The sequence below is a fragment of the Anaerovorax sp. IOR16 genome (genome assembly GCF_017168145.1).
Lineage (GTDB): Bacteria > Bacillota > Clostridia > Peptostreptococcales > Anaerovoracaceae > IOR16.
Map to the genome: position 1 here is coordinate 633,685 of NZ_JADQTL010000009.1, position 57,671 is coordinate 691,355.

62 protein-coding genes and 1 tRNA gene (2 of these 63 only partly in view) are annotated in these 57,671 nt (G+C 35.6%); 58 read left to right on the forward strand and 5 right to left on the reverse strand.

Annotated elements, in window-relative coordinates; all coding sequences use genetic code 11:
- The 30 genes from I2490_RS06730 to I2490_RS06875 form a co-directional block, all read left to right on the forward strand.
- A protein-coding gene (locus tag I2490_RS06730; RefSeq protein WP_206458978.1) for an energy-coupling factor ABC transporter ATP-binding protein crosses the window boundary here: on the forward strand, positions 1-453 show its 3' portion. It extends 291 nt beyond the left edge of the window; 453 of the gene's 744 nt are visible here — the last part of the coding sequence; its start codon lies off the left edge, out of view; its stop codon occupies positions 451-453.
- 106 nt (positions 454-559) lie between these two features.
- A complete protein-coding gene (locus tag I2490_RS06735) occupies positions 560-994 on the forward strand; it encodes a CGGC domain-containing protein (protein WP_330634588.1) in 435 nt (144 codons plus the stop codon).
- An 11-nt stretch (positions 995-1,005) separates the two neighbouring features.
- Entirely contained in the window at positions 1,006-2,430 is a 1,425-nt protein-coding gene (gene pdxR / locus I2490_RS06740) for a MocR-like pyridoxine biosynthesis transcription factor PdxR (RefSeq protein WP_206458979.1), read from the forward strand.
- 160 nt (positions 2,431-2,590) lie between these two features.
- Positions 2,591-2,935, forward strand: a complete 345-nt coding sequence (locus I2490_RS06745) for a hypothetical protein (protein ID WP_206458980.1) — start codon at positions 2,591-2,593, stop codon at positions 2,933-2,935.
- A gap of 11 nt (positions 2,936-2,946) precedes the next feature.
- The gene (locus tag I2490_RS06750) at positions 2,947-3,378 is read left to right on the forward strand and encodes a YaiI/YqxD family protein (protein ID WP_206458981.1); all 432 of its coding nucleotides are present in this window, start codon (positions 2,947-2,949) and stop codon (positions 3,376-3,378) included.
- On the forward strand, positions 3,375-4,325 hold the full coding sequence (locus I2490_RS06755; protein WP_206458982.1) for an alpha/beta hydrolase: 951 nt from the start codon (positions 3,375-3,377) through the stop codon (positions 4,323-4,325). Before I2490_RS06750 ends, I2490_RS06755 begins: the two co-directional genes overlap by 4 nt.
- Before the next feature lie 153 nt (positions 4,326-4,478).
- Positions 4,479-4,946, forward strand: a complete 468-nt coding sequence (locus I2490_RS06760) for a hypothetical protein (RefSeq protein WP_206458983.1) — start codon at positions 4,479-4,481, stop codon at positions 4,944-4,946.
- Between the two features lie 57 nt (positions 4,947-5,003).
- Positions 5,004-5,879 (forward strand): DMT family transporter, encoded by an 876-nt coding sequence (locus tag I2490_RS06765; RefSeq protein ID WP_206458984.1) that lies wholly within the window; start codon positions 5,004-5,006, stop codon positions 5,877-5,879.
- Positions 5,880-5,892: 13 nt separating this feature from the next.
- Positions 5,893-6,729, forward strand: a complete 837-nt coding sequence (locus I2490_RS06770) for a nitroreductase family protein (protein WP_206458985.1) — start codon at positions 5,893-5,895, stop codon at positions 6,727-6,729.
- 211 nt (positions 6,730-6,940) lie between these two features.
- Positions 6,941-7,993, forward strand: a complete 1,053-nt coding sequence (gene sppA, locus I2490_RS06775) for a signal peptide peptidase SppA (protein ID WP_206458986.1) — start codon at positions 6,941-6,943, stop codon at positions 7,991-7,993.
- Between the two features lie 10 nt (positions 7,994-8,003).
- Positions 8,004-9,479, forward strand: a complete 1,476-nt coding sequence (locus tag I2490_RS06780) for an aminotransferase class I/II-fold pyridoxal phosphate-dependent enzyme (protein ID WP_206458987.1) — start codon at positions 8,004-8,006, stop codon at positions 9,477-9,479.
- A gap of 150 nt (positions 9,480-9,629) precedes the next feature.
- Complete coding sequence (gene ylxM, locus I2490_RS06785) at positions 9,630-9,986, forward strand: YlxM family DNA-binding protein (RefSeq protein ID WP_206458988.1); 357 nt, start codon at positions 9,630-9,632, stop codon at positions 9,984-9,986.
- Between the two features lie 52 nt (positions 9,987-10,038).
- Entirely contained in the window at positions 10,039-11,370 is a 1,332-nt protein-coding gene (ffh, locus tag I2490_RS06790; RefSeq protein ID WP_206458989.1) for a signal recognition particle protein, read from the forward strand.
- 98 nt (positions 11,371-11,468) lie between these two features.
- Positions 11,469-11,714, forward strand: coding sequence for a 30S ribosomal protein S16 (gene rpsP, locus I2490_RS06795; RefSeq protein ID WP_206458990.1), 246 nt, complete (start codon positions 11,469-11,471; stop codon positions 11,712-11,714).
- Between the two features lie 17 nt (positions 11,715-11,731).
- On the forward strand, positions 11,732-11,962 hold the full coding sequence (locus I2490_RS06800; RefSeq protein ID WP_206458991.1) for a KH domain-containing protein: 231 nt from the start codon (positions 11,732-11,734) through the stop codon (positions 11,960-11,962).
- A 129-nt stretch (positions 11,963-12,091) separates the two neighbouring features.
- Positions 12,092-12,592 (forward strand): ribosome maturation factor RimM, encoded by a 501-nt coding sequence (rimM, locus tag I2490_RS06805; RefSeq protein WP_206458992.1) that lies wholly within the window; start codon positions 12,092-12,094, stop codon positions 12,590-12,592.
- A complete protein-coding gene (trmD, locus tag I2490_RS06810; RefSeq protein ID WP_206458993.1) occupies positions 12,589-13,335 on the forward strand; it encodes a tRNA (guanosine(37)-N1)-methyltransferase TrmD in 747 nt (248 codons plus the stop codon). Before rimM ends, trmD begins: the two co-directional genes overlap by 4 nt.
- A 72-nt stretch (positions 13,336-13,407) precedes the next feature.
- Complete coding sequence (locus I2490_RS06815) at positions 13,408-14,400, forward strand: HlyD family efflux transporter periplasmic adaptor subunit (RefSeq protein WP_206458994.1); 993 nt, start codon at positions 13,408-13,410, stop codon at positions 14,398-14,400.
- A 22-nt stretch (positions 14,401-14,422) separates the two neighbouring features.
- Entirely contained in the window at positions 14,423-15,127 is a 705-nt protein-coding gene (locus tag I2490_RS06820; protein WP_206458995.1) for a YggS family pyridoxal phosphate-dependent enzyme, read from the forward strand.
- 17 nt (positions 15,128-15,144) lie between these two features.
- Positions 15,145-15,642: a cell division protein SepF gene (locus I2490_RS06825; protein WP_206458996.1), complete on the forward strand. Its 498-nt coding sequence runs from the start codon at positions 15,145-15,147 to the stop codon at positions 15,640-15,642.
- 13 nt (positions 15,643-15,655) lie between these two features.
- Positions 15,656-15,934, forward strand: a complete 279-nt coding sequence (locus I2490_RS06830) for a YggT family protein (protein ID WP_206458997.1) — start codon at positions 15,656-15,658, stop codon at positions 15,932-15,934.
- A gap of 15 nt (positions 15,935-15,949) precedes the next feature.
- Positions 15,950-16,516, forward strand: coding sequence for a DivIVA domain-containing protein (locus tag I2490_RS06835; RefSeq protein ID WP_206458998.1), 567 nt, complete (start codon positions 15,950-15,952; stop codon positions 16,514-16,516).
- Positions 16,517-17,002, forward strand: coding sequence for a signal peptidase II (gene lspA, locus I2490_RS06840; RefSeq protein ID WP_206458999.1), 486 nt, complete (start codon positions 16,517-16,519; stop codon positions 17,000-17,002).
- On the forward strand, positions 16,999-17,934 hold the full coding sequence (locus I2490_RS06845; protein ID WP_206459000.1) for an RluA family pseudouridine synthase: 936 nt from the start codon (positions 16,999-17,001) through the stop codon (positions 17,932-17,934). Before lspA ends, I2490_RS06845 begins: the two co-directional genes overlap by 4 nt.
- A gap of 5 nt (positions 17,935-17,939) precedes the next feature.
- Positions 17,940-18,563, forward strand: coding sequence for a flavin reductase family protein (locus I2490_RS06850; protein ID WP_206459001.1), 624 nt, complete (start codon positions 17,940-17,942; stop codon positions 18,561-18,563).
- 62 nt (positions 18,564-18,625) lie between these two features.
- On the forward strand, positions 18,626-19,297 hold the full coding sequence (locus I2490_RS06855; protein ID WP_206459002.1) for a response regulator transcription factor: 672 nt from the start codon (positions 18,626-18,628) through the stop codon (positions 19,295-19,297).
- Complete coding sequence (locus tag I2490_RS06860; protein WP_206459003.1) at positions 19,294-20,310, forward strand: sensor histidine kinase; 1,017 nt, start codon at positions 19,294-19,296, stop codon at positions 20,308-20,310. Before I2490_RS06855 ends, I2490_RS06860 begins: the two co-directional genes overlap by 4 nt.
- A gap of 136 nt (positions 20,311-20,446) precedes the next feature.
- Positions 20,447-21,214 carry an ABC transporter ATP-binding protein gene (locus I2490_RS06865; RefSeq protein ID WP_206459004.1) on the forward strand — a complete coding sequence of 256 codons (768 nt, stop codon included), beginning with the start codon at positions 20,447-20,449 and terminating at the stop codon, positions 21,212-21,214.
- On the forward strand, positions 21,207-23,183 hold the full coding sequence (locus I2490_RS06870; protein WP_206459005.1) for an ABC transporter permease: 1,977 nt from the start codon (positions 21,207-21,209) through the stop codon (positions 23,181-23,183). The genes I2490_RS06865 and I2490_RS06870 overlap by 8 nt, the downstream gene beginning before the upstream one ends.
- Before the next feature lie 474 nt (positions 23,184-23,657).
- The gene (locus I2490_RS06875) at positions 23,658-25,478 is read left to right on the forward strand and encodes an LTA synthase family protein (RefSeq protein ID WP_206459006.1); all 1,821 of its coding nucleotides are present in this window, start codon (positions 23,658-23,660) and stop codon (positions 25,476-25,478) included.
- A gap of 63 nt (positions 25,479-25,541) precedes the next feature.
- Here the strand turns inward: I2490_RS06875 and I2490_RS06880 are convergent, their stop codons facing one another.
- The gene (locus I2490_RS06880) at positions 25,542-27,269 is read right to left on the reverse strand and encodes an Rqc2 family fibronectin-binding protein (protein ID WP_206459007.1); all 1,728 of its coding nucleotides are present in this window, start codon (positions 27,267-27,269) and stop codon (positions 25,542-25,544) included.
- Positions 27,270-27,408: 139 nt separating this feature from the next.
- Here I2490_RS06880 and I2490_RS06885 point away from each other — a divergent pair, with 139 nt between their 5' ends.
- From I2490_RS06885 to I2490_RS06940, 12 genes are all read left to right on the forward strand, one after another.
- Entirely contained in the window at positions 27,409-28,293 is an 885-nt protein-coding gene (locus I2490_RS06885; protein WP_206459008.1) for a YicC/YloC family endoribonuclease, read from the forward strand.
- A gap of 95 nt (positions 28,294-28,388) precedes the next feature.
- Positions 28,389-28,997 (forward strand): guanylate kinase, encoded by a 609-nt coding sequence (gene gmk / locus I2490_RS06890; protein ID WP_206459009.1) that lies wholly within the window; start codon positions 28,389-28,391, stop codon positions 28,995-28,997.
- Complete coding sequence (gene rpoZ / locus I2490_RS06895; RefSeq protein WP_206459010.1) at positions 28,998-29,198, forward strand: DNA-directed RNA polymerase subunit omega; 201 nt, start codon at positions 28,998-29,000, stop codon at positions 29,196-29,198.
- Positions 29,199-29,376: 178 nt separating this feature from the next.
- Positions 29,377-30,228: an amino acid ABC transporter substrate-binding protein gene (locus I2490_RS06900; RefSeq protein WP_206459011.1), complete on the forward strand. Its 852-nt coding sequence runs from the start codon at positions 29,377-29,379 to the stop codon at positions 30,226-30,228.
- 83 nt (positions 30,229-30,311) lie between these two features.
- Complete coding sequence (locus I2490_RS06905; RefSeq protein WP_330634589.1) at positions 30,312-30,959, forward strand: amino acid ABC transporter permease; 648 nt, start codon at positions 30,312-30,314, stop codon at positions 30,957-30,959.
- Positions 30,960-30,968: 9 nt separating this feature from the next.
- Positions 30,969-31,730: an amino acid ABC transporter ATP-binding protein gene (locus tag I2490_RS06910; RefSeq protein ID WP_206459012.1), complete on the forward strand. Its 762-nt coding sequence runs from the start codon at positions 30,969-30,971 to the stop codon at positions 31,728-31,730.
- 114 nt (positions 31,731-31,844) lie between these two features.
- Entirely contained in the window at positions 31,845-32,186 is a 342-nt protein-coding gene (locus I2490_RS06915; protein WP_206459013.1) for a LytR/AlgR family response regulator transcription factor, read from the forward strand.
- A 165-nt stretch (positions 32,187-32,351) separates the two neighbouring features.
- Positions 32,352-33,101: a 30S ribosomal protein S2 gene (rpsB, locus tag I2490_RS06920; RefSeq protein WP_206459014.1), complete on the forward strand. Its 750-nt coding sequence runs from the start codon at positions 32,352-32,354 to the stop codon at positions 33,099-33,101.
- 51 nt (positions 33,102-33,152) lie between these two features.
- Complete coding sequence (tsf, locus tag I2490_RS06925; protein ID WP_206459015.1) at positions 33,153-34,067, forward strand: translation elongation factor Ts; 915 nt, start codon at positions 33,153-33,155, stop codon at positions 34,065-34,067.
- Positions 34,068-34,356: 289 nt separating this feature from the next.
- Positions 34,357-34,554 (forward strand): hypothetical protein, encoded by a 198-nt coding sequence (locus I2490_RS06930; RefSeq protein ID WP_206459016.1) that lies wholly within the window; start codon positions 34,357-34,359, stop codon positions 34,552-34,554.
- A 48-nt stretch (positions 34,555-34,602) separates the two neighbouring features.
- Positions 34,603-35,859: an IS256 family transposase gene (locus tag I2490_RS06935; RefSeq protein ID WP_442859719.1), complete on the forward strand. Its 1,257-nt coding sequence runs from the start codon at positions 34,603-34,605 to the stop codon at positions 35,857-35,859.
- A 521-nt stretch (positions 35,860-36,380) separates the two neighbouring features.
- The gene (locus I2490_RS06940) at positions 36,381-38,183 is read left to right on the forward strand and encodes a putative bifunctional diguanylate cyclase/phosphodiesterase (RefSeq protein WP_206459017.1); all 1,803 of its coding nucleotides are present in this window, start codon (positions 36,381-36,383) and stop codon (positions 38,181-38,183) included.
- A gap of 41 nt (positions 38,184-38,224) precedes the next feature.
- Here the strand turns inward: I2490_RS06940 and I2490_RS06945 are convergent, their stop codons facing one another.
- Complete coding sequence (locus I2490_RS06945; RefSeq protein WP_206459018.1) at positions 38,225-38,812, reverse strand: hypothetical protein; 588 nt, start codon at positions 38,810-38,812, stop codon at positions 38,225-38,227.
- A gap of 182 nt (positions 38,813-38,994) precedes the next feature.
- Between I2490_RS06945 and I2490_RS06950 the strand changes: the two genes are divergently transcribed.
- From I2490_RS06950 to I2490_RS06975, 6 genes are all read left to right on the forward strand, one after another.
- Positions 38,995-40,131: an ABC transporter ATP-binding protein gene (locus tag I2490_RS06950; RefSeq protein WP_206459019.1), complete on the forward strand. Its 1,137-nt coding sequence runs from the start codon at positions 38,995-38,997 to the stop codon at positions 40,129-40,131.
- Positions 40,124-40,780: an ABC transporter permease gene (locus I2490_RS06955; protein WP_245157102.1), complete on the forward strand. Its 657-nt coding sequence runs from the start codon at positions 40,124-40,126 to the stop codon at positions 40,778-40,780. Before I2490_RS06950 ends, I2490_RS06955 begins: the two co-directional genes overlap by 8 nt.
- 13 nt (positions 40,781-40,793) lie before the next feature.
- On the forward strand, positions 40,794-41,705 hold the full coding sequence (locus I2490_RS06960) for a glycine betaine ABC transporter substrate-binding protein (RefSeq protein WP_206459021.1): 912 nt from the start codon (positions 40,794-40,796) through the stop codon (positions 41,703-41,705).
- A 174-nt stretch (positions 41,706-41,879) separates the two neighbouring features.
- Positions 41,880-41,954: transfer RNA gene (locus tag I2490_RS06965), tRNA-Gly, on the forward strand.
- Between the two features lie 181 nt (positions 41,955-42,135).
- Positions 42,136-43,953, forward strand: a complete 1,818-nt coding sequence (locus I2490_RS06970) for a methyl-accepting chemotaxis protein (protein WP_206459022.1) — start codon at positions 42,136-42,138, stop codon at positions 43,951-43,953.
- A 77-nt stretch (positions 43,954-44,030) separates the two neighbouring features.
- Positions 44,031-44,444: a C-GCAxxG-C-C family protein gene (locus tag I2490_RS06975; protein WP_206459023.1), complete on the forward strand. Its 414-nt coding sequence runs from the start codon at positions 44,031-44,033 to the stop codon at positions 44,442-44,444.
- Positions 44,445-44,499: 55 nt separating this feature from the next.
- Here I2490_RS06975 and deoD read toward each other — a convergent pair whose 3' ends face one another.
- Complete coding sequence (gene deoD / locus I2490_RS06980; protein ID WP_206459024.1) at positions 44,500-45,204, reverse strand: purine-nucleoside phosphorylase; 705 nt, start codon at positions 45,202-45,204, stop codon at positions 44,500-44,502.
- Positions 45,205-45,440: 236 nt separating this feature from the next.
- On the opposite strand from deoD, the gene I2490_RS06985 reads away from it, so the two are divergent.
- Positions 45,441-47,183, forward strand: a complete 1,743-nt coding sequence (locus I2490_RS06985; RefSeq protein ID WP_245157103.1) for an AMP-dependent synthetase/ligase — start codon at positions 45,441-45,443, stop codon at positions 47,181-47,183.
- On the opposite strand, the gene I2490_RS06990 is transcribed toward I2490_RS06985, so the two are convergent.
- Positions 47,168-48,115, reverse strand: coding sequence for a S66 peptidase family protein (locus tag I2490_RS06990; protein ID WP_206459025.1), 948 nt, complete (start codon positions 48,113-48,115; stop codon positions 47,168-47,170). The genes I2490_RS06985 and I2490_RS06990 overlap by 16 nt on opposite strands.
- A 147-nt stretch (positions 48,116-48,262) precedes the next feature.
- On the opposite strand from I2490_RS06990, the gene I2490_RS06995 reads away from it, so the two are divergent.
- Complete coding sequence (locus tag I2490_RS06995; protein WP_206459026.1) at positions 48,263-49,474, forward strand: M20 metallopeptidase family protein; 1,212 nt, start codon at positions 48,263-48,265, stop codon at positions 49,472-49,474.
- Positions 49,475-49,546: 72 nt separating this feature from the next.
- Here the strand turns inward: I2490_RS06995 and rpsT are convergent, their stop codons facing one another.
- Complete coding sequence (gene rpsT, locus I2490_RS07000) at positions 49,547-49,816, reverse strand: 30S ribosomal protein S20 (RefSeq protein WP_206459027.1); 270 nt, start codon at positions 49,814-49,816, stop codon at positions 49,547-49,549.
- A gap of 104 nt (positions 49,817-49,920) precedes the next feature.
- Here rpsT and gpr point away from each other — a divergent pair, with 104 nt between their 5' ends.
- From gpr to I2490_RS16605, 8 genes are all read left to right on the forward strand, one after another.
- Positions 49,921-50,808 carry a GPR endopeptidase gene (gene gpr / locus I2490_RS07005; RefSeq protein ID WP_206459028.1) on the forward strand — a complete coding sequence of 296 codons (888 nt, stop codon included), beginning with the start codon at positions 49,921-49,923 and terminating at the stop codon, positions 50,806-50,808.
- A gap of 56 nt (positions 50,809-50,864) precedes the next feature.
- The gene (spoIIP, locus tag I2490_RS07010) at positions 50,865-51,884 is read left to right on the forward strand and encodes a stage II sporulation protein P (protein WP_206459029.1); all 1,020 of its coding nucleotides are present in this window, start codon (positions 50,865-50,867) and stop codon (positions 51,882-51,884) included.
- Between the two features lie 4 nt (positions 51,885-51,888).
- Positions 51,889-52,275, forward strand: a complete 387-nt coding sequence (locus I2490_RS07015; RefSeq protein WP_206459030.1) for a hypothetical protein — start codon at positions 51,889-51,891, stop codon at positions 52,273-52,275.
- Between the two features lie 86 nt (positions 52,276-52,361).
- Positions 52,362-54,173 carry a translation elongation factor 4 gene (gene lepA / locus I2490_RS07020; RefSeq protein ID WP_206459031.1) on the forward strand — a complete coding sequence of 604 codons (1,812 nt, stop codon included), beginning with the start codon at positions 52,362-52,364 and terminating at the stop codon, positions 54,171-54,173.
- 75 nt (positions 54,174-54,248) lie between these two features.
- Positions 54,249-55,382, forward strand: coding sequence for a radical SAM family heme chaperone HemW (gene hemW / locus I2490_RS07025; RefSeq protein WP_206459032.1), 1,134 nt, complete (start codon positions 54,249-54,251; stop codon positions 55,380-55,382).
- 22 nt (positions 55,383-55,404) lie between these two features.
- Positions 55,405-56,901 (forward strand): glycerol kinase GlpK, encoded by a 1,497-nt coding sequence (gene glpK / locus I2490_RS07030; RefSeq protein ID WP_206459682.1) that lies wholly within the window; start codon positions 55,405-55,407, stop codon positions 56,899-56,901.
- A gap of 45 nt (positions 56,902-56,946) precedes the next feature.
- Positions 56,947-57,360, forward strand: coding sequence for a hypothetical protein (locus I2490_RS07035; RefSeq protein ID WP_206459033.1), 414 nt, complete (start codon positions 56,947-56,949; stop codon positions 57,358-57,360).
- A gap of 70 nt (positions 57,361-57,430) precedes the next feature.
- A protein-coding gene (locus I2490_RS16605) for a cation transporter (protein WP_245157104.1) crosses the window boundary here: on the forward strand, positions 57,431-57,671 show its 5' portion. Its footprint extends 311 nt past the window's final position; 241 of the gene's 552 nt are visible here — the first part of the coding sequence; the start codon lies at positions 57,431-57,433; its stop codon lies off the right edge, out of view.

The window sequence follows — 57,671 nt, forward strand, 5'->3', positions numbered from 1 at the left end:
GTATATGAGGATGTGGCATTTGGTCCACGTAATTACAAACTGGATGAGGAGGAAGTTTGCAATAGGGTTTGTGATGCATTGGAGATGGTAGGAATATCACATTTAAAAGAGCGTGCTTCTTTTAAATTATCCGACGGTGAAAAACGTTTAGCAGCCATTGCTTCGGTACTATCTATGCAGCCGGAAGCTTTGATTATGGATGAGCCTACATCGACACTTGACCCAAAAGCACGACGGCGTATCATTCAATTACTAAATAGCTTGCACCATACAAAAATCATAACCAGTCATGATTTGGATATGATACTTGATACCTGTGAACGTGTCATTGTAATAAAAGAAGGCAGGATTGCAGCAGATGGAAAAACAAAGGACCTTTTATCTGATGAAACATTACTGGATCATTGTGGTCTTGAAATGCCTCTTTCATTTCAAAAAAGGAGAAGTACATAAATTGGCACCAATAAAAATAGCAAAACTGGCTCTTTCCAATATGACAATTTCTCTTTATAATGAGGATTATCATTATAAGGAGTAATCGTTAGGAGGAGATAGTTTTATGGATACTAAAATGGATACTAAAATGGATACCAAATATGTTATGATCATTCAGTGCGATATTGCAAGACAGCGATGCAGTGGTTTTGCATGTACAAATGGGTTTTATAATCGAGATGATGTATTTAAAGATTATGATAATAATGTAAGATATCTTTCTTTGACCTGCGGGGGATGCTGCGGTACAAGCCTTGCATCTAAGCTAGAGCATTTTTCTAACAAGTTAAAAAAGGAAACGGATGCTACGAAAAACGATGTTGCAGTACATTTATCTTCTTGTATGGTAACGGATAATTATCATCATGATCGCTGTCCTCATGTAGATTATATTAAGGCACTTATTAAAAAGAAAGGGTATCAAAGGATTATCGAAGGAACCTATATCAGTAAGGCGGCAGAAAAGAGAAGAGAAAAAGGAGAGTATAAACGGTATTAGGAAGTGATGGTGTGATTGTATTAGATAAGAATGAAAATGAACCCAAATATTTGCAAATTTATAAGTATTACAAGTCTCAAATTGTAACAGGACAACTGGTAGAGGGAAATAGACTGCCTTCTACCAGAAGCTTAGCAAATTCAATGGGCATCAGCAGAAATACGGTGGAAGCTGCTTATCAGCAGCTTTGTACAGAAGGTTATCTTACAGGAAAAGCATGCAGTGGTTATGTCGTATTACCGTTTGATGTATACCTTTATAATGATTTGCTTGATAATCAGACTCAAAAGAATGCCGGCATCATGGAGGTATTGCAAGATTCCAGTGGACAGGATATTAAGCAGAACATTAAATATAACTTTCAGTATGAGGAGTTGAATATTAAAGATTTTCCGATTCGTACATGGAAAAGAGCGATAAATGAAATACTTAATTCATATGAAATTGATTGCTTAAGTTCCTATAATGACAGATGTGGTGAGAGCGGACTTCGAAAGGAAATTATGAAATATTTATATTTCTCTAGAGGTGTCAGATGCAAACCGGAACAAATTATACTAACTTCCGGTACTCTGTCAGCGATTAGTCTTATTTGTCAACTATTCATGGATGATTATAGCGAAGTTGCCTTAGAGGAACCTTGTTATGACAGCGCAAGAAAAGCATTCAAAAATCATCAAATGAAAACAATACCGATTCCGATTGAGGAAGATGGTATCAGTATCCCTATTTTAAATGCTTCCAATGCAAAGTTGGTGTATACAACTCCTTCCCATCAATTTCCGACAGGTAAGGTTATGGGAATCAATAAAAGACTTAATTTAATTAAATGGGCAGAAGAAAAGAATGCATTTCTTATTGAAGACGATTATGACAGTGAATTAAGATATAACAGCAGACCAATACCTTCTTTGCAATCTTTAGATTATAAGGGGCGAGTTATCTATATCAATACTTTTTCTAAGTCATTTACTCCTAGCTTAAGAATGAGTTTTATTGTATTGCCGTATTCTTTACTAAAAAAATACAAACAAAAATTTTCAAGATATAACTGTACGGTATCTTGGATTGAACAGAAAGCAATGCAATTTTTTATGCAGGATGGAAGCTGGAGCAGACATTTAAGAAAAATATGTACGGCAAACAAAAAGAAGCACGATGCATTATTAGCTGAAATACATCAATGTATGAAGGATAAGGTGGTCATTCATGGAAACAATGCAGGACTGCATATTTTACTTGAAGTAAACAATGGAATGAATGAAAAGGAGTTAATCAGCAGAGCAGAAGAGGTTGGCGTTCGCGTATACCCCGTATCTGTTTATTGGGAGAATCAAGAAAATTACAAGAATAATATGGTACTTATCGGATATAGCAGCCTTACTGAGGAAGAGATTAAAAAAGGAATTCAATTGCTTCAATCAGTTTGGTTTTAATTACAATTTAATATTAAAAATTAGTAAAATGAAAGCATACAATTGAAAGGTTGAATGCTTTTTTAATTGTCAAAATTATATGTACAATTTATTGAAAAAAGGATATAATTAGGTAAGCGTTTTGTGGAAAATTGTGGTAAGTACTGAAAGGATAAAATTAATGGAATTTTTAGAGGTACTGATATTTTTTTTAATTATTTATTTTGCGGTAAGCTTAGCGATTCGTCCGTTGCTGCATGAAGAGAAGAAAGAAAATATAAGCACGTATGAAGATAAGGCATTATGTTTGCGAGACATGCATATCATAAGTGATGCTGAACTGGAAGATGTTATAGAATTTTTACAGGAAAAGCAGAAAAAAGAAACGGAAAGGATGCAATATCAGTATTACCTTGATTTTTTAGATGAATTAAAGGAAAACGGGTATTTATCCGAAGAAGATTATTTGATAAAGTTAGATAAGTTGAAAAATCACTTCGAAATAAATGAAGTGGAATATCAGTAAGAGGGTATATTATGCGGATATTGATTGATGCGGATGGGTGTCCGGTTGTTGACATAGCTGTTCACCTGGCAAAGAAATATCAGATAGAGTGTATTATTTTATGTGACACGTCTCATTATTTTGACAGAGATGGAGTTCAGACAATTACGGTATCAAAAGGTGCAGACAGTGTTGATTTTGTTTTGGTAAATTTGGTTCAAAAAGGTGATGTGGTAATCACACAAGATTATGGATTGGCTGCCATGTGCCTTGCGCGAAATGCTATGCCAATCAGTCAAAATGGGATGATTTACAGCAAAGATAATATTGATGCGCTATTGATGCAGCGTCATACATCGAAGAAAATTCGTATGGCAGGAGGAAGATATAAAGGGATGCCGAAACGAACGAAAGAGCAGGATCAAGCATTTGAAGAGGTGCTAAGGGGAGTACTGATTAAATGATATTAAAAACAAAACGAATAAAAAAAATAGCTTTTGTTTTTATGACACTTGTTTTTTTAACAGGTATTGTAGGATTTTTACTTGCATATATACCAGCACATATGTCCGAAAAGCATACCAATGATATTGTTAAGATTTATTACCAAGACGTAGGATATACAACAGATACATTTAATTCCACATGGTTAAATCAAATACAATCATATGAGTTGACCGCAGAACAAGGATATACAATACCAGTGTATTATATATGTCCCAATGAGGTTTATGAAAACAAAACCATAATTTTAGTACATTGGCACGAGTCGAATCATACCGTCATGTATCCCATAGCTGAAGTGTTTGCGAAGCAGGGATGGAATGTTGTTTTATATGATCAACGTGCACATGGAAAAAACACAGCGAAAACGGTTACTTTTGGATATTTGGAAAGTGTAGATTTACAACAAGTCGTTGATTTTGTTTTTGAGAAATCAAATGGAGCAATGATTGGCGCATTGGGTCAATCCATGGGAGCAGCAACCATTGCATATTATTCAGGAACGAAGCATGCGAATCAATGTCTTGATTTTGCAATTATCGATAGTGCATATAGCAGCATGGAGGATGAAATTTATTCTGAAATATCCAAACAAAAAATCCCCCTGCCTGCGAAAGCCTTGACGTCACTTGGAAGTGGATTCTGTAAATTGATTTATGGATATTCCTTTTCTGATGTAGATATTATAAAACAAGTAAAGAGTAACAATAGCCTGACCCTTGTAATGCACAGCAAATGTGATGGCAAGTGTCCCTATTATATGGGAGAGCAGATTTTCAACGCAATCCCTCATGACAGTAAAAGGTTAATTACATATGAGGAATCAGATCACCTTTTTTCATTTTGGGATGAAAAAGAGCGTTATTGTGAAGAAATCTTTTTATTTATGGATGAATACCTCAACTGAAATAAAACTCGTTGCTTTTCCGCAGTTTAATGTTTTCTTTAATAAGTATATCGGAGAAATTTACAGCGAATATGAAAAATAAGATGATTTTTTAAAATATAATGCTTAGAAAGAAGTAGCTAGCTAAAATAATTGAAAAGAAAAGGCGTAAAGATGAGAAAAAAATATTTTGTATTTTCATTAATATTAATTATCATGGTAGGACTTTCTTCATGTAGTAGTGCATTTGGAAGAATTCCTCAATCGGAGCTATTTGAGATTAAAAAAGAGGATGTACATATACTTGCAGATAATTTTTGCGTAAAGGATGGGGTTAATTATGAAGATAAAACCCTCCTTGAAAGTACAGATTTTATCGGGTTTGATTGTTGGGTAGATAAAGAGCAAGCTGATCTAGTTGAAGTTTATTTTAAACTTACAACGGAAGGACAACAAAAGATTGCCGATGGAACTAAAAAATTTGAAGAGGCTTCTGGATTTTTATCGGTATGGATTGGTGAGGAGTTATTAGGTACGCCTAAAGTAATGGAACCGATTACTAGTGATGGATTTGTTCTTACTTTATGTATAGATAATATTCAAAGTTTAATTGAAAAAATGGAAGGAAAAACAGATCAGTAAATACACTCAAGGAGCATCAAAATAGTAATAGACATAGAAGGGAACGGAATTATTTTTATGACGAAACGAAGCAAACAAAATATATTTGCGTTAATTACAATATTTCTTTGGGCATCAGCGTTTCCATTGACTAAGATTGCTATGGAACATTATACACCGAATGCGTTAGGTTTTATTCGATGCACAATAGCAGCAATTTTTTTATGCATTCTTTGCAGAGTTCACCATATAAAGCTTCCACCCAAAAAGGACATTCCTTGGTTCTTTTTATCAGGGGGACTGGGTTTTACATTGTATATGATTGCTTTTAATTTTGGAATGCAGACATTAACTTCTGCAACATCAAGTATTATTATTGCAACTACCCCAATTTTAACGGCAGTTGCTGCATCGAAATTGTACGGAGAGAAAATTTCTAAGATTGGCTGGGGCGCAATTGTGATGGCATTTGTCGGTGTTATTGTTCTTATGCTTTGGGATGGTATTTTTTCAATTAATATCGGATTAATTTGGATCCTTTTTGCTGCAATTATTTTTTGTTCGTATAATCTATTGATACGAAGATTTGTTTTAAAGGGGTATTCATCACTACAGATTGTTACATACAGCATGACATGTGGGGCAGTTCTTCTTGCTATTTTTTCTCCACAAGGTGTGAATCAAATAATGACAGCAGGAGTAAAACAAATTCTGGTAGTGATGTATCTTGCAATCCTGGCGAGTGCAATGGCATACTTATTTTGGAATAAGGCAATGGCAATGGCTGATAAAACAAGTGATGTGACGAACTATATCTTTGCAGTACCGTTGCTTTCAACTGTCATGGGATTTATTTTTTTGAAAGAAATTCCAAACTATGGAGTTTTGATTGGAGGAACCATGATTATTATCAGTCTTATTATATTTAATTCAAAAGGGCAAGAGAAAGAGTAAAAGGAGGCAGACTATGAACCCAACAAAAACCATGAAAATTAGGAAGTCCATGCGGACATATAAAGAAATTCCTATTGCAGAAGAAACAAAAGAAAAGCTAAGGAGCTATATAAAAGAGGTGTCCGGTCCATTTGGAAAGAAAATGAGATTTGAGCTTGTAGATAAGTGTGATATAGATTCCAATGTAAAGCTAGGTACTTATGGAGTGATTAAAGGTGCCCAGACATATATCTGCGCGATTGTTGAGAGGGAAAATCGTTATGAAGAAAACTTGGGCTATGCCTTTGAAAAAATCATTCTTTATGCAACTTCACTTGGTTTGGGAACGTGTTGGCTCGGAGGTACCTTTAAGCGCAGTGATTTTGATACAGCGTTATCTTTAGCGGAGAATGAATTTATTCCCGTAGTAACAACGGTTGGATATGCAAAGGATAATCGAAGCTTAATTGATAGATTGTTGGTCATCAGTGCCGGATCAAAAAACAGAAAAGACTTTCGTGAGCTATTTTTAAATAGTGATTTGGAACATCCTTTAAACCCCGAGGATGCAGGAAGGTATAAGGAAGCCTTTGAAATGGTTCGAATTGCACCTTCCGGTTCTAATAAACAGCCATGGAGAGTTGCAAAGGACGAAAACGCTTTTCATTTTTTCCTATGCCGTAACAAAGGCTATGCAAGTTTTTTAGATTATGACATTCAAAGATTGGATATGGGAATTGCGATGTGTCATTTTGATTTGACAATCAAAGAACTTGGTTATCATGGAGAATGGGAGAAAAAAAATCTCAATTTCACTGGAAATGATAATTTAGAATATATTATTAGTTATATAATAAATGAAGATAAATAGTCTTAAATAATATGTAAAACGGCAATGCATTGCCGTTTTATTTTTCTTACTTCTGTCTTCCAATAATATCTAAGTTTTTTATGATGATTAATTTTATTTTGTAGGAAATATTTCATATTATATATAAAGCATTCGTTCACTTTTTATTAATTTGACAAAAATATAAAAAAAGTAGAAAATAAGAACATAACATCAAAAAAAGGAGAATACTATGGAAACGAATATGGGAAATGAAGAGATGAATATGCAGCGTACTATGGTGCTGCAAGAAAAACCTAAGAAGAAAAAAAGAATTGGCTTATGGATTTTTCTTGGCATTTTAGCGCTTTTTATTTTGATTGTAGTAGGTGCATTTTTTTTAGGTGATGATTCAAGCTATTCTTACGCTGTGGATGAACCATATATTGCTACAATTTATGTTGAAGGTACCATTGCTTCTTCGAATACAGATTCCTTTGGGGTCGCTATGGGTTATCAGCATAATTGGACGTTGGATCAGATGGATTATCTGATGTCAGATGAAAACAACAAGGGATTGATTGTATTTGTAAACTCTCCGGGCGGAGGCGTTTATGAAAGCGATGAATTGTATTTAAAGATTAAGGAATATCAAGAAATAACAGGAAATCCGGTTTATGCTACTATGGGAAATATGGCTGCCTCCGGTGGTTATTATATTTCGGCACCTGCAGATAAGATATTTGCAAATCGTAACACTTGGACCGGTTCTATTGGTGTAACAATGGGAACACTTTTTGATGTTTCTGACGTCTTAAAAAAGTATGGCATAAAGACAAATACCATTACTTCGGGCGCAAATAAGGCAATGGGAAGTCCGGTTGAACCTATGACAGAGGAACAGCATGCTATTTTTCAATCCTTAGTGGATGAAGCTTATGAGCAGTTTACGGATATCGTATCTACAGAACGTGATATACCAATGGCAGATACAAAGAAGCTTGCGGATGGCAGAATTTATACTGCAAAACAAGCGTTGAAGCTGAAGTTAGTAGATAAAATCGGTACGTACGAAGAGGCATTGAATGATATGCGTGAGACGTATGATTTATATAACTGCGAACAGGTAGATGTTATTTATGAAGACGATTCTCTGTTTGGAAGCTTGATGGCAGATACAGGTGTTTCTAATATGCTTTCCTCAATCGTTAAGCTTAAAAGCCAGAGTGATGTAACGGAAATCTTGGGATTAGTAAAAGAACGTAAGGATTCTCCGGTTAGTTATCTATGCGATTACTTAAAATAGGAGTTCGTGCATGACGGAAAGAAAAAAGTTGAATCAAAAGGATATTCCTTTATTAGATGCAATTGTTAAGTATAATGAGAAAAAGCCCGCTTATTTTTGCATTCCGGGTCATCGTTATGAAAAAGGAATTAATCTGCGTTTTCGGGAAATTGTAGGAGATGCTATCTTTTCCTTTGACTTGACGGAGACTCCTTATATGGATGATTTACACAACGCAGAAGGTGCCATTTGGGAAGCGGAGGAATTAGCGAGAGAAGTATTTGGAGCCGATGACACACACTTTTTAGTCAATGGAACCACTTGCGGAAATCAGGCAATGATTCTATCCACTGCTTTTGAAGGAGAGAAAATTGCAATACCAAGAAATGCGCACAAATCAGTGCTTATGGGATTGATTCTAAGCGGTGCAGAACCAATTTATCTGATGCCTGAGATTTCTCATGAAACCGGACTTTTGGGAGGAATTACACCTGAAAGCGTGGAAACGATGTTTAGAAACCATCCGGATTGCAAAGGAGTGTTTGTCGTTAGTCCAACCTATTATGGTGTATGCAGCGATTTGAAAGCCATTGCAGAGATTTGTCATAAGCATAATGCCGTTCTTTTGGTAGATGAGGCGCATGGGGCGCATTGCTATTTTTCTGATTTGCTTCCAAAAGGAGCATTGGAACAAGGTGCAGATATGTGTGCACAAAGCATTCATAAGGTTACAGGTTCTTTAACACAAAGTTCAATGCTTCATGTGAAATCCAAGCTGGTTGATCAAAAATGTGTGGATGCAAATCTGCATTTGGTGCAAAGTACAAGTCCTTCGTATTTACTTTTGATCTCTTTAGATGCAGCAAGACATGATTTGGCAAATCAAGGTAAAGTTTTAATTTCAAAAGCGGTAGAACTTTCAGAATATGTAAGAACAGCTTTAAAGTCTGTTGCTGGAATTACGTGTGTTGGTCACGAGATTGTTGGGACAGCCGGAATTTGTGATTTGGATATAACTCGTTTGACCATCAGTGCGTCTAATTTAGGATTAAGTGGATATCAATTAAAAGATTTGCTTTTTGAAGAATACAATTGTGATGTAGAACTTGCAGACGATAAAAATATATTAGCTATCGTTACTTTTGCGAATACAAAAGAAGATATGGAGCAGCTTTTAAACGCCTTGATTGCCATTTCCGAACAGTATAAAGATGGAATGCCTATTACACAGCATGGTAAATTTCCGGCAAAGCCAGAATTGGTGCTTTCCCCCAGAAAGGCTTATTTTTTGGAAAAGGAAGACATTGAATGGAAGGATGCAGTCGGAAGAATCGCAGGAGAGTTGATTGCACCATATCCGCCGGGCATTCCGGTCGTTTATCCAGGTGAACGAATGAGCCAAGAGGTGTGGGATTTCATAGAAGAGTATCGCATTAGTAATGGTCATTTTCATGGACCGGCTGATAGTAATTTAGACTATTTTAAGGTTATAAGAGAAATAAAATAACGAGTTGCTAGTTACTACTTGTTTTATTAGAGTCTCATTATGAAGATATATTATCAAATAAAATTAAAATCAAAAGGGTGTTAAGTTTATTACTTGACATCCTTTTTTTTTTATGCTATTCTTTAACATGTTGTATAAGGAGGGTGGAATATGTTTGATAAGATCATAGAAGTTAGTATGTTATATGATTTTTACGGACAATTACTTTCTGAAAAGCAAAGAACTTATTTTGAGCTTTACCATGAAGACAATTATTCTTTGTCAGAGATTGGGGCAGAATACAATATAAGCCGACAAGGTGTTTATGATGTTGTAAAGAAAGCCGAAAAGTCACTTTATGACTTTGAAAAAAAATTGGGATTGGTTCAAAAATTTCTAGATACACAGAGTGCCTTACAGCAAATTGATCGAGCACTCGAGGCATTGATTTTTGAAAATAGTACAAATACCAAGCTGGTATGTAATCTGACACAGATTCGCAGTACGATTGATAAGTTAAACGATTAAAAATAAGTAGGCAATAGACAGGGGCAAAGACACAGGATACAGGAGTGATACAATGGCATTTGAAGGTCTTTCGGAGAAATTACAAGGCGTATTTAAAAAGCTCAAGGGTAAGGGCGTTTTGACGGAAACAGACATCAACGAGGCAATGCGAGAAGTAAAATTGGCTCTGCTTGAAGCCGATGTCAATTTTAAGGTTGTAAAAGACTTTGTTTCCAATGTGAAAGAAAAATCTTTGGGACAAGACGTTTTGGAAAGCTTAACGCCTGCACAGCAAGTGGTTAAAATTGTAAATGGAGAATTAATTGAATTACTTGGAGGGACCAACAGCAAGCTGACGTTTTCACCTCGTGGGTTTACGGTCATTTTAATGGCAGGTTTGCAAGGTACCGGTAAAACAACGACTTGCGGTAAGCTTGCAAGCTACTTAAAGAAAAATGGAAAAAAACCAATGTTGGCAGCCTGTGATATTTATCGTCCTGCAGCAATTGACCAGTTAGAAATTGTAGGAAAAACGGTAGATGTGCCTGTTTTTACAATGAGAGAGTGCAACGATGCAGTACTCATTGCAGAAAAGGCAGTGAAAGAAGCAGAATACAAAGGCTATGATGTTCTTATTTTAGATACGGCAGGCCGTTTGCATATTGATGAGACTTTGATGGATGAATTGGTTTCCATCAAGAAAAAGACAAAACCACATGAAATTCTTTTGGTTGTGGATGCCATGACTGGACAAGATGCAGTGAATGCAGCAAAAGCGTTCAATGAAGCATTGGGCATTGATGGGATTGTAATGACAAAGCTCGATGGTGATACTAGAGGCGGTGCGGCACTTTCTGCAAAATCCGTAACTGGAAAGCCCATTAAGTTCATGGGTATGGGTGAAAAGCTGGATGCTTTGGAACCATTCCATCCGGAGCGTATGGCATCTCGAATTCTCGGCATGGGCGATATGATGAGCTTGATTGAAAAAGCACAGGAAAACTTTGACGAGAAAAAAGCTGAAGAATTAGAAAAGAAAATGAAGAAAAACGAATTTACCCTAGAGGACTTTTTAGAACAGTTTGGGCAAGTTCGTAAAATGGGTGGTCTAGCCAAAATTATGGATATGATGCCAGGTATGGGTGGTAAGATAAATGATTCGGATATCGATCAAGGCGAAAAAGAATTGAAGTATATGGAAGCCATCATCCAGTCAATGACAAAGGAAGAAAGGAAAAATCCTTCCGTTCTGAATGCCAGCCGAAGAAAACGAATTGCTGCAGGGGCAGGTGTTACCGTAAACCGTATTAATACATTGATTAAAAAATATGAAGACACCAAAAAACTGATGAAACAGTTTAATGGACCTAAGTTTAAAAGAAATCGTATGTTTAAAGGATTCTAATGAATACAGAGAATTTTAAACAACAAAATGAAAATGGCCATAATGCTTGCAAGTTTTGCGAGATGGTAGATACAAATTAACACAAGGAGGTGGAATAAATGGCAGTTAAAATTAGATTAAAGAGAATGGGTGCAAACAAGAAGCCTTTCTACAGAGTAGTGGTTGCAGACTCTCGTTCACCAAGAGATGGAAAATTCATTGAAGAAATTGGTTATTATAATCCGCTTGTAGATCCTGCTGAAATTAAAATCGATGCAGAAAAAGCAAAGAAATGGATTGGAACTGGAGCACAGCCAACAGAAACCGTAAGAAGTCTTTTCAAGAAGTCTGGTATCATTGAATAAGAAAGCGGTGAAATGTTATGGTGGAACTAGTAGAAGCGATTGCAAAATCACTCGTTGATCATCCAGAAGCGGTAGATGTTAAGGAAGTTCAAGGGCGTCAGGCAGTCGTAATCGAACTGAAGGTTGCTCCGGATGACATGGGTAAGGTTATCGGCAAACAGGGGAGAATCGCTAAAGCGCTTCGTACTGTTGTAAAGGCCGCAGCAACCAAAGCAAATAAAAAAGTAATTGTAGAAATTGTACAATAAAAGGTATATTTATTCTAGAGTACTGCAGGAACGGGGCTGTCTGGAAAAACGAAGTGGCAAGAAAAATGTCGATTGGTTTTGAGACAGCTCCTTATTGTATACAAAGTAGAAAAAGAAAGGGTTAAACGCATGAAGGACAGAATTACCCTAGGCCAAATTACAAGTGCAGTTGGCATAAAAGGTGAAATGAGGGTATATCCTTATACGGACTATATGGAACGCTTTTCTGAAATAGAGAAATTGCAGATAGAAGAAAAAGAATATGCAATTGAACGGGTTAGTTATCGAAAAAATATGGTCATATTAAAGCTGAAAGGGATTGAGGATCGTAATCTTGCTGAGGAACAAAAAGGAAAGAAACTGTATTTAAACAAGGAAGATATGTGGGAAATACCAGAGGATACTTATTTTGTTTTTGATCTTTTGGGACTTACCGTATTAAATGAATCTAATGAAACAATTGGAGTAGTTACGGATGTCATACAAAACAGTGCACAGGATATTTATCAAATTAAAATGAAAAATGGGAAGCAATTCTTGCTTCCGGCTGTAAAAGAATTTATTTTATCCGTAAATATAGAAGAGAAAACAATGATAGTTCGATTAATTGAAGGTTTGGTAGAGTTATGAGGATTGATGTATTAACATTATTTCCGGAAATGTTTGCACCGGTTACAGAGCAAAGTATTTTGGGAAGAGCCAGAGAAAATCAGATTTTGGATGTAAGACTTACTAACATTCGCGACTACAGCTTGGACAAGCATAAAAAAACGGACGATTACCCGTTTGGAGGGGGCGCCGGGATGGTTATGTCTGTCGAACCTGTTTTTCGCTCTTTGGATGCAATACAGGCAAAGGGTAAACGGATGATATACATGTCTCCGCGTGGTAGAATGTTAGATCATGCGCTGATTCAGGAATTGGCACAAGAACCGGAGCTTGTTATATTGTGTGGACATTATGAAGGTGTTGATCAGAGGATTTTAGATTACTGGAACATGGAGGAGGTCTCAGTAGGAGACTATATTCTAACAGGGGGGGAGCTGCCGGCAATGATTTTAATTGATGCGGTGGCACGTCTGATTCCGGAAGTTCTTGGAAGCAGTGAAGCAAATATGGAAGAATCCATATATTGTGGTCTTTTGGAATATCCCCAATATACAAAACCAAGAAGCTATCAAGGATTGGGTGTTCCTGAGGTTTTGGTTTCCGGAAATCATAAAAAAATCCACTTATGGAAGTTTCAAAAATCTTTAGAGATAACAAAAGAAAGAAGACCGGATTTGTGGAACACTTTTTTAAAAAAAGTCGATCAACTTACAAAAGAAGAAAAGAAGATTCTGCATCAGCTTTTAGAGTCGGAAGACTTGTAGAAGCAAATGTTTTATTATATAATAAATGAATAAAAAAACGTTTAAAAAATACAATCATTGAGGAAAAAGGCTATGGCAAAGGAAAAAAGCAATAAAAAAAATCGTTTGGTTTTGTTATTTTTCATTGCAGTCGTTGTTTTATTTGTCATCATATATGTGCTTCCCTCGGTAGCCGATGCTTTTAAAAGGACGTATGTTGCAGAATATGGTGGCATACAGGTAAGCGATAAGGTATCTTGTTATATCGTAAGAGATGAGACGGTGTATTTTGCTAATCGTTCCGGTACCATTCAATATTATTTGGGAGAAGGAACAAAGGTTAGAAAAAATACAAAAATTTTAGATATTTCAGCTGGAAGTGCAGAGTACGAAGAGACAAAATATACAAAGATTTTAGAACGAATACAGGGACAAGGTATTACCCCGGAACAGTATGTAAGCAGTAATAACGGTTTAGTAAGTTATTATCTGGATGGGTATGAAGCCTTGTTTAAACCAGATACGATGAAGGAATTAAGTAAAAAAGAAGTAAAAGAATTGGAGATGGGTCTTGAGAACGTTACGAGAACTACGACCCTAGCTAATGAGCCTTTGTTTAAAATCGTTAATAATAATTTATGGTATGTCGTTTGCTGGGTAGATGAAGAAGACATTGTTAAATATAAAAAAGGAAGATCGGTCACTTTACAATTGCCTTTAGCTGATGTAAAGGGAACGACAATGGATATTATCGATGATGATGGCGAATTTATGGTCATATTAAAATTTAATCGATATTATGAGGACTTGCCGCGAATCCGTAGGGTAGAGGCAAATGTGATAACAGAGGATTATAAAGGATTGATTATTCCGAACCGCTGTATTACATCCAAAGATGGAAAACCAGGGGTATACATTAAAGATGTAGGCGGAGACAGCGTTTTTCGACCGGTAAAGGCAATTACCAGTGACGGAGAATATTCGCTTGTGCAGAACTCATATTTTTATGAGGATTCTGAGGATGGAAGCGTCAAAGTAAAAACAATAGATGTGTATGACGAAATATTAACAAGCGGGAAGCCATAACTCGCTAAGGGAGGTCTTACAAATGAGTTACATTAAAGAAAATATTGATCGGATCAATATTGAGAAAAATGAAATTGCGGAATCGGCAGGAAGAAAAAAGAATGAAGTTCTATTGGTGGCCGTAACAAAAACAAGAACCGCAGAAGAGATTAATGAAGCCATTGATGCAGGAGTCACAGACATCGGAGAAAATAAAGTACAAGAAGTCATGGATAAGTTTGATTCTGTGAAACCGGTACGTTGGCATCTAATTGGTCATTTACAAACAAATAAAGTAAAATATATCATTGATAAAGTTAATATGATTCATTCCGTGGATTCTTTAAAATTAGCAGAAGAAATCAACAAACGTGCAGTACAGCATAATTTAATTATGGATATTTTAATTCAAGTCAATTCTGCCCAGGAGGAAAGTAAATTTGGCATAACAACCGAAGAAACGGGCGAATTGATTCATACTATATTAGAAAAGTGTCCAAATATTCGTATACGTGGTTTGATGTGTATCGCACCGTTTGATGAAAATACAGAAAATGTTCGTATTTATTTCCGACAGGTTAAAGAACTTTACGATCAATATGGGAAACAAGAGCATGAACGATTGGATTTTCAATATTTATCTATGGGCATGTCTCATGATTTTGGGGTGGCAATTGAAGAAGGATCGAATTTGATTCGTGTCGGGACATCTATTTTTGGTGAAAGAGATTACAGTAAAAAGAAATAACGTGGAGGAGTAAAAAAATGGGAGACGGAATATTCAATAAGTTAAAAATGCTGGTAGGCATTGAAGAAATTGAGGATGATGAAGATGATGATGAGTCCGAAGAAACAATGGACTGGAAACCAAGAGAGGTACGATCTTCTTATAGTCAGCCTAAAAATGAGAATAAGGAAGCAAAGGAAAATAGAGTGGTGGCTATGCAAAACATTACGAATTCCAGAACAACGAATCAGTTTAAAATGGTAGTCATTGAACCAAAATCATTCGATGAGAGTCCAAAACTGGTTGACAATTTAAAAGCAAAAAAACCGGTTATTATCAATTTAGAAAAATTGGAATCGGATACTGCTCGCAAAATCTTTGATTTTCTCAGTGGTGCAACGTATGCACTGAATGGAAATGTAGAGAAAATTGCTAATAATATTTTCGTTTTTGCTCCTGAGAATGTTGATGTTGCATCTTCCATTGATCAAAAAAATATAAATTATTCCGATAATATAAAAAATCCATGGAGATAATAGGGGGTAGTCGATGACATATGTTTTAGCAAGAGCAATTAGCTTTTTTATTGAGATTGTAATTACTCTTATTGTTGTAGAAGCTTTGATGAGTTGGTTTGTAAGACCGGGAAGTAACTTTTATCGCATCTATTGCAGTTTGCATGGTTTAACGGAACCGATTGTCAATCCTTTTCGACAATTAACGTCAGGCTTAGCATATCGTACAGGCATAGATTTTTCTCCCCTGGTTGCGATTATTGCCTTGCAGTTACTTGAAAGCGTTTTATACAAATTATTACTATTATTTTAATCGGGGAGGTTTGCTATGATAACTCCACTGGATATTCAAAACAAAGTGTTTAGTAAGGGTGTACGCGGTTACAAGGAAGAAGAAGTGGATGGTTTTTTGGATTTAATCACCTTAGATCTGGAAAATTTGATTGAACAAAATGATAAATTGAAAGAGCAAATCAAAAGCTTAACTGCAGATTTAGAGACGCATAAAAAGTCAGAGAGTGCAGTACTGGAGACATTAGAAGCTGCCAAATCTCTCATGAGGGACATCTCTGCCAGTGCAGAAAAGAGAGCACACATTCTTGTAAAAAATGCAGAATTGGATGCAGAATTAATTTTAAGAGAAGCAAAGGAATCGGTAGAACGCCTAACGGAAGAATCTCAGTCATTAAAAAGTCGATTGAGTATTTTTCGTACGCGTTATAAAACTCTATTGGAGTCCGAATTACAAAAATTTGATATATTGAGTTCCGAAATTTTTGCAGATGAAAATATGGAGGAACTTCAAGAAATTACAAAAGGTGAAATTTTTAAGGACGAAGAAAGCGTAAAAGATTTTAAGACTATAACGAATCTAAGAATAGGAGAAAAACGCTAGTTGTATTATATTATTATTATCGTAGCTGTAGTTGCATTGGATCAACTTACAAAATACTTGATACAGGTGAATATGGAATTGAATCATACCATCCCGATTATTGATGGTATTTTTCACTTTACTTATATTCACAATTATGGAGCTGCATTTCGAATTTTAGAAAATCATCAAACGTTTTTGCTATCGGTAACCGGTCTTGTTATTTTATGCATGTTTGCATATTTAATATGGAAAAGAGAAACGGGACACCCTCTATTTTTAGTAAGTGTTGCACTTATCATTGGAGGCGGCGTCGGCAATTTTCTTGATCGCGCAATAGCTGGTTATGTTGTTGACTTTTTTGATTTTCGAATTTGGCCTATATTTAATGTTGCGGACATTGCTGTCGTTTGCGGATGCATTTTATTTAGTTTTTTTATTTTATATTGGGAACCGCGTTTGCATAAAAAAACACAGGCAATGCGTGGTGAGGATGAAGAAGAATGACAGAACAAAATACAACCAATCATTTTGAAATAAAAGAAGAACAATCCGGTTTTCGAATGGATGCAGTTCTTTCAAATTTACTGGTTGATGCTTCCAGAAATCATATACAGAAGTTAATTGAAGAGGGGCAAGTATCGGTAAATGGACAAGTGCAAACCTCCAAAAAGTATAAGACAAAAATAGGCGATTTTATTTCTATATTGCTCCCTGAGCCAAAAGCATTGGAAGTAGAAGCACAAGATATTGATATAGATATTGTTTACGAGGACAACGATGTTTTGGTTGTAAACAAACCAAAAGGTATGGTTGTACATCCTGCAGCAGGAAATACCGATGGTACACTTGTAAATGCTTTGCTTTATCATTGTACCAATTTATCCGGAATTAACGGTGTAATCCGACCGGGAATTGTACATCGGATTGATAAAGATACAAGCGGACTTCTTATGGTTGCGAAAAATGATGTTGCACATAATGCATTGACGAAACAATTATCGGAGCATAGTATAACACGGGCTTATCGGGCAATCGTATATCACAATTTTTCAGAGGATGAAGGAACGATTGATGCGCCGATTGGAAGAGATCCAAAAAATCGATTAAGAATGGCTGTTACTACACAAAATTCAAAACGTGCTGTGACGCATTATAAAGTATTGGAACGATTTGGTGACTTTACTTATATTGAAGCAAGGTTAGAAACAGGTCGAACTCATCAGATTCGTGTGCATATGGCTTATAAGAAGCACCCACTTTTAGGAGATGAAGTATATGGGCCGAAGAAAAAAATTTTTGGCATCACTTCTCAGATGCTTCATGCAAAGGTTTTGGGCTTTGTGCATCCTACGACAGGGAAATACATGGAATTTGAAAGTGAATTGCCGGAAGAATTTAAAAATATATTAGAAAAATTGAGAAAGCGCAATAGGTAAATAGAATGGGTAAAGTATTATTTAAACCAGGTACTATGTTAAATCCTGTGCCTGTGGTTTTGGTATCATGTGGTGCTGTGCCTGAAAAATGGAACTTGATTACTGTGGCATGGACAGGAATTATTAATTCAGAACCGCCGATGGCATATATTTCTGTACGAAAATCAAGACATTCCCATGCAATTATTTCCGAAGAGGGAGAGTTTGTAATCAACTTAACCACGGAGAAATTGGTAAAACAAACGGATTATTGTGGGGTGAAGTCCGGCCGTGATGTTGACAAGTTTAAGGAAATGGCATTGACTCCAATAAAAGGAGAGATAGTAAAGTGTCCATTGGTGGAAGAGTCCCCTGTAAATTTGGAATGTAAGGTAAAGGAGATTTTAAGCTTTCCTTCACACGATATGTTTTTAGCAGAAATTGTTGCGGTTCATGCGGAGGATTCTCTTATAAATGAAAAAGGACGTTTTCAGTTAGAAAAAGCAGGATTAATTTGCTACAGTCATGGAGAATATTTTGGGATTGGTAAAAAACCGCTTGGAAGTTTTGGCTATTCGATTATGAAAAAGAAAACCCAAAAACGAAGAAACTTAGAGAAAGCGGCTTCAAAATATCAAAAAAGAAGATAGGAGAGAAGATATGGAGAAGACCATATCTTTCTTTGTTTTTAATGAAATTTCAGGGAGGATATATGTATCGTATTTTAATTGTTGAGGATGATTTTGTGATTGCAAATACTCTGAAGGATCATTTATCAAAATGGGGTTATGAGGTGGACTATGTGATGGATTTTAAAGAAGTACTGACAAAATTTATCAATTATAATCCACAAATGGTATTGATGGACATTTCCTTGCCTTTTTTAAATGGTTATCATTGGTGTACGGAAATCCGAAGAATATCCAGTGTACCCATTGTTTTTCTTTCTTCTGCTGCAGATAATATGAACATCGTTATGGCTATGAATATGGGAGCTGATGATTTCATTGCCAAACCGTTTGATTTAAGCGTGGTCACTGCAAAAATCCAAGCTTTGATGCGTCGAAGCTATTCTTTATCCGGGCAAGTCAATGTCATGGAGCATAAAGGCGTTATCTTAAATATAGGGAATGCAACTTTAACCTATAAAAATGAAAAAATCGAGCTGACAAAAAACGATTTTAAAATATTGCAAATATTATTTGAAAAAGCAGGAACCGTTGTTTCCAGAGATAGTATAATGACAAGACTCTGGGAAGATGATAATTTTGTCGATGATAATACATTAACCGTAAATATTACTAGAATTCGAAAAAAAATAGAAGAAATCGGATTAATCGATTTTATAAAAACAAAGAAAGGCATTGGGTATTTGATTGAATGAGAAAGGAAAAGAGCTTTCTTTACTTCGTGCTTTTTTATTTAAAAGAGCATGCAAGAAATATTTTATTATATGGAATTTTTTGTATAATTTTCGCAACGATATTTTTTTTATATGAACTTCCGATTGAGGCAGTTGGTTATGCTGCATTGCTTTGTGCTTTTTTAGGGAGTCTTTTTTTCATATATGAACTTTTTCATGTATATAAAAAGCATAAATTATTATTTGAATTAAGAAGAATCATTGACGTAGATTTGGATCGCCTTCCTGAAGCAAAATCGACGCTTGAACAAGATTATCAATGTCTTTTAACCGAACTCTCTTTCAGAAAAAAAACGGTTGAATCAAGCTTTGCTGGTGCGAGAAAAGACATGGTAGATTATTATACTTTATGGGCACATCAGATTAAAACACCTATTACAGCAATGAGCCTTCTTTTACAGTCGGAGGATTCATCAAGAAACGCTTCACTGCGGCAGGAATTGTTTAAAATTGAGCAATACGCTGATATGGTATTACAATATCTTCGTATGGAAAGTATGTCGTCTGATTTGCTTTTGGCAGAGTATGATCTTGAAAAGATTGTGAGACAAGCCGTTAAAAAATACGCGTCAGTATTTATTTATAAACGGATTCATATTCTTCTTGAGCCACTCAATGAAACGGTATTGACGGATGAAAAATGGCTCTGTTTTGTAATTGAGCAACTTTTATCGAATGCATTGAAGTATACAAATGAAGGGCAAATTCGTATTTATATGGATAAAAGTGCTGAAAAGAATTTAGTGATTGAAGATACCGGAATTGGAATTTGTGCAGAGGATTTACCTCGTGTTTTTGAGCAGGGATTTACGGGATACAATGGAAGAATGCATAAAAAAGCAAGTGGTCTAGGGCTATATTTGTGCCGTCAAATTTTGGAAAATCTTTCTCATAAAATTCGAATCGAATCTGAGGTTGATAAAGGAACAAAGATTTTTTTAGATTTAGCAGTAAATCAGCTTGAAGTGGAGTAGGATTCATATTTTTATAAACCTTGCAAAAATGAAAGGTTGGAAGATAAAATGTAAGCCAAATCAATGGCATGAGTTTTATCTTTTTTTTATACTATACTTATCAAAAGGTATTGAGAATAAAAACGGAGGAGAAAAAATGTCATTGTTAGAGGTAAATAATTTAAAGAAAGTGTATACGACACGGTTCGGAGCAAATCAAGTGCAAGCACTTACTAATGTAAGTTTTTCCGTTGAAGAAGGAGAATATGTAGCTATCATGGGGGAATCAGGATCGGGAAAAACGACGTTGCTGAACATAGTAGCATCGTTGGATAAACCTACTTCAGGGGAAGTATTATTGAACGGAAAAAATACGGTTTTGATTAAGGAAAGTGAAATTTCTGCTTACCGCAGAAAAAATCTTGGGTTTGTTTTTCAGGATTTTAACTTATTAGATACTTTTTCTTTGGAAGATAATATTTTTCTTCCTTTGGTATTAGCAGGTAAAAGTTATGGGGAAATGAAAAATGCTCTTTTACCGATTGCAAAGAAATTGGGTATTTTAGATATTTTAAAGAAATATCCTTATGAGGTGTCCGGAGGACAAAAACAAAGAGCAGCTGTAGCACGAGCTTTAATTACAAATCCGCAGCTGGTACTTGCTGACGAACCGACTGGTGCATTGGATTCAAAGGCAAGTGATCATTTATTAAAGCTTTTTTCAGACATTAACGAAGCTGGACAGACTATTTTGATGGTAACACATAGCACTAAGGCGGCAAGTCACGCAAAGCGCGTTATTTTTATCAAGGACGGAGAAGTGTTTCATCAAATCTACAGAGCATCCATGTCGAGTGAACAAATGTATGAAAAAATTTCCAACACCTTAATTTTAATTGCGACAGGGGGTAGCCAGATTGAATAAATTATTTTATCCCAAACTAGCCTTGTCGAATATGAAGAAAAATGCGAAACTATATGTTCCTTTTGGATTGGCCGTAACCGGTGCAATTACGATGTTTTATATCCTATGCTCTATTCATGCAAATCAAGGATTAAGTGAAATTTATGGTGGGATGCAATTAAAAGGTATATTATCATTGGGAATTTTTGTTGTTGGATTTTTTTCCGCTATCTTTTTATTTTATACCAATCAATTTTTGATGAAGCAGAGGAAAAGAGAGCTTGGTTTATATAATATTTTAGGTATGGGTAAAAAGCATATAGGGAAAATTTTATTTTATGAAACTGGTATCTTGTATTTCTTTTGCATATTTTGTGGACTCGTTAGCGGGATTGTAATAAGTAAGCTTTTATTTTTAATTCTACTAAAAATGTTAAGTTTTTCATCAGCCGTTCAATTTGCAATTGAGCTTGGAGCAGTTTATAAAACTATAAGTTTATTTGGTGCGGTATTTATATTAATGCTCCTTTTCAATTTAGGACAAATTCACCTTGCAAACCCGATTTCTTTGTTGCAAAGTGATCAGGTAGGCGAACGTGAACCGAAGACAAAATGGTTGATTACTCTGATTGGTATTCTTACTCTTGGAACAGGATATGGGATGGCCCTGAGTATTGAATCGCCGTTGGAAGCCTTGATTTGGTTTTTTGTTGCGGTCATCTTAGTTATCATTGGAACATATGCTTTGTTTATTGCGGGTAGTATTGCAGTTTTAAAGGGAGCAAGGAAAAATAAGAAATACTATTACCAAACAAAACATTTTGTTGGAATTTCCGGAATGATTTATCGGATGAAACAGAATGCAGCTGGACTTGCAAATATTTGTATTCTATCCACTATGGTTTTGGTTATGTTATCAACTACGGTATGTCTTTATTCCGGTCAAGCAGATATTTTATTGCAACAATATCCGCAAGAAGTACAAATAAATGATAAAGGGTACGAGGAAGGACTTGAGACCGGTAATGCAGAAAAAATCGTGGAGTTAATTCAAAATAGTGATACGGAAATACCTTCTAAAATAAAAAATCTTGCAGCTTTTGACTATTTTATATTTTCTACAAGACAAGAAGGTACGGATTTTTCCGGAACAGATATAAAACATGTAAATCGTCAGCTATTTTTTTTAAACTTAGATGATTATAACCGAATGGAAAAGAAGAATGTGACATTGAATAATGATGAGGTTTTGATTGATTCGGAAGGCGGTGCTTACGAAGCAGACCAATTTTCAATGTTAGGAGATACTTACAAGGTAAGAGAAGTTGATTCGAATTTTTCCTATCAAGGGTTAGACATGGCAGGTATATACAAAACTTATTACATCATTTTACCGAATAAAGAGACCTTTCACTCACTTTCGGAGAAAATATCCAAGCAGTTTTCACATGAAGGAGAAATAGAGAGCTATGTGGCATTTGATTTTTCGGGAAAAAAGACAGAAAGAGATCATTTTATCGCTGAATTAGATGAAATCTTAAAGAGTGCGGATAGCTCAGCTTATATTTTGACTCGTTGGAGTGCTGGGTTAGATTATATGTCAATCTTCGGCGGACTTTTGTTTATAGGATGTTTTTTATCAGTGCTGTTTTTAATGGCAACGGTTTTGATTATTTATTATAAGCAAATTTCAGAGGGTTATGAAGATCGAAATCGTTTTCAGATCATGCAGAAGGTGGGAATGAGTAAGAGAGAAGTTCGACGTTCCATTCGGAGTCAAGTAATGACTGTGTTCTTTCTTCCGCTTATTGTGGCAGTGATTCATGTGATGTTTGCTTTCCCTATGATTTCCAAATTGCTGTTATTGTTTAATTTAACAAATACGATGTTGTTTGTAAGCTGTACAGTAATCACTATTTTGATTTTTTCCATGATTTATGGAATTGTATATTGGATGACAGCAAAGGAATATTATAGAATTGTAAATTAGGTAATAGGATTTTCAACAAAGCACTTCATTTTTTATAATGAAGTGCTTTGTTTTTTGCTTCCAAAAAATAAATCGGTTGGGGAACCAAATACGAGAAGTTTCGATTAAAAATTAGTTTTAACGAATTCTAGACAGCGGCAGCAAACGGAGTGACCTTTAAATTGTGTCTCAGTAGCTTGATTACCGCATAAAGTGCAAGCTTTTGTTTTCGATAGATGCTTGACACGATGTGTTAGATTTTTTTCTTTTTCCATACGATAAACCTTTCTATCGATTTAAATCAGTATTTTTTATTTTAAGGAAGCTATTATTATAATAAAATTCATAATACCAAAAATCAACAAAATTTTACATTTTTGTAATAATTAATCAATTTAATGTCATGAAGTAACAAAGCATTGACACTTGCATAGAAAATAAATAAGATATATGTGATACGATTATTAAAAAAACCGTAAAAACGGAGGAAATTCAGTGAAAGAAAATAAAACATTAAAAATAAAGTGGAATCAATTTTGGGGAAAGAGACTTACAAAAGGTCTCCTATCAATTATATTAATTGCCATTTTAGTAGGCACATCTTCAGTGAGCACTATGAGCAAATCCATTAGTAATCAAGAATTTTTTTCATATCATGTTAAGGATATTGTGAATTATTTTTTTGGAAATACAGATGCTGTTTTAGCCAGCAGTCAAGATTTTGCATATGAGAAATCAATTGACGGACCTCTTTATGGTGTTGCAGAAGGTAAAAATTTAATTGTCATTCAAGTAGAGTCTTTTCAAAATTTCTTAATTGGAAGAGAGTATAATGGCGTAGAGATTACTCCAAACCTTAACAAGCTTGTTGAGGATGACAGTATTTACTTTGATAACTATTACATGCAGGTTGCTATGGGTAATACTTCCGACGCAGAATTTGCAACAAATAACTCTTTATATGGAGCTGAGGAATATTGTACGTATGCTCTTTATGATAACAATCATTACAGGGGACTTCCTGTTTTACTTTCTGAGAAGGGTTATGATGTTGCAGCATTTCATGGATATAAAAAAGAGTTTTGGAATCGAGTTGGGGCATACCCGTCTTTAGGATTTGATACGTTTTATAGCGAAGAAGATTTTGAATTTAATGAAGTGTTGGGTTTCGGAATTCGTGATGACGATTTTTTCAAGCAATCAACAGCATATATTCAGAAAATGAAGCAGCCGTTTTATTCCTTTTTAGTTACGTTGAGCAACCACCATCCATTTCCGCTTCCAAATGGAGAAGAGCCGATTCCTCCAAAAAAAGGGGATGAGGGAACCTTAGTTTATAATTATTTAAACAGTGCACGTTTTACTGATAAATGCATTGGAGAATTTATTGAAGAACTAAAGCAGACTGGTCTTTATGAAAATTCAGTGATTGCGATTTACGGAGATCATTTTGGATTGACTGCAGGTGACCCGGATATTCAAAAATCGATGACAAAGCTTTTAGGAAAAGAATATGATGTAGATGAAATGGCTAAAATTCCTTTGATTATTCATATCCCCGGCGAAGATGTAAAACAGACAATAAGCATTTCAGGTGGACAACTTGATTTTCTGCCTACCATTGCATATTTAATGGGATTTGAATCCTTAGATACTTTGTATTTGGGACAAAATCTTATGACTGCGAAAAATGGATTTGTTGCAGAAGGGATCTATTTCCCTAAGGGATCGTTTGTAAAGGATGATGTTTTTTATGTCATGTCTAAGGATGGTGTTTTTGAAAATGGAAGGGCATGGAATATTAAAACAGGAAGACAATTAGACTTAGAAGAATTTCGTGTAGATTCTTTACGGGCCGCTCAATTGATTACTCGTTCTCAATCTTATTTAAAAAATGATTCCATTGGTCAGATGCAAGGAATGCTGAAACGGCCTTCTTCTGTGAAAGATCCGAGTTCAATTAATAAGCCGACAGAGGGGGTAGCAGTGACCGCTCCTTCAGAGAAAGCAACCACAATACCGGAAGAAGTACAACCGTTAGAACCTACGTCGCCAGAACAAGAAAATATAGACTCAACCTCAGAGGCTACCTCACAAGATGCGATCGAAACTGAGGATGGAATTGATTATCAGGAACCGATTGTGATAGGGCCAAATGGTTTGCCGGAAGGACTTGGGCCATCTGTAGAGCAAGAGGAAGATAATATGGAAGAGTCTCAAGATACTATGCAAGAAACAGAAGATCCGGATTCCTCACAGCCGGCTTCTTCGCAGGAAAGTAACATGGAGTCAACACAGGAGTCTGTGACACAATAGAGCATAAAAAAGCAATGGATATCCGATATCGGATATCCATTGCTTTTTATAGAAAATTTTTATTTAAGAATTTAACTCTTTCGGATTTACGTAGATGGTATGATTGTCTGTAAAAATGACCATGCCAGGTTTTGCTCCGGAAGGTTTTTTTACAAATTTTATCTTTGTATAGTCAACAGGAACATTTTCGGATTGTCTACCTTTGCTATAATATGCAGCTAAGGCAGATGCTTCTAAAATAGCAGTCTCAGTAATTTCTTTTCCTTCTGTGAACACGATTACGTGTGAACCGGGAATGTCTTTGGTATGAAACCAATAGTCTTTTCGATCGGCTACTTTTAATGTAAGATAATCGTTTTCTTTGTTGTTTCTTCCTACTAATATTCGAAATCCGTCACTTGTGGTATAAGAATAAGGTGCAGGCTTTTTCTTTTTTTCTTTATAATTATTTTTTCTTTTCCTTAAATAATTTCCTTCTATCAGTTCTTGCAGGATTTCTTCAATTTCCTCGAAAGTAACTGCATTATTTACATAGGTTAAAACAGATTCCAAATATTGAATATCTGTATTGGTTTCTTCTAATTGTATATTTTTCTCTCGAATGGCAGTCTTTGCTTTCCCATATTTTTTATAATATCTTTGTGCATTTTTTGAAGCGGAAAAACGTGGATCTAGTGGAATGGACAATGGTTGGTTGTCATAATAATTGAGAACTGTAGCTTGTTCACAACCATTTTCGATGGTATGAAGATTCGCTGTCAGCAATTCTCCATATAGACGATAGATGTCGGAATTTTCTGCTTTTATGATGTCCTCACAAAGACGCTGTTTTTTTAGGTAAAGTTTATCAAGCTGTCCGCTTATTGTTCGCTCAAGATCGGAAGATTTTTGACGGATGCGATTTGAGGAAGCTTTATGTGAATAATAATAGGAGATTGCTTCACTCACATTTACAAAAAACTTGCTTTCCATTGTCTCTTGGAAATCAGACAATGTATAAATATGAAAGTCCTGCGGAGAGCCTTCTTGATTGAGATACACGACTGGTGTGATGTTTCCATTTTCCTGTATTTCGACTAAATTACGGAATACGGGGGCAAGTTCTTTTGGAGTAAGTGTTTCTGCTTCCAAATCGTTTGCGGCACCTGCACGATAACAAATTTCTTCTGCAAGTACAGGACTAATGCCTTGAATATGATTCATTAAGTGTTTTGCCATCTTTGATTTTCGATGTTCTAAAATGGAAGACAATTTCTCTTCTGTTATTGTATAAGCACATATCTTTTCCTGAGAAGGGGGGTATACATATGGTTGTCCCGGTAGAATCTGTCGGTAACGATTGACATCAATGGAGACACGTTTGATACTGTCGATAATTCGATTCGAAGTTAAATCAACTAAAATGATATTGCTGTGTTTTCCCATGATTTCGATAATCAATTTTTTATTGACGGAAAAACCAAGTTCGTTGAGTGTATCTACCGATATTTCAATCAAACGTTCGGAATCCCTCTGCTCTATGGATGCAATACGGCCTCCTTGCAAATGCTTTCTAAGCAGCATGCAAAATCCGGAAGGATTTGCTGGATTGTTTGTTGCTTCCTCAATAAAATGAATACGAGGATGGCTGCTGTTTGAAGATAGATATAATTTATATTTTTCTTTTTTGGAATGAATATGAAATAATAACTCATCCGTTTCCGGTTGATAAATTTTTTCAATTTTTGCACCACTTAAGGTCTGATTTAATTGGCGGGCGACTGCACCCGTAACGAAGCCGTCAAAGCTCATAGAAGAAACTCCTTATAGATTATTTTTTTCGTAAGTAGTATAATATACAATGATAACATGAATTTCATAAAAACGGTAGTTGAATTGCATTAAGTTTTAACACGGGATACAGCAAATTATGTGAGAAGGGTAGGCTCTTATGATAAAAAGTATGACAGGCTTCGGAAGAAGCGAATATGCTGATGGAAAAAGGAACATAATCGTAGAAATAAAGTCGGTAAATCATCGATATTGTGATGTAACCATGAAAATGCCTCGACGTTATTCTTTTGCAGAAGAGAGATTAAAGGCAATTGTAAAAAACATTGCAAGACGTGGAAAAATTGATGTTTCCATCATGGTAGAAAATGTAACGGAAAATGATACCAATGTAAGACTAAATACAATGATGGCAAAACAATATTATGATAATCTGAAGGAGTTGAAAAATGATTTCGATCTTGCTGGTGAGATAACATTGCAATTTTTAGCAACTTTGCCGGATGTTATGAAGGCCGTACCTCATCTTGAGGATGAGGAGGAACTCGTAAAAAGTTTCTCTGTTCCGGTGAAGGAAGCGGTACAAAAGTTGAATGAGATGCGTGTAATTGAAGGTGAAAAGCTAGCAGAAGATATCGAAAAACGTGGTGATTTTATTCGTGAGATGGTAAAAAGCATTGAACTACGTTCACCAGAGGTAGCTACGACATATACGGAAAAATTACGTGAAAGAATTAAAGAGTTGATTGGAAATAACGTTACGATTCCGGAAGATCGAATTCTGTTAGAAGCTGCAATTTTTGCAGATAAATGCAGTGTGACGGAAGAATTGGTTCGTTTAGATAGCCATATTCTACAATTGAAAAGTATATTATCGAAAAGTAATCAGCCGGATGGCAAAAAATTAGACTTTTTGGTTCAAGAGATGAATCGAGAAGCAAACACAATTGGTTCAAAAGCCAATGACATTCAAATTACCAATACCGTATTAGATATTAAAAGTGAAATTGAAAAAATTCGTGAGCAGGTACAAAATATTGAATAAATATAAAGATTTTGCTTGCAAAAAGATATGAAATGGAGTATTCTATATATTCATATGAAAAGTAATTAAAAAGAACTGAATAGAGAGGAAAGTCCATGGGTAAAGGTTTGTTGTTCGTTGTTTCAGGTCCTTCCGGTGCGGGAAAAGGGACGATTTGTAAGAGATTATTAGATGAAATTGATATAGATTTGTCTGTATCGACGACTACAAGAAAGCCACGTCCCGGCGAAGTCGATGGCGTAAATTATTATTTTATTTCACAAGAAGAATTTAATAAAATAAAGGAAGAGGACGGATTGCTCGAATATGCATATGTTTACGGGAATTATTATGGAACACCCAAAAAAATGGTTATGGATAAATTAGAGCAAGGCAGAGATGTTATTTTAGAAATTGACATCCAAGGTGCTCTTAAAATTCGAGAAACGTGTCCGAAAGGAATCTTTGTTTTTATTTTACCGCCTTCCATGAAAGAACTTAGAAAGAGGATTACCGGAAGAGGATCCGAAACAGAAGACGCGATTAACATGCGTTTGGGAGAGACCTTGAAGGAAGTGTCTTACATTGATAAGTATGATTATTGTGTAATAAATGATGAAATAGAGGAAGCCGTAGAACGTGTTGCTTGCATAATGAAAGCGGAGCATTCACGCGTTTCAAAGGACATCTATCAACTAATTGAAAGATACAAGGAGGAAATCTAAATGCTTTATCCATCAATTAATGAAATTAAGAAAAAAGCAGATAGCCGTTATACACTGGTTGTTATGGCTGCAAAACGTGCCCGAGATCTTATTGACGGCAAACCAAAGCTGACTCAGGTGGACGTAGAAAAACCGGTGTCCATTGCAGCGAATGAAATAGCAGAGGATTTGATTGCTTATAATAGAGACAAACAAATATAATGAGTTTAAAGACATTTTAATTTTTTAGAAAGTTAAAATGTCTTTTTTATATATAGAATATAATATTTTCTAAAAATATAATGATTTAGTGCTTTACAATTTTAGCGCGATAAAGTATAATGAATATAACAGTTCGAACGAACCCAAATTTATAATATTTTTAGGAGGACAAAATAAAATGAGAAAATGGAGTTGGATGTTAGTATTAGTACTGATAATAGGTGTGTTTGCAACTGGCTGCGGAACAAAAGGTGAAACAGACGAAGTAACAGTAGATGATACATCTTTAACAGACATTCAAGCGAAAGGAACCCTAGTTGTTGGTTGTGATGATGAATTCCCGCCAATGGGCTTCCGAGATGAAAATGGAGAAGTAACCGGATTTGATATTGAGTTGGCGAAGCTTGTTGCAGAAAAATTAGGTGTCGAAGCAGTTGTTCAGCCAATTGATTGGAAGACAAAGGAAATGTCTTTGGAATCTAAAAAAATTGATGTCATTTGGAATGGATATACTATTGACAAAGAGCGTAACGGTAAGGTAGAGTATACAAAGCCTTACTTAAATAACCAGCAGGTTATTGTTGTAAAAGCAGATTCTGAAATCAATGCAAAAGCAGATTTGGCCGATAAAGTTGTAGGAGCTCAAGCGAACAGTTCTGGTCTTAAGGCAATTAAAAGTGATGAAGCATTTAAAGATAGTTTGGCAGAATTAAAAGAGTACGACACTTATCCACAAGCTCTTTTGGATTTAGAAGGCAGAATTGATGCTGTCGTTATTGATAAAATTTTGATTGGTTATGTTATGGCGCAAGAACCGGATACTTACCGCATTTTAGATGAAACGATGGGTGATGAATTTTATGGTATTGGATGTCGTAAGGGCGGTGTAGCTTTGCGCGTAGCCATTGATGATGCATTGGATGAATTGATGGAAGATGGTAGTATCGAAGCACTTTCTACAGAATGGTTCGGTTCTAATATCGTAATTCGTGATGTTGAGAAATTGACGGATGAAGATTTGGCAGAGTAATATCTTTGCTTTAAGGAAAAAATATCAACTCGGACTTCTTTGTTGAAGAAGTCTGAGTTGCGTTTGTTTACAGGAGGTCTAGGTTGAGCACAGAAATAATGTATCAGGTTGGAGGATTTATTTTAAGCGGTGCAGTAGTGGCAATTAAGGTTTACGTGGCTACGATTGTATTTTCCATTCCTTTAGGAATGCTTTTCGCAATGGGAAAATTATCGAGGTGTAAACCGTTACTTTGGCTTTTAGAAGGATATACTTGGCTGTTTCGAGGAACTCCGCTTCTTTTACAATTATTCTTTGTTTATTATGGGCTTCCGTATTATGGGATTGTCTTTACTCCCTTAATAGCAGCTTGTGTAACCTTTGTAATTAATTATGCTGCTTATTTTACAGAAATTTTTCGTGCCGGTATTCAGTCAATCGATTCCGGACAATATGAAGCAGCAAAGGCATTGGGAATGAATTACAGTCAAACAATGAGAAGAATCATTCTACCCCAATCGTTGAAAAGGGTGATTCCGCCACTAGGCAACGAAGCGGTGACTTTGATTAAGGATACAGCTCTTTGTTCTGCCATTACACTTCCTGAAATTCTAAAAAATACAAATTCAATGGTTACTACTTACTTTGAAATTAAATGGTATTTTTTTGCCGCGGTTATTTACCTAGTTATTACATTGGTGATTATTCAGGTATTTAAGTACCTTGAAAAAAAGTTCGGTTATTATCGGTAGGGGGTAGTCATGGAAGTTATTTCAGTACAAAATTTACATAAAAAATTTAGAGATCTTGAAGTTTTGCAGGGAATTAATCTTTCGGTTCAAAAAGGAGAAATTGTATCCATTATCGGACCATCTGGTTCCGGAAAAAGTACATTTTTACGATGTTTGAATCATTTAGAAACGGCAGATAAGGGAAGCATAAGCTTTCATGGAAATTATATTGCAAAAGAAGATTCCAAGACAAATAAAGCAATTTATATAAGTAATAAAGAAATTCTTTCGGTTTGCAATAAGCTAGGCATGGTTTTTCAGAATTTTAATCTTTTTCCTCATAAATCGGTCATTGAGAATTTAGTGGAAGCACCTATGATTGTAAATAAGAAAACCAGAGCAGAAGCAGAAAAAATAGCCGATGATTTACTGAAAAAGGTAGGCCTATCTCAAAAAAGAGAGTCTTACCCTTTTGAACTCTCTGGCGGCCAGAAGCAGCGCGTTGCCATCGCGCGAGCATTGGCCATGGAACCCGAGATTATGCTGTTTGATGAACCTACTTCTGCCTTGGACCCCGAACTCATTGGTGAAGTACTTCAAGTAATTAAACAGTTAGCGGAAGAGCGTATGACAATGATTATCGTTACGCATGAAATGAACTTTGCTCGTGAAATCTCAGACAGGGTCATTTTTATGGATCATGGAGAGATTGTTGCGGAAGGCACGCCAGAGCAGGTTTTGGTGAATCCAGAACATCCAAGAATCAAAACTTTTTTAAATCTTGTAAAATAAGACATATGAAATCTCCTTTCTACTTGATATAAAATCAATGTGGAGAGGAGATTTTTTGCTCCTGCAATTTTTGTGAAAAATTTTGCGTCTATATACATAAAAGGGGGCAAATGTATGGAGGGACAAACGAGTTGTATAATGATAAAAAAGCGCAGTATCATTTATAAAATTCCTTTACGGGATATTCTCTATATTTGCAAGAATTTAAGATTATCTTGTGTCATAACTATCTCCGGAGAGCAACATACCTTTTATGCTAAGTTTGATGAAATTCAGCCATTTTTAAATAAAAGTTTTTTACAATGTCACAAGAGTTATATTGTAAATTTAGAAAAAGTTATTGCACTGCAGGCTGCTTGGTTTTGGTTAGAAAATGGAGAGCATCTTCCAATCAGCCAAAAACGTCGAAAGAAGAGCAGAGAATATTATCAGAATTATTTAAGGGGAAACTTGTAATTTTTGTTGATTTTTGAACTGAATTAGTGTATAGTATCTAAGGATGTTTGAAAAATATCTAAAAAATTATTAAAAACACACATGCAGTTACTTGAATACTGGTGCCCATAGAGGTTGTTATTTCAAGGATTAGCTGGGTGGAGGAAAAAACCAGGAGGTAAAATTATGGCAGTTATTTCAATGAAACAACTATTAGAAGCAGGTGTTCATTTTGGACACCAAACAAGAAGATGGAACCCTAAGATGGCTCCTTATATCTTTACTGAAAGAAATGGTATCTATATCATTGACTTACAGAAAACGGTAAAGAAAATTGATGAAGCATACGCTTTTGTAAAGGAAGTTGCGGAATCCGGAAAATCCGTATTGTTTGTAGGAACAAAGAAGCAAGCTCAGGCTGCAATTGCAGACGAAGCAACAAAATGCGGTATGTTTTTTGTAAATGAAAGATGGTTGGGCGGTATGCTCACTAACTATAAGACCATTTCCATGAGAATTAAGAGATTAAATGAAATCAAGGCAATGGAAACTGATGGTACTTTCGCAGCTTTAACTAAAAAAGAAGTAACAAAGCTGAGAGGCGAATTGGAAAAGCTTGAAAAATATTTGGGCGGTATTAAAGAAATGAAGAACATGCCTGGTGCAATGTTTGTTGTAGATCCTAAGAAGGAAAAAATTGCTATCAAAGAAGCAAGAATTTTAGGTATTCCTATCGTAGGTATTTGTGATACTAACTGTGACCCAGATGATGTTGATTACATTATCCCTGCAAACGATGATGCAATTCGAGCAGTAAAATTGATTTCTTCTAAGATTGCAGATGCTGTTATCGAAGGAAAGCAGGGAGAATCTATGGATGATAGCGAAGCAACGGTTGAACCGGTTGCAGAAGTGGAAGCTCCTGTAGAAGCATAATCATTTTATGCTTTGAAACAGATTGAAAACAATACAAAGGAGAGAAACGATATGGCAATTAGTGCAAGTATGGTAAAAGAACTGCGTGAAGCGACAGGCGCAGGTATGATGGACTGTAAAAAGGTTTTGGTTGAAGCTGACGGTGACATGGAAAAAGCAATTGAACTGTTAAGAGAAAAAGGTTTGGCTTCTGCAGCGAAAAAGGCTGGAAGAATTGCTTCCGAAGGATTAGTAAAATTAGCTTTTTCTGCGGATGGTAAAAAAGCAGCTGCCGTTGAGGTAAACTCCGAAACAGATTTCGTAGCTAAGAATGAAGAATTTGTGGAATTTGTAGCAACACTTTCTGAAATCGCTTTGGATGCAGAATCTGAAAATGTGGAAAACTTTATGAATGCAGATTATCGTGGTGAAGGAACCGTTGCCGATGTATTAAAAGCAAAAATCGCAAAAATCGGTGAAAACATGAACGTACGTCGTATTGCTAAATGTAATACTCCTGGCGTTGTTTATGTAGGATATATTCATGGTGCTGGAAAGATTGGTGTTATTGTAGGATTAGAAACCGAAGCATCTGCAGAAGAAGTTGCTACTGTTGGTAGAGACGTTGCAATGCAGGTTGCTTCTATGAATCCACAATTCGTTGATGAAAGCGGAGTTGATCCAGAATTTATTGAACATGAGAAAAAGATTCTTGTTCAGCAGGCAATCAATGAAGGAAAACCGGCTGATATCGTTGAAAAAATGGTAATTGGTCGTTTAAAGAAGGAATTAAAAGAAACTTGTCTTGTAGAGCAAAAGTTCGTAAAGAATGGTGAAATGAGCGTAAAACAGTATGTTGATTCTGTAGCAAAAGAAATTGGAAAATCCATTCGCGTTGCAGAGATGGTTCGTTTCGAAGTTGGCGAAGGTCTTGAAAAGAAAGAAGAAAACTTTGCAGAAGAAGTTGCAAAGCAAATGGGTAACTAATATAACTTAGTTTCAAAAATTAATCGTAAGTATTGTGACTCATAAAGTCATAGTACTTACGATTTTTTATTGTTAGAGAATTGGATTTTAGTGAAAAGAGGTATAAAACTTATAGAAATCAGTTATAACGATTTGATCTTTTACGGTTAGGATAATTTATAAAATTATATAGTTCTCTTTTTTTCTTTATGCTATAATGTCAATACTTAAATATTAATGTATGATTTTATACAAATTAGGGATGGAGAAATGAATGATGTCAAACTGCTTTTAGGAAGGAATGCAATCAATGAAAAAGAAAATTTATACCATCATTACATTAATTGCAATTTTTATTATCTATTTTGCAAGCGTAAAATTAGAAAATAAATTATTTGGAAATATTTTAGCACCAGTTGTTACGTTTGTATCATCATTCATACTTTTGGGAAGTATAAAAAAAATAAAAAATAAACAAAAAAAAGGGAGTATCCTAAAGTTTGTGTAAACCTCTAAACTGATGTAAGATAAATATATCAGTTTGGAGGTTTTATTTATGCCCAAAAGAAGAAAAGAATCACCCCAAAAACAAGCAATCAGAAAAATGATGCAGGAATACTTAAAAGAGAATGATATTCCTATCAAAAATGGTACAGATGTCAATTCTGTTATGCGTGATATGATGTCTGTATTACTGGAGGGTTCTCTGGAAGGAGAATTAGAAGACGAACTGGGATACTCAAAATATGACTATCGGAATAAGGAAACCGACAATAGTCGGAATGGATATTCTTCTAAAATCATGCATACAAACTATGGAGATATGAATGTTGCTATTCCTCGTGACCGTAATGGAGAATATGAACCCCAGCTTATCAAGAAATATCAAAATACCGTTACGCAAGATATGGAAGAAAGGATACTTTCCATGTATGCAAAAGGTATGACTACAAATGATATTGAATCCCATATGCGTGAGTTATATGACATTGATATTTCTGACAGTACGATTAGCCGAGTTACTGATAAAATTATACCGATTGTAAAGGAATGGCAGGAACGTCCTTTGGAAGAAGTATATGCGGTTGTTTTTATGGATGCAATTCATTTCCACGTTCGTAGTGAAGGAAGAATACGAAAAAAGGCTGTGTATATTGCTTTGGGAATTGATATGAATGGTAGAAAGGACGTTTTAGGTATGTATGTTGGTGAAAATGAAAATGCTAAATTCTGGCTTTCTATACTGAATGGGCTAAAAAATCGTGGTGTAAAAGATATCTTAATAACATGTATTGATGGACTAAGTGGATTTCCACAAGCAATTGAAGCAGTCTATCCTGAAACAGAGATACAGCAGTGCATTATTCATCAAATCCGTAACTCCACTAAATTTGTATCCTACAAAGATTTGAAAGCTCTGATGGCTGATTTGAAGCGAGTCTATACTGCCCCAACAGAAGAATTAGCCCTAAATGAATTGGAGTTGTTTCAAGAAAAATGGGATGTAAAATATCCGAAAATCTATAAATCTTGGCATGATAATTGGTCAACTTTAGCAACCTATTTTAAATATCCTGAAGCTGTTAGGCGGCTTATTTATACCACAAATGCCATTGAGGGATTTAATCGTCAACTTCGTAAAGTAACAAAAAGCAAGACAATTTTTCCTTCTGACGATAGCCTTTTAAAAATGCTATATCTGGCAACGATAGATATCACAAAAAAGTGGACAGGATATCGTAGGGACTGGGGACGGATATATTCCCAGTTAGAGATTTATTTTGAGGAAAGACTAAAAAATCTCAACTTCTAAAAAACAACTTGTTCGGCAAGTTTTATTGACATGCAAAAAAATCATTGTATAATGCAAACAAGGGTAGAATCCCAAAATTGACTCTGCCCTTAAGTAACTATTCACATATCTTATATCAGATTTTTGAGTTTACACAAAACTTGAAACTGTCCCAAAAAAAATTATATTGGAGTCTCGTTTTTTTATTTACTTTTTCTTGGTTTATTGCTGATTTTTCTTGGTTAATTTATGATGAAATCCTTTCTATTAATCCAATAAATATCGCTGGTATAAATATTATTTATACATTACCGAATGTCTTTTTAGCAATATTAATTACTGTATATTATATTAATAATTTTAAGAAATGGAATAAATATCAGTTAATTTTAGACAATATTGTAATAGATTCAATTCTTTTAATATTAATCTGGACTTTTATGTTTTCTCAAAATGGGATTACATTTCATACTAATTTTGATTATCTAAATACTCTGATATATCTATTTATAGATTTCTACATTCTTTCAGGAATTGCAACAATGATAATGTCTTTCAATTTAAAAAGACTTGAAAAATATATTTTTGTAGTGCTTTTCGGAGCACTGATTTTTGTTTTCACCGATTTTCATTATGCTTATCTTTATTTTAATGATCTTTATGTTGCAAATACAATGATAGATGGGGTGTATTCGATACCGAATGTATTATTTGCAATTGGAGCTATTTTGGCGCAGCCAGTTCGTATGCCCAAGGATGAATTTGAGGAAGAAATGCTTCCAGAAAATTATAGGAAGACAAGATATTTAAATGTTTTGCTATTAGTTTTTTTAGTATTATATATAATTAAATCCTATAGTCTTGAAATACTTTTTGCATCTACTTGTATCATTCTTATCCATCAGTTTTTTACAGCTATAATACAAGATGCAATTCGAAGAGAATTTCTTTTAAAAAAAGAAGTACAGATGAATGAACAATTAGAAAATGAGATAAAGGAAAGAACAGAAGAATTAATTTGTGCAAATAAAGCATTGGTGGAGATTTCCAATAAAGATGCCTTAACTGGATTATATAATCGACGATATTTGATTGATTATTTAGATTCATTAATTTTAAACAAACCTAATAATTCCTTTGCATTGTTATACATGGATTTAGACCGATTTAAATCCATTAATGATACTTATGGTCATCCAATTGGGGACAAGATGTTAAATATTTTAAGCAAACGTTTCATAGATAATTGTCAACCTAATTGTACTATATTTCGAGTAGGTGGAGATGAATTCGTTTTATTAATTGAGAAACAGGTGAATCAATCGTATATTTACAAGATAGTTCATAAGATTTTAGATCTGATGCAGCAGCCGATTTTTATTGAGCCTTATGTATTTAGAACGGGTGTAAGTATTGGTATTGCTTTATTTCCACAAGATGCGGAAGATCGAGATTTGCTTATGAAATATGCAGATATTGCAATGTATGAAGCAAAGGTGAATTGTCGAGATTCTCATTATATGTTTTTTCATTCAAGCATTAGCCAAAAAATACAAAGACAGCATGAAATTGAGCTTCTTCTTAAAAATGTAGATTATACGAATGAGTTCTTATTGTATTATCAGCCTCAATACCGTTCTAGCGACCATTCTTTGGTTGGAGTAGAAGCTTTATTAAGATGGAAGCATCCGGAGCAAGGTATGATTCCTCCTTTGGAATTTATTCCTATAGCAGAAGAAATCGGAGTGATTCAGCAAATTGGGAAGTGGGTGATTGGAGAGGCTTTTTCGCAAATAAAAAAATGGAATGAAGCGTATCATCTAAATTTAAAAATAGGAATTAATGTATCGCCGATACAAATGGAGGACATTCATTTTCTTACTTGGTTTCAAGAAAAACTTGCAAATGATCAAATCAATCCAAATTGGATTGATTTAGAAATTACTGAAGGGACTACAATGAATGCCACCGTCTCAACGGAGGAGTTGTTTGATAAATTTAGTAATTTAGGGGTGACAATATCGATAGATGACTTTGGCACAGGATACTCTTCTTTAAGTTATATAAAGAAATTCCATATTAATACATTAAAAATTGCCAAAGAATTGATTGACAATATCGCAGAAGATCATAATACACTCTTAATTGTAAGAGCTATTGTCATGATGGCAAAGGGAATGCAATTAAAAACAATTGCAGAAGGAGTGGAAGAAATCAAGCAAATTGAGATACTTTCGAAAATTGGATGTGATGAAATACAAGGATATTATTTTGGTAAACCTCTTCCTGCTGAAGAATTGGAAAAAGAACATATAATAAAAAATATAAATAATGAAATACTTTAAATTTAATGAGAAACACCCGAAAGAAACGGGTGTTTTTTGTTTTATTGATTATTTTTGACCTGTAAATTAGAGGAAATAATACCTCTTGCCATGTAGCTTGCGATTAAGAAAATAATATCTTCAATCGAATTATAGTTTAAAATTTCCTCTTCATAATTATCATTCGTTATTGCATTGATTTCATTGATTTTCAACTTAATGTATTGATATAGTAAGTATTTCCATTGATTTTCATCCCAATATACATTAGTTCTGGCTAAAAATGAAGATAATTTATCTGCAACTCCATACCACTCTATAATTCTTGAATCAGTTAATACAGAATCACCGAATTTTATAGCTTCCACGACTTTCATTGCAGATGTAATAAATTCTGTCATGATATTCATTAATCTTTGTGCAGCTACGGTACCGTAAAAAATATTAAAGGTATTATAAAATTCTGTTGGTAAGTACAATAGATAATTTTTAACGGATTGTAAATTTCTTGTATCATAAATTGCAGCTTTTATATATGTTCTCATCCAAGATGCAAGATCCAACCATAGTTTTTGAAAAGCGATGATAATATTTACTTGATCATATGTAAGGTAGTTATTTTGAGTCGTTTCATCCGTTTGGTTTGCCATAATCTAATCTTCCCTATATATTTACTCTTTCATTATATGTTTCAGCATTATTAAATGAAACAATTATATTGTATAAATTGCTTTTGAAATATAGATAATTATAATCAATTTGACTAAGTAACAACTTGATGTTACAATAGAAGTGTTACTTTAAAAAAATCAAACAAGATGGGGGTGATACTTTGATTGAATTCAAAAATGTAACAAAGCAATATGCAGATGGATTTGAAGCAATAAAAAGCATTGATTTAAAAGTTGAAAGAGCAGAGATCCTTACTTTGATTGGTCCTTCCGGATGTGGGAAAACGACAACAATGAAGATGATCAATCGTCTGATTGAACCTACAAGCGGGCAAATCTTAGTTGAGGGTAAAGATATTAAGAATGTAGATCCTGTTGAACTTAGACGTAACATTGGTTATGTCATACAGCAAATTGGGTTGATGCCTCATATGACTATTGAAGATAACATCGCATTGATTCCAAAGCTAAAAAAATGGCCGAAAGAAAGATACTTAGCAAAGGTAGATGAGTTGTTGGATATGGTAGGGCTTGATCCGAGTCTATATAAAAAACGATATCCGAATGAATTATCTGGTGGACAGCAACAAAGAATTGGTGTAATAAGAGCATTGGCAGGAGATCCTCAAATAATTCTTATGGACGAGCCGTTTAGTGCATTAGACCCTTTAAGCCGGGAACAATTACAGGATGAATTAGTCAGGCTGCAAGAGGAAATACAAAAGACGGTTGTGTTTGTTACGCATGATATGGATGAGGCACTTAAAATTTCAACAAGAATTGCAATTATGCGTACCGGTAATATCCTTCAATTGGATACGCCAGATCGAATATTAAGACGTCCGAAAGATAAGTTTGTACGAGAATTCATTGGAGAAAAAAGACGTATGGAAGGGATTGGAAATCCGACCGCTAGTGATTTGATGCATCAAAGAGCGGTATCCATTAGTCCGAAAAGAGGATTGGCAGAAGCGTTCCAGGTCATTAAAAATGAACGAGTGGATAAGCTGTTTGTAGTTGGTAAACAAATGGAATTGCTTGGTGTGGTTTCTTTAGAAAAATTAACAGATCATTACAAAGAAGAAGATAAGACAGTAGTTGACATTATGGATAAGCAAGTGATTAAAGTGCATACTGATGAGGCAGTGGGTGAAGTTGCCGATATTTTTACAAATCGAGATATTAATGCCATCCCAGTTGTAAATGATGGAAAACTATCCGGTGTTATCACTCGAACCAGTTTGATTCGAGGTATTGCAGAATGGGAGCAGAAAAAAGGGGGGGATGAAAATGAGTAATAGTAATTTTATACAAATATTGTATCAGACCTTTGTTGAACGCGCAGATTTAATTAAAGTAGGGATTCAAGAACATCTAATATTAGTTTTATTTGCAATGTTTTTTGCTATTATCATTGCGGTTCCTCTTGGCGTGTTCCTAACAAATTATAAGAAGCTTGCAGAACCAATTATAGGCATTGTAGCTGTTGTGCAAACGATACCTAGTTTAGCATTGCTTGGCTTTATGCTTCCGTTAGTTGGTATTGGAAAAACAAATGCGATTATTGCATTAACCGCTTATGCGCTATTGCCGGTTTTAAGAAATACGTACACCGGTATTTCCGAAGTGGATCCTTCGACGATTGAAGCGGGTAAAGGTATGGGAATGAAAAGATGGCAGATATTAGGTATGATACAGATTCCTTTGGCTCTTCCAGTAATTATGGCTGGGATAAGAACCTCAACAGTCATTACCATTGGTACTGCTACACTTGCAACATTTGTTGGTGCAGGTGGTTTGGGAAACATCATTTATCGAGGCATTACCATGCAAAATACGCAATTGATTTTGGCAGGTGCTATTCCGGCAGCTTTGTTTGCGATTATTACCGATTTCATTTTAAAGAAGTTTGAAATAAAAGTTACACCTCAAGGAATTAGAAGTTAGAAGGGAGCAAATTATGAAAACGAAAAAGATGAAAGTAGTAGCATTGGCTTTGGCGTTGGTTTTAATGATGGGAGTGCTTGCAACAGGGTGTTCCAGTGGATCAAAAGAAGAAAATACGCTTACCATTGGAGGCAAGAAATTTACTGAGCAAGTAATTTTGGTCAACATTTTAGAACAATTAATTGAAAATCGTACAGATATCGATGTTATAAATCAAGCAGATTTGGGAGCAACGGATGTATTACAACAGGGTATGCTTGATAAAGATTTGGATATGTACGTAGAATATACAGGTACGGCATATATGATCGTTTTAAAGGAAGAGTTAGACACAACAGATCCTCAAATTATTTACGACCGTGTTAAGGATTACTATCAAAAAGAGTTTGATATGACTTGGATGACTCCTTTTGGCTTTAATAATACGTATTGCATTGCAGTAAAATCTGAAGATGCAACAAAATATGGATTGGAAAAGATTTCTGATTTAAAGGGCCATTCGGAAGAGATGATTTTAGGAAGTGATTTTGACTTCTTAGAAAGAGAAGATGGCGCTGATTATTTTAATAAAGCTTATGGATTAACTTGGAAGGATTTAAGAGGAATGGATCCGGGATTAATGTACTCAGCGGTAAAAGAAAATCAAATTGAAGCAATTGTTGCTTATGCTACGGATGGAAGAATACCTAGATATGAATTAAAAGTATTGGAAGACGATTTGGCGTTTTTCCCACCTTATTTTGCGTCCGCAGTAATCAATAATGATGCGTTAGAAAAATTCCCAGAAGTAAGTGATTTGATGGAAGAACTAGCACCACACCTTACTATGGAAAAAATGCAAGAACTAAACTCTTTAGTGGATATCGATGGTATGCCTGAAGGTACAGTTGCAAAAGATTTCTTGACAGAGTCTGGATTAATCTAATAAATAATCAATTCTAAATTTTGAGCTATAAAAATGATACAAAAACGCGGTATGCTTTTGCAGCAACCGCGTTTTTTACCAGGTGAAGGTTGTTGCTTTCGCTAAAAAATTACAATTTTTCACAAATAGCTATTGCAATTTTCTCTATTTCAGTTATAATAATAAAAGTGATATGCGGAAGTGGCTCAGGGGTAGAGCATCGCCTTGCCAAGGCGAGGGTCGCGAGTTCGAATCTCGTCTTCCGCTCCAAGACAGGACATATCTTTCTAAGAGAAAGGTATGTCTTTTTTAGTAATATAAAAATTTTTATTATTGAATGTATAAGCTGATTTTTATTGACTAAAAATTCTGTATATGTTAGACTTTTTTAAAAACTAACGTATGTTAGTAAGCATTCTCAGACCAGCAACAGTTAGAAAGGAAGACTAGTATGAAAAGCTTAAAGGTAAAAATGATTGTAGTAATTTTGCTGTTGGTGATTGTATCATCTTCAGCGACGGTAGCAATAGGATTGTTTCAAAGTTATGAGTTGACGCAAAACACAATTCAAGCACAATTTGAAGACAAACTAACCGCTGGGAATAACATGTTAAAATTGTATTTGGGTGATAAGTTTGGTACTTTACACCTTTCTAGTGAAGGAAAGATGGTAGATGCATCCGGAAAAGCGATTGATGGAAGATACGAATACATAGATACTTTATCGGATGAAATGGGCTTGGTTGCCACTATTTTTTCAAAAACAGGAAAAGATTTTACAAGAATACTTACTACTATTAAAAATGAGAAAGGTGAAAGGGTTGTCGGGACAACATTAGACCCTTCTGGCAAGGCATACGAAGAGGTTTCAAAAGGTAATGTCTTCTTTGGTCAGGCAAATATACTTGGGGAAGAATACATAACGAAATATGAGCCAATGTTTAATACAGATCAAGAAATTATTGGTGTGTATTTTGCTGGTGTCCCTATGGCAAAGGTTCATTCGATTGTAGATGAAGGAATGAAAGACACAATACAATCCGTTGCTTTATTAATTTTTGCTGTCCTGTTTATCGTTTGCATAGCAAGTTATTTTGTAGCTTCATCAATTGCAAAACCCATTCATAAGGTCACTGTTGTGGCAAAGGAAATTGCAAATGGGAATTTTGATGTAGAGTTATCCGTAAAATCTCGTGATGAAGTTGGGCAGCTTGCAGATGCATTTCATCTTACCATACAACAGTTGGTCAACTATCAAGCGTATATTGATGAGATTTCAGATGCGCTCAAAAATATTTCAAATGGAGACTTAATGGTTGAGCTGCAGAGAGATTATGTAGGGCAGTTTCGAAAGATCAAAGAAAATATGGAATCACTCCTTCGAAATCTAAATGCTACTTTTTTACAGATGAATCAATCTGCAGACCAAGTAGCCAGTGGTTCCGAGCAGGTTGCAAATGGTGCACAGGCACTTTCTCAGGGTGCAACCGAGCAGGCAAGTTCAATCGAGGAATTATCAGCTTCGATATCGGAAATTGCGGAGCAAATAAAACAAAATGCAGAAAATGCAATGTCGGCAAGCGGAAAAGCAGATGTTGCGGGAAAAGAGTTACTCAGCAGCAACGATGAAATGAAAGAGATGCTCGATGCAATGGATCAAATTACATTGAAGTCTTCGGAAATCTCAAAAATTATCAAAGTAATTGATGATATTGCCTTTCAAACAAATATACTTGCTTTAAATGCTGCGGTAGAAGCTGCACGTGCGGGAGCAGCTGGAAAAGGATTTGCAGTTGTTGCAGATGAGGTTCGAAATCTTGCAGGAAAATCAGCAGAAGCGGCAAAGAGTACCACTCTGTTGATTGAAGAAACAATCGACGCAGTTCGCAATGGTTCTATTATTGCAGATAAAACAGCAAAATCTCTTGAGGCAAGTGCAGAGGTGACACAAGAAGCCGTGCTATTGATTGATAAAATTGCAGAAGCATCCAATCAGCAAGCCGCATCCATTGATCAGGTTAATCTTGGTGTTGAACAAATTTCTGCCGTAGTCCAGACGAATGCAGCAACGGCTGAAGAGAGTGCGGCTGCAAGTGAAGAATTATCAAGTCAGTCAAACTTATTAAAGGATTTAATCATGAAATTTAAATTGAAACAAGACAGTCATTTTGGTAATTATGATTGCGAAACATCTTATTTTGAAGACCGAAATAGTACTGTGAGAGACGAAAAAAATTCTTTTGATTCCAATATAACAAGTAAGTATTAAATATTGATGTATTTTCCATTTTTGTTTATAATATAATTATTATTAGTAAAAATTGTTGTAGAAAAGAGGAAATACTGTTGGAAGATCGAAAGAAAAAAGCGGTGGAATTGCACCATAAGGGTTATAATTGTTGTCAGGCCGTTGTTTGTTCGTATTGTGACTTATTAGGGCTTGAGGAAACCGCTGCTTTTCGCATTGCAGAAGGATTTGGCGGAGGTATGGGAGGAATGCATGATGGTACCTGTGGTGCCGTTACTGGAGCTTATATGTTAGCTGGTTTGAAACAAAGCAGTGGAGATGCAGAAAAAGCGATTACCAAAAAGGATACATATCGTATGGTAAAAGCATTGGCAGATGCTTTTAAAGAAAAAAATTCATCAACAATTTGTGAGGAGTTACTTGGCGTAAAGGGAAGCCCAAAACTTCGTTCTTGTGATGGCTGTATTGAAGATGCTTGTGAAATTGCCGAAAAAATAATATTAATGAATTAACAAAACACCTTGCAGTTCCAATTGTATAACTGCAAGGTGTTTTATTTTAAGTTAATTATTCTCCAAGTTCTAAAGCAATTTCCATCATTTGATTAAAATTCTTCTGCCGATCTTCAACCGATGCTTTTTCACCGGTTATGAAGTTATCACTGATAGTAACCATTGCTAATGCATTTGCACCAAGCTTCGCGGCATTCATATAGAGAGCAGCTGCTTCCATTTCAACAGCCAGCGTACCGAGTGATGCCCATTTTTTCCACCAATCGGAATCGGATTCATAGAATACGTCACAAGATACGATGTTTCCTGCATGCACCGGAATGTTTAGAACATCCGCTGCTGCTTTTGCCTTTAAAAGTAAATCAAAATCAGCACAAGGTGCAAACGTTCCCGGTAATTCATAAGTATGCGCCCAATTAGAATCAGTAGAAGCACTTAACCCTAAAACAATGTCTTTTGTTTTAATATGTTCCTGAAAAGATCCAGCCGTTCCAATTCGAATTAGATTTTTTACACCGAAATGAGTAATTAATTCATAGGAGTAAATACCCATTGATGGCATACCCATACCAGAGCCTTGCACTGAAATTCGTTTTCCCTTATATGTGCCTGTAAATCCGAGCATGCCGCGGATTTCGTTGTAGCAGGTAACATCCTTTAGATAAGTATCTGCAATGTATTTTGCTCGAAGCGGATCTCCCGGAAGCAATATGGTTTCTGCCACATCTCCTTTTGCGCCGTTAATGTGTAATGTACCCATGAAATTTCTCCTTTTTTCTTATTCATTAGTTTCGAATGCATTGTGAAGTGATTAAAAAAGAAATTTTTTCTAATCCACATAGATTCAAAAAATATTATACCATAAATCAAAGATAATAAACAATTTTGTGTTGTATAAAATCCAACAAGTGGAATAATAAATGGGTCATATCTTTACTTGTGTTATAATTTAGAGTATGATTAATATATGTGATACAAACAAAGGAGACAAACAATATGACGATGCAATTTAATGGACCAAGCCAAGATCTTCGTCCCATTTCTACATTAAAGGAAATGTTGGACACAAGCGCAGAGCTATATGCAAACAACCCTGCGTTTCTTATAAAAAAAGAAAAGGGTAGTGCTTATGAAGAAATCAATTATACGTTGCTAAAGCATGATGTGGATTCTTTGGGTACAAAGTTAATCGACTTGGGATTACAAGGGGAAAAAATTGCTGTGATTGGTGAGAACTGCTATGAATGGATCGTATCTTATCTGGCAGTATCCAATGGTACTGGTATAGTAGTACCACTGGATAAAGAATTAAGCCAAGAAGAAATTTATCAATTACTAGAGATTTCAGACTGCAAAGGTATTTTTTTTACAGCAGCTTATGAAGATTATTTTAAAGAATATAACATTCCGATAAAAATAAGAATGAAAATTTTTGGGGATCGTACCGATATTCATGAAGAATTGCCAATGGTTGAACCGGAACATGGGATTTATGACTGGGCAAGCTTGGTAAAAGAAGGGGAAAGTTTACTTTTACAGGGGAATCGTAGCTTCATAGATGCGAAAGTAGATCCAGATGAAATGCGTATTTTGCTGTTTACTTCCGGAACGACAGAAACTGCGAAAGGCGTTATGTTAAGTCAAGGAAACATTGCAAGGAATATTATGGACACATGTCGCATTGCACATGTATTTCCTGATGATCGTACATTATCCATTCTGCCGATTCATCATACTTTCGAGTGTACGATGGGACAGCTTTTGGTTTTATATCGTGGGGCTTCCACTGCTTATTATGAAGGACTTAAGTATATTGTAAAAAATTTAGCGGAAGCAAAGGCTACGATTTTAATTGGTGTGCCGTTAATTTTTGAGTCAATATACGATAAAATTTGGAAGAAAGCCGAAAAATCGGGAAAAGCTGGATTGCTTCGGAAGGGAATAAAGATTAATCGAACAATGAAGGCTATGGGTATCGATTTATCAAAAAAAATATTTAAAGATGTGCATGATGGCTTTGGTGGCAAGCTGCGTTTGATCATAACAGGAGCAGCAGGCATTGACCCGAATGTATGCCGTGGCTTTGAGGATTTCGGTTTTCGAGTACTGCAGGGTTATGGATTAACAGAGTGTTCCCCTTTGGTTTCCGGGCCCCCTGATTATACCAATACCTATAAAAAGGCAGGATCGGTTGGACCTTCTGTGGAAAGCGGAGAGATTCAAATTGTCGATAAAGATGGAGATGGCATTGGAGAAATTATATTTAAGGGTCCTAACGTTATGCTTGGATATTATAATGATCCTGAAAAAACCGCTGAGGTTTTAAAGGATGGTTGGTTCCATACGGGTGATTTAGGATTTTTAGATAACGATGGCTGGCTTTATATTACGGGTCGAAAGAAAAACGTAATTGTTACGAAAACTGGAAAAAACATTTATCCAGAGGAAGTAGAAATATACATTAATCGTAATAAATACATTCAAGAATCTCTTGTTCATGGTGTGGAGCGTGAGGAAGATACTTTAGTAAGTGCACAGATTCGACCGGCATATGATGTTATTTATGAAGAATTTGGAAAAGATTATAAAGAAGATGACATTCAAAGTTTAATTAAGAAAGAAATAAAAAAAGTCAACGAAGGTTTGCCGATTTACAAACGAATTCGTGACTTTACAATTCGAACGGATGAATTTGTGAAAACCACCACAAAGAAAATTAAACGTTATAAAAATGTATAAGGTTCTAAATATTGGATGCTTTGATTGTCAGCATTTATTTCTACCACGCAGCCCATTGGAATGGAAATGTGAGGGTAGGTATGGCCAGCTCGGAAATTAAGCAGAGTTGGTTTCTTGAATGGCTTGATAATATCATTGAAAATCTGATAGAGGGAAAGGCTTTGTTCCTTTTCCTCTTTTTTTATGCAATTTTGCCAGGTACCAAGTAAAATTCCAGCACAATCTGAAAACTTACCGGCTAGAGCCAAGCTGGTTAATGCACGGTCAATTTGATAAGGAAAGGAATCGACATCTTCAATAAATAGAATTTTATCTTTCGTATCAATTTCATAAGGGGAACCTAAGGTTGCATTCATAACAGAAAGATTTCCACCTGTAATGGGTGCATATGCAACACCTGGATACAAGGCTGTTAACGGCTCTTCTATTGGAGGTGTTATTTGCCCAAGCGGATTTGAAGAGAATAAAAGCATTGTTAAATATTTTAGTGTTAAGGGATCTCCATTGCCCCAACCATTGTTTGGCATAGGTCCATGAAGTGTGACCATATGGCAAGATTGGTTTAATACATTGTGAAGGGCAGTTATATCACTGTATCCTAGAAATACTTTTGGATTTTTGCTGATAGATTTTAAGTTTAATCGTGGAAGTATTCGAGTTGCCCCATATCCACCACGTAAACAAAAAATTCCGTTAATTTCTGGATCACAAAATGCATCGTTTAAATCTTTTGCTCGTTGTTCATCTTCACCTGATAAGTAACCATAACGTAACGTGCAGGATGGATAAACAATTGGCTCTAAATCGAATAAACGAATGGAGTCAATTGCAAGTTCCAGACCTTCTCTGGTAGCTGGTGAAGATGGTGCAAGCAAAGCAATTCGATCTCCGGGTTTTAATGTTTTTGGTCGCTGCAATGGATGTTTGTACATGAATGTTACCTCCTATTTATCGATTCATGTTTTTTCTATACATCATAATATGCAATGTAATAGCAAAATAGCATGAAAAGAAAAAAGGAAGGTTTCGTTCTAAAGAGATTCGGAGCAATCATAAAATGGAAGAACAGGAGGTGACCTATGGAAAAGAAAATAGAAAAACAAGTCAAAGAAGCATCCTTATTGGCAGTTGAGTTGTACAAAGAATTGCACCAATGGCCCGAGTTAGGGGATCAAGAATATAAAACGTCGAAACGAATTCAAGAGGAACTAGAGAGACTCGAAATACCATATCAAACTATGTTGGATACAGGTATCATCGGAATCTTAAATGAAGAGAAGTCACATAAAGGGACAATAGCAATAAGAGCGGATATGGATGCTTTACCAATTTCAGAGCATACGGGTCTTGTTTATGCATCCAAAAGACCTGGCTTGATGCATGCATGTGGACATGACGTTCATATGGCAGTACTTCTTGGGACTGCAAGAGTCTTAGCCGGAATAAAAGAAAAAATTAACGGATGTGTAAAATTTATTTTTCAACCTGCGGAAGAAACAACCGGAGGGGCAGCTCGCATGATAGATTTGGGATGCCTTGAAAATCCAAACGTTGATTGTATTCTTGGACTTCATGTAAAACCACATTTGAAAGCCGGAAAGATAGAGATTCCATATGGGACGGTTCATGCATCATCCGATTCTTTTAAAATGATTGTAAGCGGAAAGAAAAGCCATGCAGCAGAACCAGACAAAGGTGTGGATGCAATTTTAGCCGCATCAAATATTATCTGTAATTTGCAAGCAATTGTAAGCCGGATGATAAGTCCGTTGGATCGGGCAGTCATATCTGTTGGAAAGATGGAAGGGGGTACGGCAGCAAATGTAATAGCGGATGAAGTGATCTTGGAAGGAACAATACGTACTTTTTCAAGGGAAACACGACAAAAAATATTTTCTTCTCTTTCAAGATTTGCAATTCAAACTGCAAAATCCTATGGGGCAACAGCTCGAGTTATCTTCCTACCAGGATATGAAGCTTTAATCAATGATGATGGTATAGCAAGTAAACTTGAAAAAATAGCAAAAGATGAAATTGGAACGGAGAATGTTTGTGCCTTACAGGAAGCTACATTAGGAGTGGATGATTTTGCATCATTCTTAAGAGAAGTACCGGGAACTTTTTTCTTTTTAGGATGCGGCTTCTCAGAAAAAGCAAATCAAGGAATTCATTCAGAGGGATTTTGTGTGGACCAATCGTGTATCTATACAGGAATCCAAATGGAAACTTCTTTTGTCCTTCAACTTTTGCAATCAAAAAATATACATGAAATCAGGAAAGGAAAGCAATAAAAAAAACCAGGGAGACACTCCTGGTTTTTGCTTATGTGCATTTAACTTATGCACGGGTGGGGACGGGTGAGATTATTCTGCCTTTGCTTTGTTTAAAGCCTTAGTTAATCTAGATACTTTTCTGGAAGCAGCATGCTTATGGATGGTTCCTTTTGCAGCAGCTTGCATAAATTTCTTTTCAGCTAAAGCTAATTTTTCAGCAGCAACATCGAAGCTCTTTTCAGCAATTGCCTTATCAAAATTTTTGATAATGGACTTTAGATGAGACTTTACTCTTTTGTTTGCTGCAGTCTTCTTGCTGATTACGCTGATTCTTTTTTTTGCAGACTTAATGTTTGCCATATTATTTCACCCCACTTTCGTAAAATATCGCAACTTGTAGTATATACGAATAGAAAGGAAAATGCAAGGTAAAAATAACAAAAGAAAGTGAGGTATGCAAAAAAATGATTCGAACAGACTTAGCGATTGAAAATAAGGAAATGTATGATGCAAAAAATAATGGGCAGCAAATTGAAATTCCGGGAGTTGAGGTAGATACCGAAAACTATGAAGAAGGAATTAATGTAACCAGAATTAAAATTGCAGATGAACATGGAAGCGCAGTTATGCAAAAACCAATGGGAAACTATATTACGGTTGAATTGCCGAAAGCCGCAAACGGTTCAGAGGAATTAAAAAAAATGGCTGCAAAAGCAGTTGGAATTGAATTGAAAAAAATGATTCCATTTCATTATTATTTGAAGGTACTTGTTATCGGACTTGGAAATGAAAAGGTAACTCCGGATGCTTTAGGCCCGCATACGGTATCAAAAATTCGTGTAACAAGACATTTGTTTCTCTTATATGACGTAGATGGTGATGAAGAACAGGGTTGCGTCAGTGCCTTATGTCCGGGTGTAATGGCATCGACCGGAATGGAATCTGCTGAATTGATTAAAGGTGCAGCACAAATTTCACAGCCTGAGGTTGTAGTTGCCATTGATGCATTGGCTGCTCGAAATGTAGAGCGTATCGGAACAACCATTCAAATTACGGATACGGGCATTTCTCCTGGTGCAGGTACCGGAAACATGAGAAAGAATTTAACAGAGGAAAGCATTGGTAAGAAAGTAATTGCAATCGGCGTTCCTACTGTCATTGATGCAGGAACTTTAATTTTAGATTCTTTATCGGGTTATTTAAAAAATGCTGCGGAAGCAGAACAATATCTGGATAATACAGGATTGGATATGATTGTGACGACTTCAGATATTGATCAGTCCATTCATGACTTTTCTGAGATAATTGCAGATGCTATAAATATTGCGCTTCATCCTGGCATATACTCTTAAGAGAAAAGAGACTCTAAGAAGTTTTAGAGAGGGAAACATCGGGGGAGAAGAGATATATGAGGAGAAGACGATATTCAATTAGAACTGTAAGCAAAGGCAGAATTGTGGTAGTTGCTTTTCTTTGCTTTTTCTTAGCAGCTGCCACAGAACTGTATTTTATGGACAAAGACGTGGAAAAACCGATACCAGCACGTGAAACCTTCAGTGTTCAGGGGTTGCTTTCTTCTGTCAATCGAGGAGGAGAAAGAAGAAATACTTCGGAACAAAACGTAAATCGTTCTTTAAAAGGTGTTTTACAGCAATCATTTCCATCTCTTGCTAAAAACAATGATAATCAAGAAGATTACATTGCACAAAACGATACGGTAGATAAAAATAATGATTTAGAAAATGAAGAAGTAAATCAGACAGAAGAACCTGCAGCAGTTGTAGAAGAGACAGAACCTGTTGCGGTTTTGGATACAGAAGAGAGCAAAAATCCATTGGTTTTAATTTATCATACACATGCGACAGAATCTTATCAGCCAATGAGTGATGGGAATTTTCATTGCCTTCAGGAAAAAGGAACTGTTCGTGAAGTTGGAAATGAACTTGCACAGCAATTACAGAAAAAAGGCATTCCTGTCATTCATGATAAGACATTACATGATTCACCTTCTTACAATCAGTCTTATGCTCGTTCATTAGAGACGGTTCAATCTTATTTAAGAAAGAACCCTTCAATCAAAATTGTGATTGATTTGCATCGAGATGCGGCAATGTATGTTGGAAATGTGGGAAAAACAATGCAGGTGCAGGGAAATCCCATTGCAAAATATAGTTTAGTAATTGGTAAAGGCAATGCAAATTATGAACAGCTAAAAGGATTTGCAAATCAAATAAATGCAAAAGCTGATAAGCTTTATCCTGGATTTTCAGGAAGAATCATTGAAAAAGAATATCGATTTAATCAATATGTATGTGATCGTTATTTGCTGCTTGAAGTAGGAAACAATGAAAATACGATTGATCAAGCAAGATTAACAGGAAAATACTTTGCTGATGTACTGGAAGCTTACATAAAGGAAATGGAGTAGAATAATGAGTACAAAAGAAAAAAAGAAGTATAGGGGCCGCTCCTTTGCTCTTGCGATGCTGATTATCGTAGCAGTTTGCGCTTTGATACAGGTAGATGCAGCATATGAAGATATGATGATGAGGGAAGGAAAGCTTTCTTTACAAGTTCGAAGAATGGATGAAAGACATTTAATGGTTGGATTTTGGGGTAAAGAATGGTTAGTCAATACAGAAAATTTTTATCAAACAATTGAACAATTTCAAGATCAAACCAGGGAAGCACTTCAAGGGTTTGCAGAAAAAACGCAAGAGTTTCTGGCTAAAAATGGAGTAGACTCCCTAAAAGGAGAGGAAGATGAAGAAGGGCAAATGGAGGAGATTCCAGTGGATTTTCCGACACAAACCTTGTAATTTTAATGCCTATTATGGTATAATTTTAGAGCAAAAGAATCAAAATTGATTCTTTTATAGCTCTAACTTTATTTTTTGGAGGAAATATGGACGCTTATCAGCAGTACATTCGAAATTTTAGTATTATTGCCCATATCGATCATGGCAAATCAACGCTGGCAGATCGCTTGTTAGAACAAACTGGTGTTGTTTCTCATCGTGAGATGAAAGAGCAATATTTAGATAATATGGAACTGGAACGAGAAAGAGGCATTACCATTAAATTGCAGACCACTCGTTTAGTATACAAGGCTAAAGATGGACATGAATATATCTTTAACTTAATAGATACACCCGGACATGTTGATTTTACTTATGAGGTATCTCGAAGCTTGGCTGCATGTGAAGGTGCTGTGCTTGTTGTAGATGCTACACAGGGAGTTGAAGCACAAACTCTTGCCAATGTGTATTTAGCATTGGATGAAAACCTTGAAATTTTACCTGTTATTAATAAAATAGACCTGCCAAGTGCAAGCCCCGATGAAGTCAAAGAAGAGATAGAGGATGTCATTGGCATTGAAGCGCAAGATGCGCCTTTAATTTCAGCGAAGGAAGGCTTAAACATTGAGGATGTTTTGGAAGCTATTGTCAAGAAAATTCCTGCCCCAAATGGCGATCCCGATGGGAAGTTTAAGGCTTTGATTTTTGACTCTTATTATGATAATTATAAGGGCGTTGTTATCTATGCCCGTGTTTTTGACGGGAAAGTAAAAAAAGGTGACGTCATCCGCTTAATGAATACGAAGAAAAAATATGAGGTTACGGAAGTCGGAGTCTATGCACCGGGACCGGTTGCGGCAAAAGAATTGAGTGCCGGTACGGTAGGCTATATTTGCGCGAGTATTAAGCAGGTCGCAGATGCACGTGTAGGTGATACTATTACAATGGATCAAGACCCTACAGAGGAAGCATTGCCTGGTTATAAAAAAGTACAGCCTATGGTATACTGCGGTATTTATCCTGCAGAGGGTGAAAAGTATGAAAATGTCAGAGATGCTTTAGAAAAACTTCAGGTAAACGATGCAGCATTTTTATTTGAACCAGAGACATCAACGGCATTGGGATTTGGATTCCGATGCGGATTTTTAGGATTGCTTCATATGGAGATTATTGTGGAGAGACTAGAGCGCGAATTTAATTTGGGAATCATCACAACCTCTCCAAGTGTTATTTATAAAGTAATTATGACAAATGGTAATGTGGAAATGATTCAGAATCCTTCCAATTTACCAAACTCTATAGAAATTGATCATATTGAGGAGCCGATTGTAAAGGCTGATATCATGATTCCTAAAGATTATGTCGGTGCAATTATGGAAATTTGCCAGGAACGAAGAGGGAAAATGATTCATATGGAGTACATTACAGAAACAAGAGTCGTGCTTCATTATGAAATGCCTTTAAATGAAGTAATATATGATTTCTTTGACGCATTAAAATCAAAGACAAGGGGATACGGTTCTTTGGATTATGAATTTATACGCTACGAGAAATCCAATGTTGTAAAGATGGACATTCTTTTAAACAAAGATCTTGTGGATGCGTTTTCCATGATTGTTCACGAATCGAAGGCTTATTCGCGTGGAAGATTTGTCTGCGAAAAATTAAAAGAAATCATACCGATGCATCAATTTGAGGTGCCGATTCAGGCTTCCGTTGGGCAGAAGGTTATTGCTAGAGAAACAGTGCGTGCTTTACGGAAAGATGTTTTAGCAAAATGTTACGGAGGGGATATTTCAAGAAAGAGAAAACTTCTTGAGAAACAAAAGGAAGGAAAAAAGAGAATGAGACAATTTGGTACGGTAGAAGTGCCTCAGGAAGCATTTACAGCCGTATTGAAGTATGATGACAATAAGTAGACGGTAATAGTTTTTGGTTAAACAAGCGAAAGGGATGTTTTAAAAGCATCCTTTTTCCATAGGGGGAGGATAAAAATGCATGTAGAAAAACAAAAACTAGGATTGTACATCCACATACCATTTTGCTTAAAAAAGTGTAATTATTGTGACTTTCTTTCTTTTAGCGGATGTGATTTTAAGGAACAGACTCGTTATATTAAAGCAGTGGAAGAAGAATTAAAAGCCTATAATTTAAAAGAAAGCGATTATCAAGTGGATACCATTTTTATTGGCGGAGGTACACCTTCGCTGCTTTCGGAAGACTTAACGGAAATGCTTTTAAAATGCGTTTATCACTATCTTTTTATAGATGAGAATGCAGAAATTAGCATAGAATGTAATCCGAAGACCTTAACCGATAATAAATTGAACTTATATCATCGATTGGGGATCAATCGTTTAAGCATTGGATGTCAATCTTTAGATGATTCGATTTTAAAATTTATGGGAAGAGTACATAATCGCAATGATTTTTTTGAGACATTTCAAAAAGCACGTAGCTATGGATTTAATAATATAAATGTTGACTTAATCTTTGGTGTACCTGGGCAAACATCACAAAAATTTCATCAAGATGTAGAAGAAATTTTGGCATTACAGCCGGAACATTTGTCTTTTTACAGCTTGCAGATTGAAGAAGGAACCCCTTTTTATGAAAAATATAAAAGAGGAGAATTTAATCAAGTTCCGGATGAGGAAGATCGAAGAATGTACCATGAAACGATTGAACAATTAGATAAAAATGGCTACATCCATTATGAAATATCGAATGCTGCAAAAAGAGGTTATAAATGCCGTCATAATTTAAAGTATTGGTCTATGGCTGATTATCTGGGAGTAGGATTGGGTGCACATTCTTATATACAGGGTGTTCGATTTAACAATACCAAAAATATGCAGGATTATCTAAGTGGAAACTATGTAGAAGCATCTCATAAAAATACGAGAAAGGATTCGTTAGCGGATTATTTATTTACCGGACTTCGTAAAATAGAGGGTATTGATTTATCGGAATTTGAAAAAAAATTTGGTCAGCCGATTGAGAGCCTTTACGGGGAGATGATTCATACGTTTCAAGAAAAAGGTCTTTTAGAATTATCAAAAACTCATCTTCGATTTACTAAAAATGGATTGGATCTTAGCAATACCGTGTTGAGAGAACTGATTTAGGAGGGGAAATATGCAAAACAAGATGGGAAAATATATAATGGCTTTGGATCAGGGGACAACCAGCTCTCGTTGTATTCTGTTTAATCGTAAGGGTGAGATGATTACATCGGCACAAAAAGAGTTTCGTCAATATTATCCAAAACAAGGTTGGGTTGAGCATGATGCAATGGAAATATGGTCGACGCAAATCGGAGTGGCTCAGGAAGCAATGTATAAAATTCAAGCAACCTATGAGGACATAGCGGCTATTGGTATTACAAACCAAAGAGAGACTACCGTTGTATGGGATAAAAACACTGGGTTGCCGATTCATCCCGCGCTGGTCTGGCAGTGCCGAAGGACAGCTGAATATTGTGATTTACTGAAGGAGCAAGGGTTAACAGAATTTTTTCATAAAAAAACAGGTCTTTTAATTGATGCATATTTTTCTGCAACAAAATTAAAATGGATATTAGACCACGTTGAAGGTGCGCGAGAAAAAGCGGAAAAAGGAGATTTACTTTTTGGAACGATAGATACTTGGCTGATATGGAATTTATCGAAGGGGAAGGTGCACGTAACTGATTATTCCAATGCGGCAAGGACGATGCTCTTTAATATTCAAACGCTGGAATGGGATGAAGAGATTCTATCCTGCTTTCATATTCCAAAAGAAATGCTTCCGGATGTGAAGCCATCAAGCTGTATCTATGGACACACAGATTCTACTGTATTTGGAGGAGAAATTCCGATTTCCGGTGCTGCTGGAGATCAGCAGGCGGCTTTGTTTGGGCAAACGTGTTTTTTAGAAGGTATGGCAAAAAACACATATGGAACAGGATGTTTTTTATTAATGAATACCGGGAAAAGACCGGTTTATTCTAAAAATGGGCTTTTAACTACCATTGCCTGGGGAATGGACGGAGAAGTAGAATATGCATTGGAAGGTTCTATTTTTATAGCGGGAGCCGCAATCCAATGGCTTCGAGATGAATGTAAGCTTTTAGATTCTTCTGCAGAATCAGAGGAACTGGCTAGAAAGGAAGAGAATACCAATGGAGTGTATCTTGTACCTGCTTTTGTTGGACTAGGAGCACCTTATTGGAACCCGTATGCAAGAGGTATGCTGGTGGGTTTAACCAGAGGAGCAAATCGGGAGCACATTGTACGCGCAACGCTAGAGTCAATCGCTTATCAAACTCAAGAGGTATTGCGGTTGATGGTTGAGGATTCCGGTGTAAATTTAAAGACCTTAAAGGTAGATGGCGGAGCTTGTGCAAATAATTTTTTAATGCAGTTTCAAGCAGATATTACGAATTGTCCGGTGGAACGGCCGGTTTGTATTGAGACCACAGCATTGGGAGCAGCTTACTTAGCTGGCCTTGCTGTCGGATATTGGAAGGACAAAGAAGAAATTAAAGATAATTGGAAGCGAGAAAGACGTTTTGAAGCTTTTATGACAAACGAGACGAGAACTCAGCTTTTAAAAGGTTGGAAACGTGCTGTTTCCGCGGCTTTGGCTTGGGCGGAGGACGAATAGATATTTTAATCGAATTATTTTGAACGATTAGGAAGGAGATTTAAAATGAAGCAGTATTTAGAATTATTAAAAACAACCCCTTTATTCTTTGGTATAAGGGAGACAAAAGATTTGGAGTGGGTCTTAAAATGTGTAGACGGAAACGTAAAGACATATCGTGCTGGTGAAACCATCATCCAAGAAGGTGAAGATTTGTATTTTGTAGGCATGGTCGTTTCCGGTATTGCACAGAGTATGAATCGAGAAAAGAGTACATTGACGGATGTAGGAGAATTGTTTGATTTTTGTTTTGAAGAGGGAAAATCCATTCAGGCAGAGGCTAAGATCACTGCTAAAACAGATTGTGCTATTCTTTGGATGCGTTGGATTCGATTAAAAAAAATATGTAATTTTGAGTGCGAATTCCATAAAAAATTGATTAAAAATCTAGAAAAGTTAATGAAATGCGATAAGAAATAAAAGATTAAAATATAATTATATAGGATTTGAGATTGAAAAAAAATAACAATAAAGGGGAGAGATTGTTTTTATGGATTCGAACGAAGAAAAAATAAGGTTCGAACAACAAGCATTAAGAGTTTCGATGTGGGGAGCGATTCTCTTTGTTATTTTAGAATTCTTTATGGCATTAATTACGCATTCACAAGCCGTATTAATGGATTCTGCCTATGATGCGGCAGAGCTGGTAACCATTGTAATTTCTTTAAGACTGGTACCGTTATTATATAAACCATTGACTGAAAAAAGACCTTTCGGCTATGCACAGGTCG

Bases quoted from the DNA above. Each gene is read 5' to 3' on its own strand.
- I2490_RS06735 (WP_330634588.1), top strand. From the start codon at position 560: ATGGATACTAAAATGGATACTAAAATGGATACCAAATATGTTATGATC.
- I2490_RS06745 (WP_206458980.1), top strand. From the start codon at position 2,591: ATGGAATTTTTAGAGGTACTGATATTTTTTTTAATTATTTATTTTGCG.
- I2490_RS06750 (WP_206458981.1), top strand. From the start codon at position 2,947: ATGCGGATATTGATTGATGCGGATGGGTGTCCGGTTGTTGACATAGCT.
- I2490_RS06755 (WP_206458982.1), top strand. From the start codon at position 3,375: ATGATATTAAAAACAAAACGAATAAAAAAAATAGCTTTTGTTTTTATG.
- I2490_RS06760 (WP_206458983.1), top strand. From the start codon at position 4,479: ATGAGAAAAAAATATTTTGTATTTTCATTAATATTAATTATCATGGTA.
- I2490_RS06765 (WP_206458984.1), top strand. From the start codon at position 5,004: ATGACGAAACGAAGCAAACAAAATATATTTGCGTTAATTACAATATTT.
- I2490_RS06770 (WP_206458985.1), top strand. From the start codon at position 5,893: ATGAACCCAACAAAAACCATGAAAATTAGGAAGTCCATGCGGACATAT.
- sppA (WP_206458986.1), top strand. From the start codon at position 6,941: ATGGAAACGAATATGGGAAATGAAGAGATGAATATGCAGCGTACTATG.
- I2490_RS06780 (WP_206458987.1), top strand. From the start codon at position 8,004: ATGACGGAAAGAAAAAAGTTGAATCAAAAGGATATTCCTTTATTAGAT.
- ylxM (WP_206458988.1), top strand. From the start codon at position 9,630: ATGTTTGATAAGATCATAGAAGTTAGTATGTTATATGATTTTTACGGA.
- ffh (WP_206458989.1), top strand. From the start codon at position 10,039: ATGGCATTTGAAGGTCTTTCGGAGAAATTACAAGGCGTATTTAAAAAG.
- rpsP (WP_206458990.1), top strand. From the start codon at position 11,469: ATGGCAGTTAAAATTAGATTAAAGAGAATGGGTGCAAACAAGAAGCCT.
- I2490_RS06800 (WP_206458991.1), top strand. From the start codon at position 11,732: ATGGTGGAACTAGTAGAAGCGATTGCAAAATCACTCGTTGATCATCCA.
- rimM (WP_206458992.1), top strand. From the start codon at position 12,092: ATGAAGGACAGAATTACCCTAGGCCAAATTACAAGTGCAGTTGGCATA.
- trmD (WP_206458993.1), top strand. From the start codon at position 12,589: ATGAGGATTGATGTATTAACATTATTTCCGGAAATGTTTGCACCGGTT.
- I2490_RS06815 (WP_206458994.1), top strand. From the start codon at position 13,408: ATGGCAAAGGAAAAAAGCAATAAAAAAAATCGTTTGGTTTTGTTATTT.
- I2490_RS06820 (WP_206458995.1), top strand. From the start codon at position 14,423: ATGAGTTACATTAAAGAAAATATTGATCGGATCAATATTGAGAAAAAT.
- I2490_RS06825 (WP_206458996.1), top strand. From the start codon at position 15,145: ATGGGAGACGGAATATTCAATAAGTTAAAAATGCTGGTAGGCATTGAA.
- I2490_RS06830 (WP_206458997.1), top strand. From the start codon at position 15,656: ATGACATATGTTTTAGCAAGAGCAATTAGCTTTTTTATTGAGATTGTA.
- I2490_RS06835 (WP_206458998.1), top strand. From the start codon at position 15,950: ATGATAACTCCACTGGATATTCAAAACAAAGTGTTTAGTAAGGGTGTA.
- I2490_RS06845 (WP_206459000.1), top strand. From the start codon at position 16,999: ATGACAGAACAAAATACAACCAATCATTTTGAAATAAAAGAAGAACAA.
- I2490_RS06850 (WP_206459001.1), top strand. From the start codon at position 17,940: ATGGGTAAAGTATTATTTAAACCAGGTACTATGTTAAATCCTGTGCCT.
- I2490_RS06855 (WP_206459002.1), top strand. From the start codon at position 18,626: ATGTATCGTATTTTAATTGTTGAGGATGATTTTGTGATTGCAAATACT.
- I2490_RS06860 (WP_206459003.1), top strand. From the start codon at position 19,294: ATGAGAAAGGAAAAGAGCTTTCTTTACTTCGTGCTTTTTTATTTAAAA.
- I2490_RS06865 (WP_206459004.1), top strand. From the start codon at position 20,447: ATGTCATTGTTAGAGGTAAATAATTTAAAGAAAGTGTATACGACACGG.
- I2490_RS06880 (WP_206459007.1), bottom strand. From the start codon at position 27,269: ATGAGCTTTGACGGCTTCGTTACGGGTGCAGTCGCCCGCCAATTAAAT.
- I2490_RS06885 (WP_206459008.1), top strand. From the start codon at position 27,409: ATGATAAAAAGTATGACAGGCTTCGGAAGAAGCGAATATGCTGATGGA.
- gmk (WP_206459009.1), top strand. From the start codon at position 28,389: ATGGGTAAAGGTTTGTTGTTCGTTGTTTCAGGTCCTTCCGGTGCGGGA.
- rpoZ (WP_206459010.1), top strand. From the start codon at position 28,998: ATGCTTTATCCATCAATTAATGAAATTAAGAAAAAAGCAGATAGCCGT.
- I2490_RS06900 (WP_206459011.1), top strand. From the start codon at position 29,377: ATGAGAAAATGGAGTTGGATGTTAGTATTAGTACTGATAATAGGTGTG.
- I2490_RS06910 (WP_206459012.1), top strand. From the start codon at position 30,969: ATGGAAGTTATTTCAGTACAAAATTTACATAAAAAATTTAGAGATCTT.
- I2490_RS06915 (WP_206459013.1), top strand. From the start codon at position 31,845: ATGGAGGGACAAACGAGTTGTATAATGATAAAAAAGCGCAGTATCATT.
- rpsB (WP_206459014.1), top strand. From the start codon at position 32,352: ATGGCAGTTATTTCAATGAAACAACTATTAGAAGCAGGTGTTCATTTT.
- tsf (WP_206459015.1), top strand. From the start codon at position 33,153: ATGGCAATTAGTGCAAGTATGGTAAAAGAACTGCGTGAAGCGACAGGC.
- I2490_RS06930 (WP_206459016.1), top strand. From the start codon at position 34,357: ATGAAAAAGAAAATTTATACCATCATTACATTAATTGCAATTTTTATT.
- I2490_RS06935 (WP_442859719.1), top strand. From the start codon at position 34,603: ATGCCCAAAAGAAGAAAAGAATCACCCCAAAAACAAGCAATCAGAAAA.
- I2490_RS06940 (WP_206459017.1), top strand. From the start codon at position 36,381: ATGATAATGTCTTTCAATTTAAAAAGACTTGAAAAATATATTTTTGTA.
- I2490_RS06945 (WP_206459018.1), bottom strand. From the start codon at position 38,812: ATGGCAAACCAAACGGATGAAACGACTCAAAATAACTACCTTACATAT.
- I2490_RS06955 (WP_245157102.1), top strand. From the start codon at position 40,124: ATGAGTAATAGTAATTTTATACAAATATTGTATCAGACCTTTGTTGAA.
- I2490_RS06960 (WP_206459021.1), top strand. From the start codon at position 40,794: ATGAAAACGAAAAAGATGAAAGTAGTAGCATTGGCTTTGGCGTTGGTT.
- I2490_RS06970 (WP_206459022.1), top strand. From the start codon at position 42,136: ATGAAAAGCTTAAAGGTAAAAATGATTGTAGTAATTTTGCTGTTGGTG.
- deoD (WP_206459024.1), bottom strand. From the start codon at position 45,204: ATGGGTACATTACACATTAACGGCGCAAAAGGAGATGTGGCAGAAACC.
- I2490_RS06985 (WP_245157103.1), top strand. From the start codon at position 45,441: ATGACGATGCAATTTAATGGACCAAGCCAAGATCTTCGTCCCATTTCT.
- I2490_RS06990 (WP_206459025.1), bottom strand. From the start codon at position 48,115: ATGTACAAACATCCATTGCAGCGACCAAAAACATTAAAACCCGGAGAT.
- I2490_RS06995 (WP_206459026.1), top strand. From the start codon at position 48,263: ATGGAAAAGAAAATAGAAAAACAAGTCAAAGAAGCATCCTTATTGGCA.
- rpsT (WP_206459027.1), bottom strand. From the start codon at position 49,816: ATGGCAAACATTAAGTCTGCAAAAAAAAGAATCAGCGTAATCAGCAAG.
- gpr (WP_206459028.1), top strand. From the start codon at position 49,921: ATGATTCGAACAGACTTAGCGATTGAAAATAAGGAAATGTATGATGCA.
- spoIIP (WP_206459029.1), top strand. From the start codon at position 50,865: ATGAGGAGAAGACGATATTCAATTAGAACTGTAAGCAAAGGCAGAATT.
- I2490_RS07015 (WP_206459030.1), top strand. From the start codon at position 51,889: ATGAGTACAAAAGAAAAAAAGAAGTATAGGGGCCGCTCCTTTGCTCTT.
- lepA (WP_206459031.1), top strand. From the start codon at position 52,362: ATGGACGCTTATCAGCAGTACATTCGAAATTTTAGTATTATTGCCCAT.
- hemW (WP_206459032.1), top strand. From the start codon at position 54,249: ATGCATGTAGAAAAACAAAAACTAGGATTGTACATCCACATACCATTT.
- glpK (WP_206459682.1), top strand. From the start codon at position 55,405: ATGGGAAAATATATAATGGCTTTGGATCAGGGGACAACCAGCTCTCGT.
- I2490_RS07035 (WP_206459033.1), top strand. From the start codon at position 56,947: ATGAAGCAGTATTTAGAATTATTAAAAACAACCCCTTTATTCTTTGGT.